The sequence below is a fragment of the Mangrovimicrobium sediminis genome (genome assembly GCF_004745945.1).
In the GTDB taxonomy this organism is placed as follows: domain Bacteria; phylum Pseudomonadota; class Gammaproteobacteria; order Pseudomonadales; family Halieaceae; genus Mangrovimicrobium; species Mangrovimicrobium sediminis.
Genome location: NZ_SRLE01000017.1, coordinates 1 through 57671, shown reverse-complemented (window position 1 = coordinate 57671; position 57671 = coordinate 1). Strand labels below are relative to the sequence as shown.

The 57671-nt window shown below is 65.8% G+C and carries 46 protein-coding genes (1 of these 46 running past the window's edge); 21 read left to right on the top strand and 25 right to left on the bottom strand.

The genetic code is table 11. From position 1 onward, the window contains the following. Window positions 1-1170, top strand: partial view of an Aq_1262 family (lipo)protein gene (locus E4634_RS20245; RefSeq protein WP_206046967.1) — the 3' portion only. The gene continues 516 nt to the left of window position 1, outside the view; the window shows 1170 of its 1686 coding nt (coding positions 517-1686); its start codon lies off the left edge, out of view; its stop codon occupies window positions 1168-1170. A 47-nt stretch (window positions 1171-1217) separates the two neighbouring features. Here the strand turns inward: E4634_RS20245 and acs are convergent, their stop codons facing one another. The 12 genes from acs to dksA form a co-directional block, all read right to left on the bottom strand. After that, a complete protein-coding gene (gene acs, locus E4634_RS20240) occupies window positions 1218-3155 on the bottom strand; it encodes an acetate--CoA ligase (protein ID WP_135446501.1) in 1938 nt (645 codons plus the stop codon). Between the two features lie 142 nt (window positions 3156-3297). Continuing rightward, window positions 3298-5178, bottom strand: a complete 1881-nt coding sequence (locus E4634_RS20235) for a DUF885 domain-containing protein (protein ID WP_135446500.1) — start codon at window positions 5176-5178, stop codon at window positions 3298-3300. Between the two features lie 128 nt (window positions 5179-5306). Then, window positions 5307-6191, bottom strand: a complete 885-nt coding sequence (panC, locus tag E4634_RS20230) for a pantoate--beta-alanine ligase (protein WP_135446499.1) — start codon at window positions 6189-6191, stop codon at window positions 5307-5309. A gap of 288 nt (window positions 6192-6479) precedes the next feature. Then, complete coding sequence (gene panB, locus E4634_RS20225) at window positions 6480-7271, bottom strand: 3-methyl-2-oxobutanoate hydroxymethyltransferase (RefSeq protein ID WP_135446498.1); 792 nt, start codon at window positions 7269-7271, stop codon at window positions 6480-6482. Window positions 7272-7273: 2 nt separating this feature from the next. Then, window positions 7274-7891 carry a deoxynucleoside kinase gene (locus E4634_RS20220; RefSeq protein WP_434783512.1) on the bottom strand — a complete coding sequence of 206 codons (618 nt, stop codon included), beginning with the start codon at window positions 7889-7891 and terminating at the stop codon, window positions 7274-7276. 85 nt (window positions 7892-7976) lie between these two features. Beyond that, window positions 7977-8504, bottom strand: a complete 528-nt coding sequence (folK, locus tag E4634_RS20215; protein ID WP_135446496.1) for a 2-amino-4-hydroxy-6-hydroxymethyldihydropteridine diphosphokinase — start codon at window positions 8502-8504, stop codon at window positions 7977-7979. Then, a complete protein-coding gene (gene pcnB / locus E4634_RS20210; RefSeq protein WP_135446495.1) occupies window positions 8501-9832 on the bottom strand; it encodes a polynucleotide adenylyltransferase PcnB in 1332 nt (443 codons plus the stop codon). The genes folK and pcnB overlap by 4 nt, the downstream gene beginning before the upstream one ends. Window positions 9833-10337: 505 nt before the next feature. Beyond that, the gene (locus E4634_RS20205) at window positions 10338-11777 is read right to left on the bottom strand and encodes a sigma-54-dependent transcriptional regulator (protein WP_135446494.1); all 1440 of its coding nucleotides are present in this window, start codon (window positions 11775-11777) and stop codon (window positions 10338-10340) included. A gap of 93 nt (window positions 11778-11870) precedes the next feature. Then, window positions 11871-14822: an ATP-binding protein gene (locus E4634_RS20200; RefSeq protein ID WP_135446493.1), complete on the bottom strand. Its 2952-nt coding sequence runs from the start codon at window positions 14820-14822 to the stop codon at window positions 11871-11873. Further along, the gene (locus E4634_RS21565) at window positions 14812-14988 is read right to left on the bottom strand and encodes a hypothetical protein (RefSeq protein WP_167855007.1); all 177 of its coding nucleotides are present in this window, start codon (window positions 14986-14988) and stop codon (window positions 14812-14814) included. Before E4634_RS21565 ends, E4634_RS20200 begins: the two co-directional genes overlap by 11 nt. A gap of 32 nt (window positions 14989-15020) precedes the next feature. Continuing rightward, complete coding sequence (gene gluQRS / locus E4634_RS20195) at window positions 15021-15935, bottom strand: tRNA glutamyl-Q(34) synthetase GluQRS (RefSeq protein WP_135446492.1); 915 nt, start codon at window positions 15933-15935, stop codon at window positions 15021-15023. Window positions 15936-15941: 6 nt separating this feature from the next. Continuing rightward, the gene (gene dksA / locus E4634_RS20190; protein ID WP_135446491.1) at window positions 15942-16397 is read right to left on the bottom strand and encodes an RNA polymerase-binding protein DksA; all 456 of its coding nucleotides are present in this window, start codon (window positions 16395-16397) and stop codon (window positions 15942-15944) included. A gap of 225 nt (window positions 16398-16622) precedes the next feature. Between dksA and sfsA the strand changes: the two genes are divergently transcribed. After that, a complete protein-coding gene (gene sfsA / locus E4634_RS20185) occupies window positions 16623-17339 on the top strand; it encodes a DNA/RNA nuclease SfsA (protein ID WP_434783513.1) in 717 nt (238 codons plus the stop codon). A gap of 1 nt (window position 17340) precedes the next feature. After that, window positions 17341-18030 carry a M15 family metallopeptidase gene (locus E4634_RS20180; protein ID WP_240725261.1) on the top strand — a complete coding sequence of 230 codons (690 nt, stop codon included), beginning with the start codon at window positions 17341-17343 and terminating at the stop codon, window positions 18028-18030. Window positions 18031-18081: 51 nt separating this feature from the next. Here E4634_RS20180 and E4634_RS20175 read toward each other — a convergent pair whose 3' ends face one another. Together E4634_RS20175 and E4634_RS20170 are read right to left on the bottom strand one after the other, a co-directional pair. Further along, complete coding sequence (locus E4634_RS20175) at window positions 18082-18723, bottom strand: inorganic pyrophosphatase (protein ID WP_135446488.1); 642 nt, start codon at window positions 18721-18723, stop codon at window positions 18082-18084. A gap of 175 nt (window positions 18724-18898) precedes the next feature. Continuing rightward, on the bottom strand, window positions 18899-20161 hold the full coding sequence (locus E4634_RS20170) for a 6-phosphofructokinase (RefSeq protein WP_135446487.1): 1263 nt from the start codon (window positions 20159-20161) through the stop codon (window positions 18899-18901). Between the two features lie 146 nt (window positions 20162-20307). On the opposite strand from E4634_RS20170, the gene mpl reads away from it, so the two are divergent. From mpl to E4634_RS20145, 5 genes are all read left to right on the top strand, one after another. After that, window positions 20308-21696: a UDP-N-acetylmuramate:L-alanyl-gamma-D-glutamyl-meso-diaminopimelate ligase gene (gene mpl, locus E4634_RS20165; protein ID WP_135446486.1), complete on the top strand. Its 1389-nt coding sequence runs from the start codon at window positions 20308-20310 to the stop codon at window positions 21694-21696. After that, on the top strand, window positions 21693-24290 hold the full coding sequence (locus E4634_RS20160) for an efflux RND transporter permease subunit (protein WP_240725260.1): 2598 nt from the start codon (window positions 21693-21695) through the stop codon (window positions 24288-24290). Before mpl ends, E4634_RS20160 begins: the two co-directional genes overlap by 4 nt. Before the next feature lie 4 nt (window positions 24291-24294). Further along, window positions 24295-24567: a YkgJ family cysteine cluster protein gene (locus E4634_RS20155; protein WP_135446485.1), complete on the top strand. Its 273-nt coding sequence runs from the start codon at window positions 24295-24297 to the stop codon at window positions 24565-24567. Further along, window positions 24564-25160 (top strand): LON peptidase substrate-binding domain-containing protein, encoded by a 597-nt coding sequence (locus E4634_RS20150; protein ID WP_135446484.1) that lies wholly within the window; start codon window positions 24564-24566, stop codon window positions 25158-25160. Before E4634_RS20155 ends, E4634_RS20150 begins: the two co-directional genes overlap by 4 nt. A gap of 169 nt (window positions 25161-25329) precedes the next feature. Continuing rightward, window positions 25330-25776, top strand: coding sequence for a hypothetical protein (locus E4634_RS20145; RefSeq protein WP_135446483.1), 447 nt, complete (start codon window positions 25330-25332; stop codon window positions 25774-25776). On the opposite strand, the gene E4634_RS20140 is transcribed toward E4634_RS20145, so the two are convergent. From E4634_RS20140 to E4634_RS20120, 5 genes are all read right to left on the bottom strand, one after another. Next, complete coding sequence (locus tag E4634_RS20140) at window positions 25773-26216, bottom strand: CheW domain-containing protein (RefSeq protein ID WP_135446482.1); 444 nt, start codon at window positions 26214-26216, stop codon at window positions 25773-25775. The genes E4634_RS20145 and E4634_RS20140 overlap by 4 nt on opposite strands. A gap of 10 nt (window positions 26217-26226) precedes the next feature. Further along, window positions 26227-32175, bottom strand: a complete 5949-nt coding sequence (locus E4634_RS20135; protein WP_135446481.1) for a hybrid sensor histidine kinase/response regulator — start codon at window positions 32173-32175, stop codon at window positions 26227-26229. A gap of 63 nt (window positions 32176-32238) precedes the next feature. Further along, on the bottom strand, window positions 32239-34398 hold the full coding sequence (locus tag E4634_RS20130; RefSeq protein ID WP_135446480.1) for a methyl-accepting chemotaxis protein: 2160 nt from the start codon (window positions 34396-34398) through the stop codon (window positions 32239-32241). A gap of 15 nt (window positions 34399-34413) precedes the next feature. Next, entirely contained in the window at window positions 34414-34953 is a 540-nt protein-coding gene (locus tag E4634_RS20125; RefSeq protein WP_135446479.1) for a chemotaxis protein CheW, read from the bottom strand. Beyond that, on the bottom strand, window positions 34953-35357 hold the full coding sequence (locus E4634_RS20120) for a response regulator (RefSeq protein ID WP_135446478.1): 405 nt from the start codon (window positions 35355-35357) through the stop codon (window positions 34953-34955). The genes E4634_RS20125 and E4634_RS20120 overlap by 1 nt, the downstream gene beginning before the upstream one ends. Before the next feature lie 292 nt (window positions 35358-35649). Between E4634_RS20120 and E4634_RS20115 the strand changes: the two genes are divergently transcribed. Then, window positions 35650-36915 (top strand): TonB family protein, encoded by a 1266-nt coding sequence (locus E4634_RS20115; protein ID WP_135446477.1) that lies wholly within the window; start codon window positions 35650-35652, stop codon window positions 36913-36915. A gap of 162 nt (window positions 36916-37077) precedes the next feature. Here the strand turns inward: E4634_RS20115 and rnt are convergent, their stop codons facing one another. Further along, entirely contained in the window at window positions 37078-37713 is a 636-nt protein-coding gene (gene rnt / locus E4634_RS20110; RefSeq protein WP_135446476.1) for a ribonuclease T, read from the bottom strand. An 8-nt stretch (window positions 37714-37721) separates the two neighbouring features. Beyond that, complete coding sequence (pyrC, locus tag E4634_RS20105; RefSeq protein WP_206046966.1) at window positions 37722-38756, bottom strand: dihydroorotase; 1035 nt, start codon at window positions 38754-38756, stop codon at window positions 37722-37724. A 202-nt stretch (window positions 38757-38958) separates the two neighbouring features. Between pyrC and E4634_RS20100 the strand changes: the two genes are divergently transcribed. From E4634_RS20100 to E4634_RS20060, 9 genes are all read left to right on the top strand, one after another. Next, window positions 38959-40179: an argininosuccinate synthase gene (locus tag E4634_RS20100; protein ID WP_135446474.1), complete on the top strand. Its 1221-nt coding sequence runs from the start codon at window positions 38959-38961 to the stop codon at window positions 40177-40179. 2 nt (window positions 40180-40181) lie between these two features. Continuing rightward, window positions 40182-41108, top strand: coding sequence for a mitochondrial fission ELM1 family protein (locus E4634_RS20095; protein WP_135446473.1), 927 nt, complete (start codon window positions 40182-40184; stop codon window positions 41106-41108). Further along, complete coding sequence (locus E4634_RS20090) at window positions 41101-42240, top strand: glycosyltransferase family 4 protein (protein ID WP_240725258.1); 1140 nt, start codon at window positions 41101-41103, stop codon at window positions 42238-42240. The genes E4634_RS20095 and E4634_RS20090 overlap by 8 nt, the downstream gene beginning before the upstream one ends. 8 nt (window positions 42241-42248) lie before the next feature. Continuing rightward, a complete protein-coding gene (locus tag E4634_RS20085) occupies window positions 42249-43265 on the top strand; it encodes a glycosyltransferase family protein (RefSeq protein ID WP_135446472.1) in 1017 nt (338 codons plus the stop codon). Beyond that, complete coding sequence (locus tag E4634_RS20080; protein WP_240725257.1) at window positions 43258-44316, top strand: glycosyltransferase; 1059 nt, start codon at window positions 43258-43260, stop codon at window positions 44314-44316. Before E4634_RS20085 ends, E4634_RS20080 begins: the two co-directional genes overlap by 8 nt. Before the next feature lie 2 nt (window positions 44317-44318). Continuing rightward, complete coding sequence (locus E4634_RS20075) at window positions 44319-45026, top strand: YrbL family protein (protein WP_167855006.1); 708 nt, start codon at window positions 44319-44321, stop codon at window positions 45024-45026. Window positions 45027-45230: 204 nt separating this feature from the next. Then, complete coding sequence (locus E4634_RS20070) at window positions 45231-46598, top strand: O-antigen ligase family protein (protein WP_135446470.1); 1368 nt, start codon at window positions 45231-45233, stop codon at window positions 46596-46598. Window positions 46599-46607: 9 nt separating this feature from the next. Beyond that, window positions 46608-47504: a glycosyltransferase family 2 protein gene (locus tag E4634_RS20065; RefSeq protein WP_135446469.1), complete on the top strand. Its 897-nt coding sequence runs from the start codon at window positions 46608-46610 to the stop codon at window positions 47502-47504. A gap of 87 nt (window positions 47505-47591) precedes the next feature. Further along, window positions 47592-48563, top strand: a complete 972-nt coding sequence (locus E4634_RS20060) for a CE1 family esterase (protein WP_135446468.1) — start codon at window positions 47592-47594, stop codon at window positions 48561-48563. 8 nt (window positions 48564-48571) lie between these two features. On the opposite strand, the gene E4634_RS20055 is transcribed toward E4634_RS20060, so the two are convergent. Further along, window positions 48572-49288 (bottom strand): helix-turn-helix domain-containing protein, encoded by a 717-nt coding sequence (locus E4634_RS20055; protein ID WP_206046965.1) that lies wholly within the window; start codon window positions 49286-49288, stop codon window positions 48572-48574. Window positions 49289-49427: 139 nt separating this feature from the next. On the opposite strand from E4634_RS20055, the gene E4634_RS20050 reads away from it, so the two are divergent. Further along, a complete protein-coding gene (locus tag E4634_RS20050) occupies window positions 49428-49793 on the top strand; it encodes a VOC family protein (RefSeq protein WP_135446466.1) in 366 nt (121 codons plus the stop codon). Here the strand turns inward: E4634_RS20050 and E4634_RS20045 are convergent. Continuing rightward, the gene (locus E4634_RS20045) at window positions 49751-51247 is read right to left on the bottom strand and encodes a glycosyl hydrolase family 79 N-terminal domain-containing protein (protein ID WP_135446465.1); all 1497 of its coding nucleotides are present in this window, start codon (window positions 51245-51247) and stop codon (window positions 49751-49753) included. The genes E4634_RS20050 and E4634_RS20045 overlap by 43 nt on opposite strands. A 361-nt stretch (window positions 51248-51608) precedes the next feature. Between E4634_RS20045 and trxC the strand changes: the two genes are divergently transcribed. Both trxC and E4634_RS20035 read left to right on the top strand, forming a co-directional pair. After that, window positions 51609-52067 carry a thioredoxin TrxC gene (gene trxC, locus E4634_RS20040; protein ID WP_135446464.1) on the top strand — a complete coding sequence of 153 codons (459 nt, stop codon included), beginning with the start codon at window positions 51609-51611 and terminating at the stop codon, window positions 52065-52067. Then, window positions 52064-52543, top strand: a complete 480-nt coding sequence (locus E4634_RS20035) for a GNAT family N-acetyltransferase (protein WP_135446463.1) — start codon at window positions 52064-52066, stop codon at window positions 52541-52543. Before trxC ends, E4634_RS20035 begins: the two co-directional genes overlap by 4 nt. A gap of 40 nt (window positions 52544-52583) precedes the next feature. Here the strand turns inward: E4634_RS20035 and E4634_RS20030 are convergent, their stop codons facing one another. Both E4634_RS20030 and E4634_RS20025 read right to left on the bottom strand, forming a co-directional pair. Beyond that, a complete protein-coding gene (locus E4634_RS20030) occupies window positions 52584-55676 on the bottom strand; it encodes an error-prone DNA polymerase (RefSeq protein ID WP_135446462.1) in 3093 nt (1030 codons plus the stop codon). A 57-nt stretch (window positions 55677-55733) separates the two neighbouring features. Further along, the gene (locus tag E4634_RS20025; protein ID WP_135446461.1) at window positions 55734-56717 is read right to left on the bottom strand and encodes an integron integrase; all 984 of its coding nucleotides are present in this window, start codon (window positions 56715-56717) and stop codon (window positions 55734-55736) included. Between the last annotated feature and the right edge of the window lie 954 nt (window positions 56718-57671).

Here is a 57671-nt window from a genome sequence, read left to right as displayed (position 1 = left end):
CAGGGCTTCGACCATGACCCGCAGGGGAATGCCACCGGCTGGCGCGCCTTCGCCTACCACCCGGTCCCCGGGGCCTTCTGGCCAGCGAATGGCTCCACCGATGATGTCCTGATCCGCCTGCCGCAGGCGTTTCGCACTGGCCTGGACGGCAAGCCCGACCTCGCCGTGTACCGCACCAACCTCGCCATCGTCGAGGCGCTGGTCACGGAGCGCGATATCCCAATTGAGCCGGTGGATGAGGCCGCCCTCGGCGGCATCGACCTGGACAGGGACGGCCGTATCGGCAGCGCCAGCAAGGTGGTCTACGACTGGGCCCCGCTGGAGCAGCGCCTGATGTCCTATGTCGGCCAGGCCCGCGACGCGCAGCGCGCTGGCGAGGTGCACCTCGCCGCGGGCCTCTACCCCGAGGGCACGGAGTTCCTGCACACGGTGCGCTACGTGGACGTCGACGAGAACGGCGACAACCGCCTGGCGCCGCGCATGAAGGAAGTGCGCTACGCGCTCAAGCGCCTGTGGGTGGACTATTCAAAGCTGGAGGCCAAGGCGGCGGCGGAGTTCAAGGAAAAACGCGACTTCCCCAACCGCCTGAAGACCGTGCGCGGCAACCTCGAGTCCGGTGTCAGCAACGGCCAGGGCTGGGCCTACACCGCGTTCATCGAGGACGCATCAGGTGAGCTGCGCCCACAGACCTACGAGGAACTGGTGTTCTGCGTCGGCTGCCACGGCGGCATCGGCGGCAATCGCGATGGCGTATTCTCCTTCGAGCGCAAGCTGGGTAGCGACGCATTCCAGGCCGGCTGGTACCACTGGAGCCAGAAAGGCCTGCGCGGTACGCCGGAGCGCCGTCTCGCCGATGGCAGTTTTGAATACGCGCACTACCTGGCGAGCAATGGCGCCGGCGACGAGTTCCGCGCCAACCGGGAACTGCGCGATCGCTTCTTCGATGCCCAGGGGAAACTGAAAGAGGCTGAACTGGCGAAGGTTCGTGATGATATCGCGGAGCTGCTGTTCACCTCGCCCGCCCGCGCCATGGCCCTGAACAAGGCCTACCGCGAGGTGGTGCGCGAGCAGAGCTATTACCTGGGCCGCGAGGCGATGCTGGCGCCGCTGATCAATGTGCACGAGGAGATCGAGCCCGGTACCGAGACCGGGGTGCGCGAAATCCAGTAGCGCTTCGGGGAAGTGGCGGGCGCCGGGGCAGGCCCGGCGCCGCGCGATCAGGGCTGGGGCCGGTCGGCGATCAGCTTGTCGACCACGCTGGGGTCGGCCAGGGTGCTGGTATCGCCCAGCGAGCCCAGCTCGTTCTCGGCAATCTTGCGCAGGATGCGGCGCATGATCTTGCCGGAGCGGGTCTTGGGCAGGTCCGGCGCCCACTGGATGATGTCCGGCTTGGCGATCGGGCCGATCTCCTCCACGCACAGGGCGATGAGCTCCTTGCGCAGGTCGTCGCTGGGCGCGTGGCCGTGCATCAGGGTGACATAGGCGTAGATGCCCTGGCCCTTGATGTCGTGGGGGTAGCCGACCACCGCGGCCTCGGCCACGTCCTCGTGCAGCACCAGGGCGCTCTCCACTTCCGCAGTACCCATGCGGTGGCCGGAGACGTTGAGCACGTCGTCGACCCGCCCGGTGATCCAGTAGTAGCCGTCGGCGTCGCGGCTGGCGCCGTCGCCGGTGAAGTAGTAGCCCTTGTAGTTGCTGAAGTAGGTATCGATCATGCGCTGGTGATCGCCGTACACGGTGCGGATCTGCGACGGCCAGGAGGCCTTGACCACCAGGTAGCCGGCGCCGGGGCCCTCGATTTCCTTGCCGGATTCATCCAGTAGCGCGACGTCCACGCCGAACATGGGGAAGCTGGCGGAGCCGGGCTTGAGGTCGGTGGCGCCGGGCAGGGGGGTGATCATGTGCGCGCCGGTCTCGGTCTGCCACCAGGTGTCGACGATCGGGCAGCGCGACTCGCCCACCACCTTGTAATACCACTCCCAGGCTTCCGGGTTGATCGGCTCGCCCACGGTGCCGAGCAGGCGCAGGCTGGCGCGCGAGGTGCTGGTGACCGGCTCGTCGCCCTCGGAGTGCAGGGCGCGGATGGCGGTCGGCGCGGTGTAGAAGATATTCACGCCGTGCTTGTCGACCACGTCCCAGCAGCGGCTGTAGTTCGGGTAGGTGGGCACGCCCTCGAACATCAGCGAGGTGGCGCCACAGGCCAGCGGGCCGTAGACGATGTAGCTGTGGCCGGTGATCCAGCCGACGTCGGCGGTGCACCAGTAGACCTCGCCCTCGCGGTAGTCGAAGGTGTACTTGAAGGTCACCGCGCTCTGCAGCAGGTAGCCGCCGGTGGTGTGCAGCACACCCTTGGGCTTACCGGTGGAACCCGAGGTATAGAGGATGAACAGCGGCGCTTCGGCGTCCATCGACTCCGGCGCGCAGTCGGTGGACTGGCCGCCCACCAGTTCGTCGTACCAGTAGTCGCGCTCGCCGTTCCAGGCCACGTCGGCGCCGGTGCGCCGCACCACCAGGCAGGTGTGTACGTCGGGGCAGGCGTCCAGCGCCTTGTCGGCATTGACCTTCAGCGGTACCTTCTTGCCGCCGCGCACGCCCTCGTCGGCGGTGATCAGCACCTGGCAGTCGGAATCGAGAATGCGGTCTTTCAGGGCTTCCGGCGAGAAGCCGCCGAACACGACGGAGTGCACGGCGCCGATGCGCGCGCAGGCGAGCATGGCGTAGGACGCCTCGGGGATCATCGGCATATAGATGCACACGCGATCGCCGCTTTTCACGCCGCGGGCTTTGAGCGCGTTGGCCAGGCGGCAGACGTGGTCCTTGAGCTCGGCGTAGGTGATATGCATGCTGTCGCCAGGGTCGTCGCCCTCCCAGATCAGCGCGGTCTGGTCGGCGCGCTCGGGCAGGTGGCGGTCGATGCAGTTGTAGCTGACGTTGAGCTTGCCCCCGTCGAACCAGTTGGCCTCGCCTTTGGTGAAGTCGTAGTCGACGACCCGTGTCCAGGGCTGGTCCCAGCTCAGGAATTCGCCGGCCAGTTCCCCCCAGAACCCGTCCGGATCCTCGATGGAGCGCTGGTACATGCTGCGGTACTGCTCGGCATTGATGTGCGCGTCCCGGAAATTGGCCGGCACGGGGTGTACGGGGAACTCGTGGTGCATGACGCGTGCTCCGCTTCTCATTATCGGATAGACGATAATACGGGGAGCGGCGGGTGATTCAAGCCGACCAAGGTCTAAATGTCCCCGGTCGGCGGAAGGTTACCGGCGTACACGGGAATTACCCGCACACACCGGCGTTGCGCTAGTAGGCCGCGGGGGCGTTGCCCAGCATGAACTCGCGGATGGCGAAGAACGGCGGCGAGCCGGCACCCACCAGGCGCTCGTTGAAGTCCTTGTAGCTGAACTTCTCACCCCGCTGGATGCGGTACTCGGCGAGGATCTCCTCGATCGCGGACTGGCCGGCGAAGTAGCTAGCCAGCTGCACTGAGCTCAGCTTGGCGCGCACCAGCTTGCCCTTTGCCTCTGAGGGCTCCTGGAAACCGCGCTCGGTCATCAGTTTCAGGGCGTCTTCCTCGGCGTAGTCGGTGCGCTGCAGGCGCAGGTCGATGATCGCGTTGATGATCGAGCGCAGTACCATCTTGGCGTCGACCATCTTCTGGATATCCTGCCCCCAGGGTTCATCCGGGTATACCGTGTAGCCCTGCGCCACCAGCTGGGTGGTGATGTAGGTCGCCCAGCCCTCGACCATGGCGCCGTTCCAGAACACCTTGGGAATCAGGCGCTCGGCGCGGTTCGAGTACTCGAGCTGGACGAAATGCCCGGGGACGCCCTCGTGGATGTAGACCAGCGCCAGCGAGGCCCGGTTGTACTCCTTGAGGTAGTCCTCGGAACCCGCCAGCAGGTCGAGATCCCAGAACCACACCGACTCCAGGTCCGGCTCGAAGGGCGGGGCGGTGGCGATCATCGCGACCGCCACGCCGGACAGGTGCGGCGGGGTCTGCTCGATGCGCAGCTTGGACGCCGGCGGCAGGTCCATCAGCTGTTTCTTCTCGACGAAGCCGATGATGCTGTCGGCCAGGGCGTAGCTGTCCTCGATCAGGGTGTCGACGCTGGAGCGGTCCTCGGCGAGCTTGGTGAAGATGTCGCGCACCACCTGCTGGTCATCGAGTTGCGCCGCGGGGCTGACCGTGCCCGCCGCCAGCTCTTTGGCCAGGTAGTCGTCGTGAATCCTGCGGCCGATCTCGACCAGCTTGGCGCTTTCGCTCTCCAGCCATTGCTCGGCGCGGGCCAGCAGCGCGTCGGGGCCGACCGGGAAGTCCAGTTGCAGCTCGTACTTGCGATCGTATAGCGCCTTGCCCAGGCGCCATTCGCTGTTCTCGCGCGGCACCACCGTGCTCTCGAACCAGCCGGTGAACGCGTCGATGGCGGCCACCGCCTCGTCGCAACTGGCGCGGATGGCGGCGCGCTGTTTGTCATCCAGGCCGGAGTCGCCGAGCAGCTCGGGCAGGGTCTTGTCGAACAGCGTACCCTCCGCGGTCATGCCCTGCAGGCTGGACAGTGCGATGGCCTTGGCCATTTCCGTGGGCTGCACGTTCGCCGGCGCGAAATCCGCCTGCGCGCCCGCCAGGTAGTCGGGGGTCTGCTCGCAGCGCGCGCCAAAACTCAGCAGGCGCTGGTCCAGGGGTGCGTACTCGCGCAGCACCAGGCCGGAGAATGCGGTACCGAGCTGGTTGGCCAGTGCGACGGGGTCCTCGTGCTGCTTGAGTTCCTCGATGACCATGCGGTCGTAGGCGATGCGCTTTTTCAGGATGTGCAGGTCGATCTGGTCGCTGCGCGACAGCGATTTCACCGGCAGCGCATCCAGCTTTGCCTGCAGTGCCGCACGCTGCGCCGCGAAGCCGGCGCGCGCCTGCGGCGAGAGGGCGGGCAGGTGGTGATCGTAGTAATAGTCGCCATCGCTGCGGCCGTGGATGCCGTAGGTGGCTGCAGTCACCGGATCTTCCTCGAGGCTCAGTTCGAGGTAGAGGCGGCCGAGCTGGTTGATATCGCTCTCGGCCTGCATGCGCTGCGTCCAGCCGTCGGTGCTCGCCTGGGCGGTGGCGTGCAGGCCCAGCGTGGTGACCAGTGCGGCGGCCAGGGACAGTAGAGGACGCGCCGCGGCGCGGTGTGGGGAAGTCAGCATGGGATTACCTGGGTCAGGGTGTGGCGAGACTATACGGGTAAAAGCGGCGGGGAACCAAGTGCGGGTCGCCGGTCAGTCGCAGCGACGCGACGAACGTGCCGGGGTGAGGGCGGACGCGTGGAGCAGGATCAGGCGTCGGCCAGCATGCCCCAGTCGGAGACCGGATTGAGGGCCAGGCGCACGTTGTCGATAAGCCGCGTGTTGCCCAGCCGGGCGGCGGCGAGAATGGCGATTTCCTCGGTGCCGTCGGTGACCGCGCGCAGGGTGCGCGCATCGCGAATGGCGAAGTAGTCCGGCTCGAAGCCCGCCTGCAGCAGTTTCATGCGCGCGTGGGACTCCAGTTGCAGGAAATTGTCGAAACCGCAGGCGATCGCCTCGCGGGTGTTGGCCAGGGTCTCGTGCAGCAGCGGCGCGATGCTGCGCTGGCGCGAGGTGAGGTAGCCGTTGCGCGAACTCTTGGCCAGGCCGTCGTCATCGCGGGCGGTGGCCACGGCGACGATGTCCACCGGCATGCACAGGTCCTTGACCATCTTGCGCACGATGGACAGCTGCTGGAAGTCCTTCTCGCCGAATACGGCGACGTCCGGGCCGACAATGTTCAGCAGCTTGCTGACCACGGTGGTGACGCCGTCGAAGTGCCCGGGCCGGCTGGCGCCGCACAGGGTGTCGCCGAGGTCGGGCACGCTGACCACGGTCTGCGACTGCATACCCTCGGGGTAGATCTCCTCGACGCCCGGCGCGAACAGCAGGTGCACGCCTTCGCTGAACAGCTTTTCCTTGTCCGCGGCGAGGGTGCGTGGGTAGTTGTCGAGGTCTTCGTTGGGACCGAACTGCAGGGGGTTGACGAAAATGGAGACGACCACGATGTCGCACATGGCCTTGGCCCGCCGCACCAGGTTGAGATGACCCTCGTGCAGGTTCCCCATGGTGGGGACAAAGGCGATGCTCAGGTTGTCGGTGCGGTGACGCTGCAGCGCGGCCCTGAGCTGGGCATTGGTCGTACAAGTTCGCATAGCTACCTCTCCCCGCGGGACGGAAATGGCGACGCTAAACCCGTTGTCACGGTATGGCGCATCCCCCGGGCCAAAACGGTGCTGTCGGGGGGAGGGGCAGTATGCACCATGCCCCGGTAACGGGCAATGCCATTTTAGGAAGAATTCACGTTCTGTGTTACCGAAAGAAGCGGCGTCTGTAACAAAAATGGGTTAAAGCGGGCTGGAATAGGGGCTCTCAGGGCACGGGGGTTACGATTGTGCCATTATGGTGCGTTACTTCTGGGGCGCCGCAGGCCCCGGAATGGCTCACTGGTAGCTGTGTTCCGGGCGCGGGTAGTCGCCGGATTTGACCGCCTCGACGAAGGCGCGCACGCCGCCCGCGATCGAGTCCTGGCCGGCCATGAAGTTCTGCACGAAACGCGCGGTGTGCTCGGACAGCCCGAGCAGGTCGTGCAGCACCAGCACCTGGGCATCGGTGCCGGGGCCGGCGCCGATACCGATCACCGGGATATCCAGCTTGGAGCTGATGTCTGCGGCCAGGTCCTGGGGGATGCATTCCAGCACCAGCAGGCTTGCGCCGGCGTCCTGGATCTCCACCGCGTCGGCGAGGATGGACTTGGCGCCCTTGGGGGTGCGGCCCTGCACGCGGTAGCCGCCGAACACGTTCACCGACTGCGGGGTCAGGCCGAGGTGGGCGCACACCGGCACGCCGCGCTCCACCAGCATGCTGATGCTCTCGGACAACCACACGCCGCCTTCCATCTTGACCATCTGCGCCCCGGCCTGCATCAGGCGGGTGGCATTGGCCATGGTCTGCTCGGGGGTGGTGTAGGCCATGAACGGCAGGTCGGCGATGACCAGTGAATCCACCGCCGCGCGGCACACGCAGTCGGTGTGGTAGACCATGTGATCCATGGTCACGGGGATGGTGCTGTCGTGGCCCTGGATCACGTTGCCCAGGGAGTCACCGACCAGGATGACCTCGGCGCCGGCTTCCCCCACGACCCGGGCGAAGGTGGCGTCGTAGGCGGTGATGCAGACGAACTTCTCACCCTCGGCCTTCATCTTTTTAAGGGTGCTGACGGTGACTTTGCCCATGGCTAACCAAAAAAGGTCGGGTTGAAGTAGTGGCGACCGCTGCGGATGTCGAGCAGGTAGTCCACCAAGTGGCTGTAGTCCCTGTCGCCGCTGACCAGGTCGATCTGGCTGGCATTCACGATGAGCAGGGGAGCGCCATCGTAATACAGAAAAAACTCACTGTACACTTCGTTCAGGCGCTCCAGGTAGGCGCGTTCTATCGCCTGTTCGGCGGCGATGCCACGGCTTTCGATGCGCGATAGCAACACATCGGTGGAGGCCTGCAGGTAGATGACGAGGTCCGGGCGGGGCGCGTCGATGGTCAGTTGCCGGTACACCTTCTCGTACAGCTGGTACTCCTCGCGGTCGAGGTTGATGCGCGCGAACAGCGGGTCTTTCTCGATCAGGAAATCCGCCACGCGCACCGGTTCGAAGATGTCCGCCTGGCGCAGGTCCTGGATTTTCTGCGCGCGCTGGAACAGGAAGAACAGCTGGGTGGCCAGCGCCGCCTGCTCGCGATTGCGGTAGAAGCGTTCGAGGAAGGGGTTCTGCTCCGCCTCCTCCAGCAGGGTCTCGTAGTTGAAGGTCGCCGCCAGGCGCTTGGTGAGGGTGGTCTTGCCCACCCCGATGGGCCCTTCCACGGCGATATACGCTGGGGGAGTGCGCCCCTTGAGATCGATATTAATGGCCTTGACCTCCGGCTTCCGGGCCTGTGTTTGGCGCTTGTTACCCGCCGGTGCCGGACGTGTCGCGCGGCGTCTCGAGCAGCGACAGGTCGGTGGCGGCGAGGTCGCCCCGCGGGCAGGCTGCTAGTAATTTACCAAGTTCCTCGCCGCCCGGCAGCAGTAGATTGGCCGGCGCGACGTCACCCAGCGGGTACAGCACGAAAGCGCGCTCGCTCAGGCGCGGGTGCGGAACCTGCAGGCGCGGGTGGTCTATGGCCTGCTCGCCGTACAGCAGGAGGTCCAGGTCCAGGGTCCTGGCGCCCCAGCGCACCTCGCGCACACGGCCGCGGGCGGCCTCGATGGCCTGCAGCGCGTCGAGCAGGGCCAGGGCGGGCAGGTCGGTGCGCAGCTGCGCCACCGCGTTCAGGTAATCGGGTTGCTCGCCGGGGCCGACGGCGGCGCTGCGGTAGGCTGAGGAGCAGGCCAGCAGTTCGCTGTGCGGCAGCGCCGCGAGCGCTGCGACAGCGGCCCGCAACTGGAGCAGGGGCTGAGCCAGGTTGCTGCCCAGGGCGATGTAGGCGTCGATCATGCGCCGCTGTTGTTGCCGCTGCTGTTGCCGCTGCTCCCGCCATTGCCGCGGCGTTTGCGCGGCCGGCGCCGGCGACCGCTGCGGCGCGGTTCTTCGGGCGCCTGTTCCACGCGCTCGACCGGGGACAGTTCCTGGTATTCGGTCCACCAGGCGCCGACGCCGCCGGTCTCCTCGCCGGCCTCCTCGCGCAGCAGCAGGAAGTCGTAGGCGGCGCGGAAGCGGCGGTGGCTGACCAGCTCCGCGGCTTTCTTGCCGGGGCGTTTTTCCAGGCGCTGCTGGAATTCCCAGATCTCGCGCATCGGCTGGCTGAAGCGCCGCGGGATGGCCACGTGCTGGACCGCCTCGCCGATGACCTGCTGCGCCGCGCTGTGCAGGGCGGGCACGGGCGGCTCGCCGCGATGCTCGAGCTGGCGTGCCTGGCGCACGACCACCGGCCAGAGCAGGGCGGCGAGGATGAACGCCGGCGTGACCGGCTTGTCCTCGGCGATGCGCTGGTCGGTATTGCGCATGGCGGCGCGCGACAGGGCCAGGGCGTGCTCGTCGCGGTGCAGCAGCACGTCGGTTTCCGGGAACAGGTACTGCAGCAGGTCGTGGCGCATCAGCTGTTCCAGGCTGGCGGCGGCGTAGCCGCTGAGGAACAGCTTGAGGAACTCGTCGAACAGGCGCGCTGCGGGAATCTCGCGCAGCAGCGCGGCGCAGCCGGGAATGGCGTTGGCCGTGGATTTCTCGATAGCGAAGTCCAGCTTGCCGGCGAAGCGCAGCACGCGCAGCATGCGCACCGGGTCCTCGCGGAAGCGCTGCGCCGGATCGCCGATCACCCGGATCAGGCGCTGCTGGAGGTCGTGCAGGCCATCGACGTGATCCATCACCTCGAAACTGCCGGCGTCGTAATATAGCGCGTTGACCGTGAGGTCTCGGCGCACCGCGTCCTCTTCCAGGGTGCCGTAGACGTTGTCGCGCAGCAGCAGGCCCTTGTCCGATTGCCGCGAGTGGTTGCCGCCGGTCTCCTGGCTGTTCTCGTCGCCGCTGTCGTGGTGGCCGCGGAAGGTGGTCACTTCGATGATCTCGCGGCCGAAGCGCACGTGCACGATGCGAAAGCGCCGGCCGATGATGCGCGAGTTGCGGAACAGCCCGTGCACCGCCTCCGGCGTGGCGTCGGTGGCGATGTCGAAGTCTTTGGGGTGGCCGCCGAGCAGCAGGTCGCGCACCGCGCCGCCGACCAGGTAGGCCTGGTGGCCCTGGCTGCGCAGGCGCGACATGACCTTCAACGCGCCATCGCTGATATTCTTGCGCGAGATGCAGTGCTGGTCCCGGGGGATGACTTTCAAGAGCGGGTGCGCCTGGTCCTGAGGGGTGGAATCGGGCGAGTCTATCACAGCTGTGGAGCTTGCGTTTGGGCTCCCCAAATGAACGAAGGGGAAGACAAAGTCTTCCCCATCCAGGTCTCACGTCGAGTTTTATTGTTATTTCTAGGGTGCTGTTATTTTTAGTGCACTAGCAACTGTCGATGTGAAGGTCGATAGTTGTTCAAACTTATTCTTTCCGACGACATCGGGCGGACAATATATCTGCCAAGATGGTATGGCCGTTTGAAATTGAGGGGAAGTTACCTTCCCCATCCAGGTCCATAGTGATGACTGTTATTGTTATTGCCGTGCCTGTTATTGTTATTGGTGACACTGCTCTAAAGATTGCATCCTGTGTGCCAAAAAGCGATTTATTTATAAAAAACAAAGAGATACAAATATTTCACTTTTGTGAACTGGTGCTAATTTTCGGAATTTGTTACCTAATTACCCTGCTTTTTGTAACTCTACTGGTCCCAGGTAACGTCTATTGACCCCGTGATCCGCCGCGTCTGCGGCGTGCGGAGGCCGGACTTTTGCTGCGCGGAATGTCAAAACGCTGGCGTCTTTCCCACAGGCATTTGCGGCTGATGCCGAGTTTCTGCGCCAGTTCGGTCTCGCTCATCGAGTCCTGGTGTTCCAGCACGAAGCGCTGGAAGTAATCCTCCAGCGAGAGGTCCTCCTGCGGTTCATTGGCCGGCGGGGGGCGGCGCTCCATGGGCTTGCTGCTGGGCGCGGTCTCGCCGCGGATACGGTTGACGTTGACCAGTTCCAGGTCGATGCCGAGGTTCTCGTATTCGATTTCCTCGCCGTCCGAGAGCACCACGGCGCGCTCGATGGCGTGTTCCAGTTCGCGCACGTTGCCCGGCCACTGGTAGGTGGTGATGGCCTGGATGGCGCGCGGCGAGAGGTGCATGGCCGGCTTGCCCAGGCGCGTGGCCTGCACCTGCAGCATGCTCTCGGCCAGTTGCAGGATGTCCTTGCCGCGCTCGCGCAGGGGCGGCAGCGACAGTCGCAGCACGTTGATGCGGTAGTACAGGTCCTGGCGGAACTGGCCGTTGGCGGCCAGTTGCGGCAGGTTGCGGTGGGTGGCGCAGATCAGGCGCACGTCGACCTTGCGCGAGTGCACCGAGCCGATGCGGCGGATCTCGCCCTCCTGGATGAAGCGCAGCAGGCGCGCCTGGGCCTCCATCGGCAGCTCGCCGATCTCGTCGAGGAACAGGGTGCCGCCGTCCGCCGCCTCGATCAGGCCCATGCGGCTGGCGTTGGCGCCGGTGAACGCGCCCTTCTCGTAGCCGAACAGTTCCGATTCGATCAGGGTCTCGGGAATGGCCGCGCAGTTCACTGAAATCAGGGTCTTGTCGGCACGGCGGCTGTGGCGGTGGATGTTGCGCGCCACCAGCTCTTTACCGGTACCGGTCTCGCCCAGTACCAGCACGGTGGATTCGGTGGGCGCCATGCGCTGCAGGTTGTCGAACATCACCTGCATGGCGTGGCAGTTGCCGATGAGGCCGGTGGCCTCGGCCTCGCCGGGGCTGCGGGTGCGGGCGGCTTTCTCCTGCTGTGCGCGGGGCGTCGGGTGGTCGGCGATGATGCGCTGTACGGCGTTGACCATGTCGCCGTGGTCGAAGGGCTTGGCGATGTAGTCCACCGCGCCCATGCGCATGGAGTCCACCGCGGAGCGCAGGCTGGCGTAGCTGGTCATGATCAGTACCGGCACCTCACCGGCTTTCTTGATCAGGTCCGTACCGGGGGCGCCGGGCAGGCGCAGGTCGGAGATGATCAGGTCGAAGTCTTCCAGGTTGAACTCCGCCTCCGCCTGTTGCACGGAGCCCGCCTCGCTGACCTGGTAGCCGTTGCGTTCGAGCAGGCGGTGCAGGGCAGTGCGGATGACCGATTCATCCTCGACGACGAGAATTTGCTGCATGTTGGGATACCTGGGGACCAAAGACGACCGAACGTACCTCTAGTGGGAAGAATACACCACTTTGCATCGCCATGTGTGGCGGCAGGTGACAGGTTACAACTCGAAATCGTCGCCGTAGCTGGCGCTCGCCAGGTCCAGGCTGAAGCGCGTGCCGGGGTTGGGCGCCGCCTGCAGCGGGCTGCTCAGCTGCACCGCGCCGCCCAGGTCGTCCATGATGCTGTACACCAGGGCCAGCCCCAGGCCGGTGCCGCTGCCCGGGTCCTTGGTGGTGAAGAAGGGCTCGAACACCTGGCTGTGCAGGTGCGGCGGGATACCGTGGCCGTTGTCCTCGACATCCACCAGTACCCGGTTGTCGCGGGGGTAGGCGCGGGCGGTGATGTGGCCGTCGTCGCCGCAGGCGTCGCGCGCATTGCCCAGCAGGTTGACGAACACCTGCAGCAGGCGCTGGCTGTCGGCGAGCACCAGCATCTCGCGGTCGCACAGGTTCTCGAAGCGCACCTGGCGCGCCTCGCGGTCCAGACACAGCAGGTGGATGGCCTCGTCCACGCAGTCGGCGAGGTTGCAGGGCTTGAGTTCCAGCGACTCCGCCTGTGAGCCGGCGTGGGAGAAATTGACCAGGGACTCGACGATGCGCGTCACGCGCTCGGTCTGGCGCAGGATGTCCTCGGCGGTGGCGCTCACCTCGGCGGGGTCCTCGGCGTACTCGAGGTTCTGCGCCAGGCAGGCGATTGCGGTCACCGGGTTGCCGATCTCGTGGGCGACGCCGGCAGCGAGGCGGCCGATGGAGGCGAGGCGCTCGCTGTGCAGCAGCTCTTCCTCCATGCGCTCGAAGTCGGTGATGTCCTCGACCAGGATCATGGTGTCGCCCTCGGCGGTGGTCGAGCGGTGCAGGCTGATCCAGCACTGGCCCTGGGGGGAGGCGACCTCCTCGCGCAGCAGGGTGTCGCTGTCGCCGGCGCTGAACTGTGCCATCAGCGCGCCCCAGGGGGCGGGCAGGGTGGTGACCAGCGAACCCAGCACCTCGCCGGCGCGGATGCCGGTCATGGTCTGCATGGCGCGGTTCCACATCAGCATCTCGCCGTCGGCGCCCATCGAGCAGATGCCCACGGGCAGGGTATCCAGGGTCTCGCGGTAGCGGCGGCGCAGGGCGTCGAGGTCGGCGGCAAGGCCGGTGAACTGGGTCTGCGAGGCGTCGAGGAAGCGCTCGATCAGGTTGATGTCCTCGTTGCCGCCGGCCTGGATGGGAATGCAGCGCTCGATGATGTTGTGCGCCACCGCCGGCCCAAGCAGGCCCGAGAGGTTGGCCTCGATACGCCGCAGCAGGCGGCGCAGGGCGTAGGGCCGGCTCTCCTGGGGCGTGAACTGCAGTTCCTCCAGTGCCCGTTCGACCTCCGCGCGCGCTGTGCGCTCGCCCAGCGCGGGGCTCAGGAGTTCGGTGAACTCACCGGCGTTGGCCAGCGACAGCAGCTGCCGCACCGGGCGCGAGAGGTCGTCCATGGAGCACACTTCCGCCGCCACGCGCTCTTCCTCGGTGGTGGGGGAGAGCAGCGATACCACCACGAAAAGGGCGACGTTGATGGCCAGCGCCAGCATGGTGGCGATGCTCCACAGGTCGTCGGAGTTGAACACTTCCGGCAGCCACAGCTGGGCGAATTCCGGCATATAGCCGCGGGTGACCGGCAGCATCACCGCCAGCACCCAGAAACCCAGCCCGCCGCACAGCCCGGCCAGCAGGCCGCGACGATTGGCGTTGGGCCAGTACGGAGTAGCGACCACCCCGGGCAGGAACTGCAGGGTGCCGGAAAATGCTACCCAGGCCAGCTCCACCAGGCTCTGGCGGTTTTCCAGCGACACGTAGAACAGGTAGCCGGCGAGAATCAGCACGGTGATCAGCCCGCGCCGCAGCCAGCGCAGGTGGCGGTAGATGTCGCTGTCCTGGCTGAGACGGAACACGCCCAGCGGCAGGATCAGGTGGTTCAGGCACATGTTGGCCAGCGCCAGGGTGGCGACCACGATGGTGGCGCTGGCCGCCGACAGCGTCGCCAGCAGAGCGGCGGCGCTCACCATCGGCGCATCGAGGTAGCGGCCGATGGCGATGCCGGCGTATTCCATGGGAATCGGCGAGCCCAGCTGCATACCCGCCCAGGCCACCGGCAGCACCGGCAGGCTGAGCAGCATCAGGTACATCGGCAGTCCCCAGGTCGCCACGCGTAGGTCGCGGCTCTCCATGTTCTCCGCGAACAGCATGTGGAAGGCGTGCGGCATGCACACACCGCCAGCGAAGAACACCAGGATCAGCGCATGGGTGTTCTCGATCGGCATGCGGTGCAGCAGCTGGGCCTGGGCCAGGGGCGAGTCGTGCAGCCACTGCTGCATCTCGCCGTAGCCGCCGAAGACACCGAAGATGGCGACCGCCATCAGCGCCAGCATGGCCACCAGCTTGACCAGCGACTGGAAGGCCACCGCGACCACCAGGCCCTCGTTGCGCGCCTGCGAGGACAGGTTGCGGGCGCCGAACAGCATGGCGAATACCAGGATCACCAGGCAGGTGAGCGCTGCCACCGAGCGGTGGTGCACCCCGCCCTGGGCGGGCATGCCGGTATTGCCGGTGATCAGGTGAATGCTGTCGCCCACCGCCTGGATCTGCAGGGCGAGCAGCGGCAGCAGGGCGATGCACATGGCCAGGGTCACCGCCGCGCCCACCCGGTTGTCGCGGAAGCGGAAGCTCAGCATGTCGGCCAGGGAGGTCAGCTGGTAGACCCGCGACAGACGCAGCAGCGGAATCAGCAGCAGCGTCGAGAAGACGAATAACACCACCACCCCGAGGTAATAAATGATGAAGTTGTAGCCGTAGCGGTGGGCGACCTCGACCACGCCGTTGGTCGCCATCGCGCCGGCGAACACGCCGAGGGAGAGCACGTAGGTCGCCGGGTGATGGGTGATGCGCCGCGGGATGATGCCGCGATCGGCGAGGTGGGCGACGGCGAACAGCAGGGCCAGGTAAATCGCGACGAACAGCAGGACCTGCGCGAGGCTAAAGCTCATCCGGGTGCCTCGACCGGTTGCCCCACCAGCTGAACAGGATGACCAGCAACCACACCACGTAGTAGCGCTCCCAGGCTGTATAGTCGCGCGCCAGCCAGTCCGTGAACATGGGGAAGGAGACCAGCGCCAGCGTCATGCCCAGCACCAGCATGCGGTTGATGTACATAGTCGGGGTCCGTGGGGATATCCCCAAGGATACTACGCAAGCCCCCCGGGCCGGTAAAGCGCGGGCAGCGCGTCGGCGGGCAGGGCCATACCCCGCGGCAATCGCTGCACGGACCAGTGGGCGACGGCGTGCTCGAGGATCTCAGTAATCGTGCCCGCCGGCGCTGGCACCTGGCCGAGAAAGGCGAGTGCCGCGCGCAGGTTGTCGGCGGCGTGCCCGGCGTCCAGCGCGGGGGCGTGGTTCTGCTTGCTGAACTTCTGCCCCGCGCTGTTGGTGATGACCGGTAGGTGCAGGTAGTCGGCGCGCGGCACGCCGAGACACTGTTGCAGGTAGATCTGGCGCGCGGTGGAGTCGAGCAGGTCGGAGCCGCGCACTACCTGGTTGACGCCCTGGAAGGCATCGTCAACCACCACCGCGAGCTGGTAGGCGTAGAGTCCGTCCTTGCGGCGCAGCACGAAATCCGGGAGTGTCGCGTGCAGGTCCTCGCGTTGTTCGCCCTGCAGGCGGTCGCTGAAGCTGATTTCGGTGCGGGGCTCGACGCGCAGGCGCAGCGCGTGTTCACCGGTAATTTCTGCCTGGCGATTGGCACAGCGGCCGGCACAGGCGCCGCCAGGTCCGAGCATGGCGCGGGTGCAGTCGCAGCGAAACAGCGCGCCGGAGGCATTCAGCTGATCCAGGGCGGCGGCGTAGGCGTCGTGGCGCCGGCTCTGCCAGAGCACGTCGCCGTCCCAGTGCAGGCCGTGGTCCCGCAGGCTGGCGAGGATACTCTCGGCGGCGCCGGGTTCCTCCCGCGGCGGGTCCAGGTCTTCCATGCGCAGCAGCCACTGGCCACCCGCGCTGCGTGCGTCGAGGTAGCTGGCCAGTGCGGCGATCAGTGAGCCCAGGTGCAGCGGGCCGGTGGGGGAGGGGGCGAAACGCCCCCGGTATTGCGGGTTCGGGGCGGTCAAGAGACCTCAGCCGAGCTCCTGCTTCTCCTTGATCTCGTCCAGGGTCTTGCAGTCGATACACAGGTTGGCGGTGGGGCGAGCCTCCAGCCGCTTGATGCCGATTTCCACGCCGCAGGCGTCGCAGAAACCGTAGTCGTCCTGGTCGATGCGCTCCATGGTCGAGTCGATCTTCTTGATCAGCTTGCGCTCGCGGTCGCGGGTGCGCAGTTCCAGGCTGAACTCTTCTTCCTGGGTGGCGCGGTCGGCCGGGTCGGGGAAGTTGGCCGCCTCGTCCTTCATGTGGGTCACGGTGCGATCCACTTCCTGCATCAGCTCGGATTTCCATCTCAGCAGGATGGCCCGGAAGTGCTCCTGCTGCTTCTCATTCATGTATTCCTCGCCCCGCTTCGGCTTGTAGGGCGTGAAATTCTTGAATTCAGAGGCAGAGGCCTTCTGGGCGGGTTTCTTGGCTGCTTTCGGCATGGTTTTGTCCCATACGGTAAAACAAACGAATCTGGGGTCGGTTTTGGTCCACTCCCGGACTATTCCGGCCCCTCGGTCAAGGGCGGAGAAACTACCAGAAAGGTTTCGGGGATGCCACTGTTTTTGCGCCTTCTGCGCGCTCCCTTTTGGACCGTGCCGGCGGCTTGCTAGAATGCCCGGTCATGCGACTCGATGCCCACCCCATGCCCCAGCGAAGCGAAGTGAATACTGACCGTGGATGACCTGGTAAGCGGCCGGCTGCTGCGCCGGTACAAGCGCTTCCTCGCCGACATCGAACTCGATGGCGGCGAGCAGATCACCGCCCACTGCCCGAATACCGGCGCCATGACCGGCTGTGCCGAGCCGGGCAGCCGGGTGTGGCTGTCGCGCTCCGACTCGCCCAAGCGCAAGTACCCCTACACCTGGGAGTTGGTGCAGACCGCCCGGGGCATGGCCTGTATCCACTCGGCGCGCGCCAACAAGGTGGTGCGCGCCGCCTTCGAGGCCGGGCTCGTGCCCGGCTTCGAGGGCTACCCGCAGCTGCGCGCCGAGGTGAAGTACGGTGAGGGCAGTCGCGCCGACCTGCTGCTGGAAGGCGCGGGCGTACGGGTGTTTGTCGAGGTCAAGTGCGTCACCCTGTGCACCGGCGCTGGCCAGGGCCTATTCCCCGACGCGGTCAGCGAGCGCGGCCGCAAGCACCTGCGCGAACTGGCTGCAGTGCGCGATGCCAGCACCCGCGCACTGATGTTCTACTGCGTTTTCCACGAGGGCGTGCACCGGGTGAGCGCCGCGGGCGAGATCGACCCCGCCTACCGCGAAGCGCTCGCCGCGGCCATGGCGCAGGGGGTGGAAGTGCTGGCCTGGGGTGCAGTGGTGTCACCGCGCGAGCTGCGCCTGGATCATCCCCTGCCGTTTACCCTGGATCCCCCGGATGCGGGCTGACGTGCCGACCGCGGCCCAGTTGACCGGGCGCGACGACACCCACGTCATCCCGGTGGGCGGCGGGCATCGCCTGTGCCCGCCGGTGGCGGAAGCATTCCGTGCGCTACAGGCCGACGCCCGCGCCGCGGGTTTCGAGCTCGCCATCGCCAGCAGCTTCCGCGACTTCGACCGGCAACTGGCCATCTTCAACGGCAAGGCGCGCGGTGAGCGGCCGGTGCACGATGATCGCGGCGCGGCGGTGGATATTACGGGCCTGACCCCGGAGCAGGGTCTGGCCGCCATCCTGCGCTTTTCAGCGTTGCCCGGCACCTCCCGCCACCACTGGGGCACCGACCTGGATGTCTACGACGTCGCCGCGGTGCCCGCGGACTACCGGGTGCAGCTGACGCCGGAGGAAGTCTATCCGCCGGGCCCGTTCGCTGCGCTGCACGAGTGGCTGGACGCGCGCATGGCGGCGGGCGAATCCCACGGCTTCTACCGGCCCTACGCCGGCGACCGCGGCGGTGTGGCCCCGGAGCGCTGGCACCTGAGTTACGCGCCGCTGGCGCGTGCCTGCGAGGGTCGCGTCGGCGTTCGCGAATTGCGTGAATGCTGGGGTGACGGGCTGGTGTGGCGGGATCTGGTGGAGAGTGAGCTGGACGCGCTGCTGGCCAGGTATGTCGCCGTGCCGCCGGACTGGTGTCCGGCCTGAGCAGTGGCGTGAAACGAGCCGGCCGGGCGGCCGGCTCGCGTCGGGGAGAGCTTACTGCTGTTTGGCCGCCTCGTGCAGGTGACCGTAGTGGTTCCAGTAGTCCTTCTCGGCAGCGGCGATAACCTTGAGTGCCTCTTCGCGGCCGTAGACGAAGTCGACCTTGATGTCGATTTCCTTGCCCGGAATCATCTTGTAGGTGGAGAAGTAATGCTGCAGGCGCTCCGCCTTGATGCTCGGCAGGTCGGTGATGTCCTGCACGTCGCCCCAGATGTTGTCGCCTTCCAGCACAGCGACGATCTTGTCGTCGGCCTCGCCGCCGTCGATCATCTGGATGCCGCCAACCACGCGTGCCTTGAGGATGATGTCGGCGCGGGTGATGTGGCGCTCGGAGAACACGCAGATATCCAGCGGGTCACCGTCGGCCTCGTCGGCGTCGGGGCAGCGCTTGGCCACTTCCTCGGCGCAGAAGGTGCGTGGGATGAAGCCGTACAGTGCCGGCGGGCTGGAGGTGGTGCGCTGGGGGCGGTCGACCATGAGGAAGCCGGAGGCCTTGTCCAGTTCGTACTTCACCACGTCGTCGGGAGTCATCTCGATGTAGACGTTGACAATGTCTTCGGCGGCGTCATCGGCCCGGGCGTGCAGGCCGTGCCAGGGGTGGCGGCGCCAGCGGTTGAAGTCGCGATTGCTGTACATGCGGTTTCCTCGGTTGGTAACGGGGCGTCCGTCCGCAGTGCGGGCGGTGTCTCGGAGGCCGAATTGTACCGCCTCCGGCGGCCAAAATCCCGCCGCGGCGGGGGATTTTCACGTCCGGCGCAGCAGGAATTTCCGTGTTGAAGCTCAGGTATTTCCGATACTGGCGCGGCCCGGCTCAGACCTTGAAGCGGCGCTTGAGGCGTTTCGGCACCAGGGTGTTTTTCAGCTCCACGTACTGCGGCATGCCATGCCGGTAGGCGGGGTAGGCCTCGCCCTGGATCAGCGGTTCGAGGTAGGTGCGAGCGGCATCGGTGATGTTGAAGCCATCGCGGCTGATGAAATTGCGCGGCATCATTTTCTCGACGTTGGCGACCTTGTCCAGCGGCGCCTCGCCGATGCTCCAGTTATAGCGCTTGCCCGCGCTGCGCACGATACAGGGCATCACCGCGTTCTTGCCGGCCACCGCCATTTCGACCGCCGCCTTGCCCACCGCATAGGCCTGGTCGACGTCGGTCTGCGAGGCGATGTGGCGCGCCGCGCGCTGCAGGTAGTCGGCCACCGCCCAGTGGTACTTGTAGCCGAACTCGTCCTTCACCATCTGCGCCAGGTTGGGGGCCAGCCCGCCGAGCTGGGCGTGGCCGAAGGCGTCGCGCAGGCCGGACTCGGAGAGGAAGGTGCCGTCCTTGTACTGGGCGCCCTCGGAGGCGACCACCACGCAGTAGCCGTACTTCTTCACCGTGCGCTTGACCTTGGCCAGGAACTTCTCGCGATTGAAGGCGATCTCCGGGAACAGGATGATGTGCGGCGCGTCGCCTTCCTTTTGCGCGGCGAGACCCGCGGCGGCGGCGATCCAGCCGGCGTGGCGGCCCATCACTTCGAGGATGAATACCTTGGTCGAGGTCTCGCACATGGAGGCCACGTCCAGCGCCGCCTCGCGGGTGGACACGGCCACGTACTTGGCCACCGAGCCGAAGCCCGGGCAGTTGTCGGTCAGCGGCAGGTCGTTGTCGATGGTCTTGGGGACGTGGATGGCCTGGATTGGGTAGCCCATAGACTCCGACAGCTGCGATACCTTGAGGCAGGTGTCGGCGGAGTCGCCGCCGCCGTTGTAGAAGAAGTAGCCGATGTCGTGGGCCTCGAACACCTCGATCAGGCGCTCGTACTCGGCGCGGTTCTCCTCCAGGGATTTCATCTTGTGGCGACAGGAGCCGAAGGCGCCCGAGGGTGTGCTGAGCAGACCGTGGATCGCCTTCCTGCTCTCCTTGCTGGTGTCGATCAGTTCCTCGCGCAGTGCGCCGATGATCCCGTTGCGCCCCGCGTAGACCTTGCCGATGTGCGCGCGATGCTCGCGTGCGGTCTCAATGACGCCGCAGGCAGAGGCGTTGATGACAGCGGTGACGCCGCCGGACTGGGCGTAAAAGGCGTTTTTTTTCGGCATTGGGTTTCCCGGTGGGTAGTGCTTGAGGACGGGCATTCATGATACGGGAAACCCCCCGGGGATAAAATCATCTTGGCCCAGGCGGGTGTAGGTGGCCGCCGTTGGGGCGCGTGATACCATGGGCCGCCATCGCGAGGAGACAGTGCTTGAAAGGCCATATTCACATCCTGGGAATCTGCGGTACCTTCATGGGCGGTATCGCCCTGCTGGCCCGGGAACTGGGCTACCGGGTCACCGGATCCGACGCCAATGTCTACCCGCCGATGAGTACCCAACTGGAGGCCGCCGGCATCGAGTTGCGCGAGGGCTACGCGCCCGAACACCTGCAGCCGGCACCGGATTGCGTGGTGGTGGGCAACGCACTGTCGCGCGGCAATCCCGCGGTGGAACACCTGCTCGACGCCGGTCTGCCCTATACCTCTGGCCCGCAGTGGCTGGCGGAGCACGTGCTCGCGGGCAAATGGGTGCTGGCGGTGTCCGGCACCCACGGCAAGACCACCACCAGCAGCCTGCTGGCCTGGATTCTCGAGTACGCCGGAATGGCCCCGGGCTTCCTGATCGGTGGCGTGCCGGCGGACTTCGGCCTCTCGGCGCGCGCCGGCAGCACCGATTTTTTCGTCGTCGAGGCGGACGAGTACGACACCGCGTTCTTCGACAAGCGCTCCAAGTTTGTCCACTACCGGCCGCGCACCCTGGTGATCAACAACCTCGAGTACGACCACGCGGATATCTTCCCCGACCTCGCCGCCATCCAGCGCCAGTTCCACCACCTGGTGCGCACCGTGCCGGGCAGCGGCCTGGTGGTGCATCCGGCGGCGGTCGCCGCGGTGGACGAGACCCTGGCCATGGGTTGCTGGACACCCTGCGAAACCATCGCCCTGCAGGATGGGACGGAGCGTGATAGCGATGCTGGCTGGCGCGCGCAACTGGTCGCTCCCGACGGCAGTGAATTCGATGTGCGCGACCCGGCGGGCGACACACAGCGCGTAAGCTGGTCACACTGCGGCGCGCACAACGTGGCCAATGCCCTGGCGGCGATGGCCGCCGCGCGCCATGTCGGGGTGCCGGTAGCGGTGGCCGCCGCGGCACTGGAACGCTTTCGCGGCGTCAAGCGCCGCCTGGAATTACTCGGCACTGTCTCCGGCGTTGCCGTCTATGACGATTTTGCCCACCACCCCACGGCCATCGCCACCACCCTGGAAGGTTTGCGCGCGCGCGGAGCGAACGGCCGCCTGATCGCCCTGATCGAGCCGCGTTCCAACACCATGCGCATGGGCGAGCACCGCGCACGGCTGGCGGATGCCACCGCCGCGGCGGATGGCGTCTACTGGTACCAGCCGCGCGGCCTGGACTGGTCGCTGGCGGACGTGGTGGCGCAGAGCCCGGTGCCCGCGCAACTCGGCGACAGTATCGACGGCCTGGTTGAGATGGTCGCGGCGCAGGCGCGCGAGGGTGACCAGGTGGTAATCATGAGCAACGGTGGCTTTGGCGGTATTCACGGCAAGCTGCTCACTGCGTTGGAGGGCCGCGCGTGAGCGGTCGGCTGTTTGTCCTTTACCAGCGCGCGGTACTGTCCCACCCGCGCAGCGTGTTGTTCCTGGTCCTGCTGCTGGTGTTGGGATTCGCCAGCCAGATCCCGAAAATCCGCATCGATGCCTCGGCGGACTCGCTGATGTTGCAGGGCGACCCGGCGCTCACCCTGTTCCGCGAAACCGGCGCCCGCTACGCCACCGAGGATTTCCTGCTCACCACCTGGCAGCCGCCGGGCCCGCTGCTGGACGACGCCTCGCTGCAACCACTCAAGGCCATGGCCGACGAACTGCGCCAGCTGCCCGGGGTGTCCTCGGTGGTCACCGTGCTCGACGTACCGTTGCTGGAGAGTCCGCCGGTCAGCTTGAGCGATATCACCTCCGGCGACCCGCTGCCGCAACTGGGCCAGCCGGACATCGATCGCGAGCTGGCGCTGAAGGAGTTTACCACCAGCCCGATTTACGCCGATTTGCTGGTCAGCCGCGATGGCAAGGTCAGCGCGGTGCAGATCAACCTGGTACGCGACCAGCATTATTTCGACCTGCTCAACGAGCGCACCGCGCTGCGCAGCAAGCGCGATGCCGGGGAGATCACCGCGGCCGAGCGCGAGCAACTGCACCGGGTGGAAACCGACTACAAGAAGTACTCCGGGCAGGTGCTGGCCGCCCAGAGTGAACTGGTGGCAAAGGTGCGCGCCATCGCCGACAGCTACCGCGACAGCGCGAAGATCTTCGTCGGCGGTGTACCGATGATCGCCGCCGACATGGTCAGTTTCGTGCGCAGCGACCTGGTGACTTTCGGCAGCGCCATCCTCGCCATCATGCTGGTGGTGCTGGCGATCATCTTCCGTCGCGTGCGCTGGGTAGTGATCCCGCTGGTGACCTGTAGCGCGACGGTGGTGGTCATGCTCGGCCTGCTCGGCCTGCTCGACTGGCGCATGACGGTGATCTCCTCCAACTTCGTCGCCGTGCTGCTGATCATTACCTTGTCCGTGTGCATCCACCTGATCGTGCGCTACCGCGAGTTGCACGCGGCGGACCCGGACGGCGAGCGACTGCCGCGGGTCGCCGAGGCCATGCGCCTGATGGCCGAACCCTGCCTGTACACCGGCATGACCACCATCGTCGCCTTCGTTTCGCTGGTGGTCTCGGCCCTGCAACCGGTGATCGACTTCGGCTGGATGATGACCGTGAGCGTGGCGCTGGGCCTGCTGCTGTCGTTCCTGATCGTGCCCTGCATGATCCTGGTTTGGCCGGACCGGCGCCCGCACCATCACGCCGGCGCCGACCCCACCCTCACCACCGCCTTTGCCCGCATTACCGAGCGGCGCGGCGGCCTGATCCTCGGCGTGTGCGGCCTGCTGGTGGCGCTGGTGGTATTCGGTATCAGCCGGCTGCAGGTGGAAAACCGTTTTATCGACTATTTCCACAAGTCCACCGAGATCTATCAGGGCATGGAACTGCTCGACTCGGAACTGGGCGGCACCATTCCGCTGGATATCCTGCTTACCGCGCCGGTGGAGGACGCGCCCCTGCCCGGCCTGGAAGCGGCATCCGGCGAGGCGGCACCGGTCGCCGCCGACGATCCCTTCGCCAGCGACGCCCACGATTTCGGCGATGACGCGTTCGCTGATCCCTTCGCCGCCAGTGGTGATGAATTCAGCGACGATGTGGACGAATTCGCCGCCCCCGCGCGCGAGAACTTCCAGCCCAGCTACTGGTTCAGCCTGCAGGGGATGCGCGAGATCGATGCCATCCACGACTATGTGGATTCCCTGCCCGAGACCGGCAAGGTGTTGTCGCTGTCCACTACCTTTGCCGTGGTCAAGGACCTGCTGGGCGAGGATATCGGCAGTGTCGAACTGGCCATCGTGCAGAAGAGCCTGCCGCCGGAGATACGCGACATGATGGTGGCGCCCTATTTCTCGGCGGACATCGAACAGGCGCGGCTCAATGTGCGGGTCAAGGAAACCAGCCGCTCGCTGCGCCGCGACGAGTTCCTGCGCGAGGTGCACGCGCATTTGGTCGATGAAATGCAGATTGCGCCGGAACGCCTGCAGCTGACCGGTATGCTGGTGCTCTACAACGACGTGTTGCAGAGCCTGTTCCGCTCGCAGATTCTCACCCTGGGGGCGGTGTTCCTCGCCATCCTGGCCATGTTCCTGGTGCTGTTCCGCTCCTTCTCGCTGGCCATGATCGCCCTGGCGCCGAACCTGTTGGCGGCGGGCCTGGTGCTCGGGGTGATGGGCCTGGTCGGCATCCCGCTGGACATCATGACCATTACCATCGCTGCGATCGTGGTGGGCATCGGCGTGGATGACTGCATCCACTACGTGCACCGTTTCCAGCGCGAATTCCCCCGCGATCGCAACTACCTGGCCGCCATGTATCGCTGCCATGGCAGTATCGGCCGGGCCATGTACTACACCACGCTCACCGTGGTCATCGGTTTCACCACCCTGACCCTGTCCAACTTCACCCCGAGCATCTACTTCGGCCTGCTCACCGTGCTGGCCATGGTCGCCGCGGTGCTCGGCGCGCTGCTCCTGCTACCCAGGCTGATTCTCGTGCTGCGCCCGCTGGGCCCCGGGGAGGGCTAGCGCAGTGCAGTGTCGCAGCGGTTGTGGCGCCTGTTGCGTGGCGCCCTCGATCCGGCAGCCCTATTTCGGCATGCCCGGGGGCAAGCCCGCGGGGGTGCGCTGCGTGCACCTCGACGAACACCTGCGCTGCGCGCTGTTCGGCGACCCGCGCCGTCCCGCCGCCTGTTCCGCGTTCCAGGCCGAGCCGGAATTTTGCGGGGCCGACCGCGTGCAGGCGCTGCATATCCTGGAGACCCTGGAGCGCGATAGCCTGCCGTTTAACGGAGGTATAGCGTGAACGGCGTGCCGTTATTTCCCCTCGGTGCGGTATTGTTCCCGGGTGGGCGCCTGCCCCTGCGCATTTTCGAGCAGCGCTACCTGAACCTGGTGCGCGAGAGTATGCGCAGTGGCGAGCCCTTCGGCGTGGTGTGGATTCGCCGCGGCTCGGAGGTGGTGGAGCGCGGGCGCGCGGCACCGGAACTCGGCAATTGGGGCACCCTGGCGCACATTGTCGACTGGGACCAGCTGCCGGACGGACTGCTCGGCATCACCATTCGCGGCGGCCAGCGCTTCGACCTGCGCCAGACCCAGGTGCAGGCCGATGGCCTGGTGACCGGCGAACTCGACCTGCGACCGGCGCCGCCGCCCGCTGCCGCCGGCGAGGAGTGGCAGACCATGGTCGACCTGCTGCGCGGCCTGCAGTCGCATCCGCATGTCGAGCGCATGCAACTGGAGGTGGACTACAGCGATGCCTGGCAGGTCGGCTGGACCCTCGCCCAGCTGCTGCCCCTGCCCGAGCACCTGAAGTACGAGCTGCTCGGAATGGACAGCGAGGACATGTTACTGCGTGACCTGCATATGGTGCTCAATCAGCTCAGCGGCGAGGACTGAGCACTGTCAACTTGCCAAAATTGGCGTTTTATCGATCAAAAGTGCAAAAAACTAGCGTTCAGGGCTTGACGGAGCGCGCCCTGTCGGTGATTTTTGGTTAATACGGACAACCCATGCTCATAACAAAAGGGTGAGACCCAGGTTTCTGAACACCCGAGAGAGACGCGTGATGGAAGAAAGCAAGGAGAGAACCGGTCACGGTAAAGGGGGGGCACTTACCTACCGCGACCTGGACAAGGCTCCACTGGAGCCGGTGCCACCGAAGAGCCCGTACCGGAAATACCTGGTGCTGGTGGCACTGCACATGGCCAATTCCGACGACCCCGATATCCTGTGCGAGGCGGCGGATTGCAGCGAGCGTACTCTTCACTACGTGAAAAACCGTCTGCGTGATCACGATGGCGTGGTGTTCAACCACGACCGTGGCGCCAAGCGCTACTTCGTGATGGAGACCGGCGTTCTCGACCTGCCCAAGGTGGTGGAGTGGGTGCGCAAGCTCTACCCCAACCGGTTTGCCTACATCAAGCAACTTGGCGAACAGGGTATCCCCGGCGAAGAGGAGTTGCGGGCGCTGGAAGAAGCCAGCGACACCGTGCCCCCCATCGCACTCGGCTAGACCGCCGCAGCCTGCTCCCCGTACAACAGTGCGGGGAGGTCCGGCACCAGGTAGGTCTGTCCCCCGACTTCGGCGGCCGCGGCAAAGCGGCCCTCCGCCGGTGTTTCCATGTTGTTGAAATCCGCTGCGCTCACCATGCGGTGTTCCGCCAGGCCGCAGAAGGCCAGGGCGCGGAACTTGTCGCTGGCGGTGTCGCTGCCGCGGAAGATGCCGATGGTCACGTGGCGCTCACGGCCCGGTGCCGGCAGGCCGCAGAACTCGTCCAGCGAACCCACCGGGAGTTCGTGGCCGCGCCAGTACAGGCTGCCCAGCCCCTCGCCCTCGTCGTTGGCGGCGAACTGCTGCACTTCGGCCAGCGCCAGCAGCGGGACGGCGATGAAGCGGCCGTCCGCCAGTGGCAGGGCGGCGATTTCCAGGGTCGCGTTGTCGTTGCTACTCATGTCCTAATCCTCAGCTCACCAGTGCCTTGGGCGAGGTGCCCAGGTAACGATCGATCATGGCCTGCATGCCCTCGGCGCTGTTGGAGCCCTTGGCCATGAAGGCGGTGGCACCCACGCGTTGCGCTTCCGAGCGGTGCTTGTCGGCGTCGCGGGAAGAGACCACCACGCAGGGGATCTCGGCGAACTCCGGCACGCGGCGCAGGTTGGCGATGAAGTCGAAGCCGTTCATCTTCGGCATTTCCAGGTCGGAGAAGACGAAGTCCGGGGCGCGCGGCGCCTGCGACAGATAGTCCAGCGCGTCCTCGCCATCGACCGCGGTGACCACGGTGTGGCCCAGGCTGCCGAGGCGCTTCTCGTAAGTGCGGCGCATCATCACCGAGTCGTCGACACACAGGATCAGCAGGCCTTCGTCTTTCTCTGCTACTTCATCGTCGGCATGCTTGTCCGCGTAGTCGACCTGTGCGATGAACTCGTTCAGGTCCAGTGCGAGAACCGGGCGGCCGTCGGACTTCACCGCGCCGCCGGCGATGCCGGGCACGCCGGTGAACTGTGCACCGAGGCTGCGGATCACCAGGTCTTCCGCGGTGTCCAGGCCGTCGGCGATGAACGCTACACGGCGACGGTCGAGCTGGGCGAACAGCAGCGGCACGAAGTCCGGCATGGTCTCCAGCGCCGGGTTGGGTGCCGTGCCGCGCACCGCACCCAGGTAGCGAACCTCGTACTCCTGGTCGCGGAAGGTGACGCGCGCTTCCGGCGAGTTCATGGCCTCGAAGGCCTTGTCGCGACGGTGGTACTCGGAACCGCGCAGCGAGGTCAGCGGAATCGCGATCTGTTCCTCGCCGACGGTAGCCAGCAGCGCTTCGTTCACCATGATGGCTGCCGGGACGCGAATCTCGAACTGGGTGAAGAAGCCGACCTTGGACTGGATGTCCACGGTACCGCCGGACTGGGTGATGGACTGGAATACCACGTCCATACCCACGCCGCGGCCAGACACGTCGGTCACCTCGTCCGCGGTGGAGAAGCCGGACTTGAAGATCAGCTGCAGCGCTTCGGCGTCGGAGATTTCCTCGTTCGGCTTCAGCAGGCCGATCTCGCGCGCCTTGTTGCGCAGCACGTCGGGATCGATACCGTTGCCGTCGTCGACCAGGCGGATGACGAATTCCGAACCGCGGCGGTTAACCGTGAGCTGTACGCGGCCGGTCTCGGCCTTGCCCTGGGCGGCGCGCTTCTCGGGGGTGCCGATGCCGTGGTCGATAGAGTTGCGCAGCATGTGTTCCAGCGCGGTGCGGATCTGCTCGAACACGGTGACGTCGAGGCCACCGTCGCCGCAGTTGAAGTCGAACTCCACCTGCTTGCCCAGCGTGCGGCTGGTCTGGTAGGCGAGGCGACGCAGGCCCGGGCCCAGCTTGGAGAACGCCACCAGGCGCATCTGCCGCAGGTCGCTCTGGCTGGATTGCAGCAGGCGGCTGGAGCTTTGTACTTCGCGGACCGCGGTATCGATGTGGATACCCATCTCGCGGGATTCTTCCTGGAGGTCGAATGCCGCCTCGCGCAGGATCGCCGCCATGGCCTGTTTCTCGGTGATGCGGTCCATTTCCAGCGGGTCGAATTGCTGGTCGTCGGACATGATCTCCGTCTTGGCCTGAATCTCGGTGTCCAGCTGCAGTGAGAGCTGATCCACCAGGGTCTGGATGCGGCGGGCCAGGGAGTAGATCTCGGTGCGGTCCTGCGCGGCGCGGTCCAGCGCCTGCCGGCTCCGCACGTTGCTCATGCTGATTTCCAGGCCCATGTCGAGCAGGTGGTCGACCTTGTGCGTTTCCACGCGCAGGGTGGTGAGGCGCTCGACCACGTCGTCCAGGTTGGTCTGGACCGGCATCGGTACGCCTTCCTCGTCGAACACGTCTTCGACCGGCTGGGCCTTATCCTCGCGCATCGCCACTTCGTCGTAGTCCGCGCGGTTGCGGCGCACGAAGGTGGCGGCCTCGTTGAACTCGGCGACCAGGGTGTCGATTTCCTGCTGCAGCGCCTTCTCGTCCTTGTTCTCCTCAAACTCGAGGTCGGCGATGCGGCTCTCGAAGTCGTGGACCAGGGCGCCGAAGCGGCGCAGGCCGATGGAGTTGGCCGCGCCCTTGACCGTGTGCAGGGTGTTCTTGAGGTCGCGCAGGGCGTCCTCGTCACCGGCCGCCAGCGCCGCGGTGGCGGCATCGGTGGCTTCGGTGTACTCGTCCATGGTCTCGATGAACAGGTCGAGCAGTTCCTCGTCGATATCCTCGACCTGGAAGTCGTCGGCGTTGTTGTCGAGGAAGTCGTCGGCATTGTCGCCGCTGAAGGCGAGCACGTTGTCGCCGGCCTGGGCGACATCTGCCGAAGTCTCCGGCAGCTCTACCACCGGCAGCTCGAGCGCGGAGTGCAGCAGCTGCACCGCACAGTTGTGCAGGTGGTCCATGGCCAGGTTGTCGCGCATCTCGCCGAGGTAGGCTTCCAGGGCGCCAAATGCGGACTCGGACAGGCTGACGCGGCTGTGGGCGCCGTCGCTATCCTGCTGCAGGCCATAGATCGCGCCGCTGGCCAGGTGCTCCATGCCGGCGAGGACGAAGAAGTAGCCGATATTGTCGACGCTCAGGTCGATCAGCGAGGCGTCGCGCAGTTCCAGCATGCCCGGGACCACCGCGGCGACCAGCTGGCTGGCCTGCTCGCGTTCGTCGCGCGAGGGCGCGGGTTCCAGCGCATCCAGTTGTGCGTTGATCGCAGCGACCAGGACTTCGCTGTTGGCGCTCTGCCACAGGTCGGCGCTGTAGGGAATCTGCTCCACCACCGGCTCGATGGCGGCGGCCACTTCCTCGATGGCGGGTTCCAGCGCGGCCGGTTCCACCGCGGCCGGTTCCATCGTGGTGTCCGCAGCGTTGTCGGCGCTGGCTTCCTCGGAGAAGTCGAGCATCTGCTCGCTGGCGGGTGCCTCCCAGCCGGAGACCTGGAAGGTTGCGTCGAAGCTCTCCTCGAAGACCGGCGGCTCCTCGATGAACTCGATCTCGTCGAGACCGGATTCCATGGGCTGCTCGACGAATTCCGCTGCTTCGCTAGTGGCCTCGGGAACCTCTTCGACAAACTCGACAACCTGCTCGGCGGTATCCAGCACGGCGGCGGGCGCCTCGATGAGCGGCTCCTGGAACACCTGCTCTTCGAGCACCGGCTCGCTGGTTTCGGCAACCTCGGCGGGCGCCTCGGCGACGGGTTCCAGCATCGGGATCTGCGCTTCCACCGTCATGTCGTCGTTGAAGCGCTTCTCCTCGAAGGCTGCGGCGACGGCGTGGGGAACGCTGAAGTCCTCGGTCTGCAGCGGAATGCGCTGGCCGATCAACTGGGCGATGTAGGGCAGGCGGGCGGCAACCGCGGTCACGAACTCGGCGATTTGCACGCTGCCCTGGATGTAGTTGTCACGCAGGGCGTTGAACACGCGCTCCATGTCGTACATGAACTCGCCGAAGGCGGCCAGGTCGATGGTGCGTGCGCTGCCCTTCAGGGTGTGGAAAACGACGCGGATCGCCTTGATGTGATCGGCGTCCTGCGGCGCGGCCTGCAGTTGTTCACAGGCGGCGTTCAGGTTGACGATGTACTCGTCGAATTCCTCGACGAAGCACTCCAGCAATTCGCGGTCGATCTCGCTGTCCGGGCCCTCCGGCAGCGGTTCCGCCGGGCGGTCGATGTCCATCTTGTTCCAGGCGGCGAGCGCGTCGCGCCAGGGCAGGGTGCCAGCCTCGAGGGTGGCGGCCGGCGCGCTGGCAACTTCCGCGGGCTGTTCTACCGGGGCGGGTGCTTCGGCCTCGGGCTCGACAGGCTGTTCGGCAACCGTATCGATGACTGTTTCTTCGGGTGTCTCTTCGACTGTCTTTTCGGCCGTCTCTTCGATAAGGACAGACTCCACGTCCTGTTCGGAAACGAATTCGACGCTCTCTTCGCTGAAGCTTTCGGCGCTTTCCTCGGTGAAGGTGTAGACCTCCGCTTCGGGGCTGGCCTGGTTGTCCCACGACTCGACGGACTCGACCGGCGGGCGCTTCTCCGCGGGCTTCTCGCCGAACTCGACCACGTTGCCGTCGGGGCGGCTGCGGTTGATGCGCTGCGAGAGGTGCGAAGACAGGCGCGAGGCGCGCTGTTCGGCGCGCTGCAGGTGTTTCTCCGGCTTGCTCCACGGGTCTGCGCTGCGGCACTCGAGGTACTGCTCGAGGGCGGCGATCACTTCGGTGAAGCACTGGATGGACTCGTCGCGCGGGATGCCGCCCAGCGCCATCGAGCCGTTGATGAAGCCGGAACACTTGCGCAGCACATCGCGCTCGCGCTCCTTGTTTTCCATCATGCCCAGCACCGCGATCACCTGTTCCAGGTGTGACGCGGCGGCGGCGACGTAGTTGCCATCGCTGAGCTTGCCGAGCAGGCCCTGGGCGATCGCCATGACCGTCTCCGCGTCCGGGTAGCCGGTTTCTTCCCACTCGTACATCGCTTCGAGCAGTTCGGGTTCGGCGATCAGGCGTGCCGCGCGGTAGACCGGGCGCAGGCCAGCGACGCCGGGCTGCAGGTTGGCCGCGCCGGCGGCCATCATCTCTTCCAGGCCCTGGCGCGCGAACTCGCGGTTGATGCCCGCTTTCATTTCATGCAGGCAGTGGGTGATCTGGTCGTTGACGGCGCCATCGAGGTCCAGGGTGGCAGCGTTGCCGACGGCGGCCAGGCCGTGCTTGAGCTTGAATTCGATTTCGTCGCGGATCGAGCTCAGCGCGCCGCCGAAGTCCACCAGCTCGGCGGGCGGCGTGGGCCGCTCACGCTGGGCGAAGTGCGACAGGGTCTTGTATTGCAGGTTGACGTTGGAGGCCAGTTCGCTCAGGCCGATAACGTGCAGCTGCATGCCCACCTGGAGCAGGCTGGGTACGATTTTTTCTACCAGCTTGGTGTTCTCGGCGCAGATCGCTTCCTGCGGCGAGGACAGGAAAACCATGATTTCCCGGAGCTGGTCGAGGGTCTGGCGCAGCGCATCGAGGAGGTCGTCCTCCTGGATCATGCGCTGTTCGCTGACCTGGATGTAATTGTTGACGTCGTCGATGCCAAAGCTGTCGAGGAACGCCTGTTCCGCCTCGCTCCACTGCGGCTGCTTGCCGATGTGGTAGAGGGTGTATTTGACCTGTTGTTGCGGCTCTACGCTGTCCAGGGCGAGTGCGCCCTTTTCCTGCAGTTGGCTGAACAGGTAGCCGAAGTAGCCGACCAGGTTGTCAAAGTTTTCGTCGACACTGATGTTGCGCTCCAGCATGGCGCCGAGCAGCAGGTCGAGGCCGCGCAGGGCGGGCTCGAGGCGCGTGCCGGCGAGCAGCTGCAGCCCGCGGCCGGCGATCCAGCGCAGCTGCGCCAGGTCGTCGTGGTTGCCGTCGATGGCGCCGGCGGCATGTGCCCGCCAGCAGGCGCTGGCGTCAGCAGCCAGGGCGCGCACCGCGTTGTCCTCGGGTGCGGCCAGGCCTTCGGTGATGCCCATCCCCTCGGCGAGGGGCGGGTCGAAAAACATGGCGTCGGGAAGTGCGGGGCGTCCGCTGGCCAGGCGCAGGTCGTTGACTACCTTGGCGATGCTGGCAGGCGTCACTTCGCGCTTGGAGCGCACGGTGGCCAGGTAAGCCGGCAGCGCCTCGATGGCGGCGACCAGCTCGGTCATGGCGGTTTTGCGCGCGTCACCGGCAATGCTGCCCTCGTGCAGCATGTGCAGCACCGTCTCCACCTCTTCGGAGAGCATGGCGGCGGGCTCCAGGGTACACAGGCGCAGCGCGCCGGTGGCACAGTGGATGTAGCGTTCCGCATCCTGCAGGTGACGGGGTTCGGAAGTCTCCCGCTGGTAGTGGTGGAGGCTGCGGCGTGCCGCCTCCACCTCTCCGCGCAGGTTCTTTTCCACCCACCCCAGGGCGACAAAGTCAACGAATTGTGTCATGGCTGTTATCCAGTAGCGTTGTTCTGACAGCGATTGCCCTTACTTCCCCCCGTCGGGCGAGCCTTAGCTCGCCTTCTGGGTGAGATCCCCGGTGTAACCGGCAGGGGCGGATTCCTCATCGTCGGTATCTTCAGAAGCACCGGCGACGGCGACCTGTACCGGCGCAACCCGAGAGGTGCGCGGCGCGGCCCGCAGGTCGGTGGCTTCATCCGACAGCTTGAAACGCTGGGTATCCTCGCGCAGGCGGTCGAACAGGCTACGCAGGTCGTTGGTGGCAGACTCCATCCGGTCCGCAGCGCGCTGGGTTTGCAGCGTTTTGCTCAGGATGTCGCTTACCGATTCGGTTACGTGCGAGGACGAGGCGCTGGACTGGTTGATCTGCTCGCGCATGTCAGCCATGTAGTTCCGCGCGTTCTCCGACAGGGACAGAATGTGACCGAAACGCTCACGTACGTCGGAGGCGATGCTGGACAGTTTGACCAGGGACTGCGTGGCACCTTCCATGTTGCGGTTAGATTCCGCCATACGGTTGGATACCGAGCGAATCGCGCGGTCCGCTTCCTGTACAATTTCGTTGGTCTGGTTGGCCAGTTTACCGGTTTCGTCCGCAATACCCGCGAATCGCTGGCCGCCTTCACCGGAGTGGGACGCCGCCTCAATACGGGTGTTCATCGCGAGGGTTGAAATCGCGTTCGCAACCTCGCGGATACGGAACAGCAGGTCGGCAACGATTTCGATATCGTCACCCAGGCGCTTACTGGTTTTTGCTACCGTCTGCTGAGATTCGCGAATCTCTTCAACCGACACCATCAGGGTTTCAATACCCACGTCACCCTCGCGGGCCGCAGATACCGCCTGGTCAGATGCCTGCTGGGTGGTTTCCGCGAGCTCGGACATGTTGCTGTTGATTTCACGCAGTTCGACTGAAGTCGATGCGGTGTCGGCCACGATGCTACCCACTTCCTCCAGCGAGCCCTTTACCTCGGTCGCCGCGTTGGAGGATTCGTCTACCGCCGCGCGAACCTGTTCAGATGAACTGTTCACGGAACGTACCACCGAGCGCATCCAGTCGAGCAACTGGTTGACAGCGATGGCAATCGGCGCGGTGATACCAGTGGTTGCGGTCAGGTCGCGGGAGAGGTTGCCCTCGGCCAGCGGCTGGATCTCGCGTACCTTCTGCTGTACCTCAGATTCCATGGCCAGTGCCTGCTCCTGGGCCTGGCGCTCCTGGGCGCGCGAGCCGTTGAAGCGAACCCCGATGGTGCCGAGGAAGACCATGGCCAGCAGGCCCAACAGGCTGGCGGTGAGCGGCGAGAAGGTGCGCTCGTCAGCCAGTTTGTCGACCTGCACCATGGCGTTACCGGTGGCAACCGCCAGGGTCGGAGCCGCGTCGGCGATGGCGTTGGCCGCCTGGGCCGCACGGATAATCTCCTGGTGCGCGTCGTAAATGTCGTTTACAGAACCGCTGACCTGGGCGTACAGGCCTTCGGCCAGGTCCAGGGTCTCCAGCGCGGCGGCGCTGCGCAGCTGGTCGATGCCGCGGGCGCGGTCGCCGTTGCGCATACCTTCCATGTTACGTTGGAAGAGCAGGGCGTCCTGCTTGAATTCCTCGGCCGCCGCGGTCGCATCCTTGCCGCCGGCAAGGATCCGGTCGATGTTGCGGCCGATCCGCTCAATCAGCCACAACTGTTGCTGTGCCGCGAGCAGGGTTTCGCTGGAAACGTTGGCGCCGCCAAGGATGTCCACCATGTCGGCAAAGTACGCCTGAATGGTTTTAATGTTGGCGTTCAGGTTCTGGCTGACGCCCCGTACGAACAGGATGCGCTGCTTGGCCTTGAGGATCGCGTCGACGTCCGCCGCCACGCTGCCCCACTGCTTCTCGATGGTGTTGACGTAGGGTGCCATGGACTCGCCGGGTGCCGGTACGTCTTCGTTACCGTCGCGCAGTACCAGCATTTCCGCGGGGAAAGCCCGGCGTGACTTGGCCAGTTCACTGAAGGCGGCTTCGCTGCCGGAGAACGCCTCGCGGGATTCCAGGTTGATGTCCTGGGAGATGACGCGCATGTCAGACGCGGTGCTGCGATATTCTTCGTCGTAGCTGGAACTCACTGACATCTGCCACATGTTGACGCCCAGTGCTGCCACGGCCGCTACCAGGCCGACTGCCGACAGCGTCAGTACAGAATCGACGCGTCCCCGCTGTTTCTTTATCATGGATCTCATGGTCTTACTCCTGCCCTAGCTAGTTGTGATGACGCCGGCCTGCGTAAAGTTGGCGTCTGTTAAGAGTCGGTTGGTGTCGAACAGGGCGTACTCCCCGTCCTCGGTGGAGAAGACGCCGCGCACGAATGCCTGCAGTTCCTTCGCCACCTTTTTATTGGTGCGCAGTTCCTCGGTGGAGAGGCGCACACCGCCAAAACATTCGTCGATCAGCAGCCCGGTATGGATACCGCGACCGTTGATAATCAGCGCCTGGCGCCCGTTGGACGTCCTGCTGCCGCCGGAGAGGAAGGCGGACAGGTCGGAAATCGAAACGACGCGGCCGCCGATGTTGGCAATGCCCCGTACCCAGGGCTTGACGCCGGGGAGGGGGATGGTTTCGGGCACGTCGACGATCTTGCGCGTTTCGTCCGCGCTGATCACACAACGTACGCCGAGGATGCTGACGGCAGCGCCGTGCCAGTCCTGGATCTTCTGCTGCATGGCCGGCGCCGGCGCGGCCTTGGCCCGCACCAGTTGCGCCATGCCCTGCAGGCATTCGAAGGCGTTCGGGTTCATTACACGGCCACCTTGATGGACAGGAATTCCTGCAGCACCTGCTTCAGCGCGTTCATGTCCAGGGGCTTTTCCAGGTAGGCGGAGCAACCGCGATCCTTGGACTTGCCCATGGTGAAGACGTCGTCGTGGGAACTGAGCATGACCACCGGGACGTCGGCGTACTCGCCGCGGCTGGCGCGAATCAGCGTCAGGGTCTTGAACCCGTCCAGGGGCTCCATGGTGATGTCCAGCAGGATCAGGTCGGGCTTCACGTCATCCAGCTTGGTGACGGCGTCCCAACCGTTTTCCGCGGTGGCGACTTCGCAGCCGCACTGCTCGAGCATCTTGGAGGCCTTAAGACGGATGATCTTGTCGTCATCGACGAGCAGCACCCTGCGCTTAGAGCTGTTTTGATCTTGAGGCATAGCTGTTATCTCTCCTGTTTCACCGCGTCGTTCCCGGGGGATCGGGCGGTAATAACGCGTTATCACGTGGACAGAGTATTAGCAGGGCTTTAGGACTTGGGAACTCAATTTTGCTGTTTTTGTGACCGAGTTCCGCACTTTGCAACACATTTGCAGCGCACTGCAAATTACTTGCGTGGTAGTGAAAAAACGCGAATTGTTTGGCATTTCAGGACAATTTAGCTTGAGGCTGGACACGCCCTAATGCACCTTTATATGCGACAACAAATAACCAAAACTAACGGGGAAATCCATGTTGTTGCATAAGAAAAACGTGGCCCGCGCGGCGGCTGTCATGCTGCTGCTGGCATGCGGCGCGGCGATCACGGCGGAGAAATTGCAGGTTGCAGGGCTTGCGGTTTATACGGATACAGGGCGCGACATCTATGTCGCCGGCCTGCTCACCAGCGACGGCCAATTGCCGGTCGATGCCCAGCGGGTAGCCCCGCCGGCGGCGATGCAGTACCGCATCGCAACCCGCCGCATCAGCGACCGCGGCCTGTCGGGTACCATCCTGTTGCAGGCGGAGGTCGGCGCCGGGCAGCGCGCCAACGACCAGGTGATCGACGGCCTGGAGCAGTTGAAGTCCAGGATGAAAGGCGCGCTGCGCTCCGGCGACCAGTTCGAGATTCGCCTGACCGCCGCCGAGAATACGGTATTCAGCCTCAACGGCACCGAATTGCTCAGCATCTCCGGTCCCGACGTCTTTTATTACCTGCTGCAGGGCTGGGTGGGCGACTCCGCCTCCGCCCTGATGCGCGACCGGCTGCTGGCCGGCGACCTGGACCAGGATGTACTAGTCCGCTACGAGTCACTGATTCCGCTGCAGGATCGTGTCGATGCGATCGCGGCCTGGGGCAGCGCCCCGGCGGCCGTCGCGGCCGCTCCCGCGCCGGCACCCGCACCGGCACCCGCACCGGCCCCGCAGGCCGTCGCGGTGGCGCCGCCCTCGGAACAGACGGTCACCGCGCGTGCGCCTGCTCCGCAACCTGAGCCCGAACCCGAGGTGGTTGCGGTGGAAGACACTCCGGTTGAGGTAGAGGCACCGGTGGAGACCACCGTCGCCGCCCCTGCACCGGAACCCGAGCCCGAACCCCTGCAGGTGGCAGTGGCGGAGCCCGCGCCCGAGCCGGAACCGGAGCCCGTGGTACAGGTGGATCCGGAGGCCGCATGGGTCGATACCCTGGATGACCGGGAGTATCAGCGCCTGCTGAACGAGTACATCGCAAGCGTGATGATCCGCGTCTTCAAGTCGGTCAAGTACCCCAAGCGGGCGATCAAGAAGGACATCGAGGGCCAGGTCGAGCTGCTCGCCGAGATCGACTCCTCCGGCACGCTGCTCAACGTCAACCTGGAGGGCCCCTCGGGGCATTCGATCCTGGATGACGCCGCGCTCGACGCCATCAAGCGCGCCGCGCCCTTCCCGGCACTGACCCCGGTGGCCAAGGCCGAATTCCTCGCCGACGAAGGCGGCAGCACCTACTACATGCTGGTGCCGGTGAAGTTCCAGCTCAACTAAGCCAGCCGGCTAGAAAGTGGGGTCAGATACGCCTTTAAATGATGTGAGTTCCGTCAGCCGACAGCTTTACATCATTTAAAGGCGTATCTGACCCCACTTTTTGGTTCCGTCAGGCGACAGCCTCACATCATTTAAAGGCGTATCTGACCCCAGTTTCGGGGGTCAGGCCAGCTCGGGCATCCAGCCGCCGCATTCGCGCCAGCGGTTGACGATATCGCAGAACAGTTCAGCCGTGCGCGCGGCGTCGTAGGCGGCGGTGTGCGCTTCGCTGTTGTCGAAGTCGATCCCGGCCTCGGCGCAGGCGCGGGCGAGGACGGTCTGGCCGAAGGCCAGGCCGGCGAGCGTGGCGGTGTCGAAGAAGGTGAACGGGTGGAAGGGGTTGCGCTTGATCTGGCAGCGCTCCACCGCGGCGTTGATGAAGCCCGCGTCGAAGTGGGCGTTGTGCGCCACCAGGATGGCGCGGGTGCACTCCTGCTCGCGGATCTCCTTGCGTATGGCGCGAAACAGCTCGGTCAGGGCCTGGCTTTCATCCACCGCCTCGCGGAACGGGTGCCAGGGATCGATACCGGTGAACTCCAGGGCGGACTTCTCGATATTGGCGCCCTCGAAGGGCTTGATGTGGAAGTCCAGGGTGCGATCGGCGCGCAGCTCGCCGTTGTCCTCCATGCGCACCAGGGTCGCGGCGATCTCCAGCACGGCGTCGGTGCGCGCGTTGAAACCGCCGGTTTCCAGGTCGATGACCACTGGCAGGAAACCGCGGAAGCGGTCGCGCATCAGTTGCCGCTCTTCGCCACCCATGGGCGCGGTCAGGCGACCTGCCAGTCTACGGATTCCCCGGCCGCCAGCGGCGTGAGGGAGTCCGTTCCCAGAGGCATCTGCGCGGGCACTTCCCAGGCGCAACGCTGCAAGGTAATGGTGTCGCTGTTGCGCGGCAGGCGGTAGAAGTCCGCGCCGTAGTGCGCGGCAAAGCCCTCGAGCTTGTCCAGTGCGCCCAGGGCGTCGAATACACGCGCGTAAAATTCCAGCGCGGCGTGGGCGCTGTACACCCCGGCGCAGCCGCAGTCGCTCTCCTTGCGCTGGCGGGCATGGGGCGCGGAATCCGTGCCGAGGAAGAACTTGGGGTTGCCCGAGGTGGCGGCTTCCATCAATTCGTTCTGGTGCACGTTGCGCTTGAGAATGGGCAGGCAGTAGTAGTGCGGGCGGATGCCGCCCACCAGCATGTCGTTGCGGTTGAACATCAGGTGGTGGGGGGTGATGGTCGCCGCCACCTGCGCGCCGGCCTCGTGTACGAACTGCACCGCGTCGCGGGTGGTGATGTGCTCCAGCACCACGCGCAGGCCGGGAAAACGCTGCACGATGGGCGCAAGGTGGCGCTCGATGAACACTTTCTCGCGATCAAAGATGTCGATATCCGCGTCGGTGACCTCGCCGTGCACCAGCAGCGGCAGGTCCGCGGCTTCCATCGCCGCGAGCACCGGGAACAGGGCGTCGAGCTGGGCCACGCCGGCGTCGGAGTTGGTAGTGGCGCCGGCCGGGTAGAGCTTGACCGCGTGGACGAAGTCCGAGGCCGCGGCGAGTTCGATCTCCGCGGCGTCGGTCTGGTCGGTGAGGTACAGGGTCATCAGCGGTTCGAACTGGCGCGGCAGGCCCTGCATCGCGGCCAGGATACGCTCGCGGTAGGCGGCCGCCGCGGCGACGCTGGTCACCGGCGGTGTCAGGTTGGGCATGACGATCACCCGGCCGAAATAGCGCGCCATGTCGGCACAGGTGTGCTGTAGCGCGGCGCCGTCGCGCAGGTGACAGTGCCAGTCGTCGGGGCGGGTGAGGGTCAGTGTATCCACGAAATAGTGTCCAGCGGGAATCTGACGCATGCTACAGCAAATCCACCGCCCGGTCAGTCCCGGGCGCTGTCCCGGTGTGAAAATCCCCCGGCGGGCGCCCTCGCCCGGCCGTGAATTCCGCCCGCCGCTACAGTAGAATGGGCGCCCGTTTTACCCGCCGCCGCGGCACGGTCGGCGGCTTCAGTATCCGATGGAGCGAAACATGTCAGACGTGAACAAGGTCGTACTCGCCTACTCCGGTGGCCTCGATACCTCGGTGATCGTGCGCTGGTTGCAGGACACCTACGGCTGCGAGGTGGTCACTTTCACCGCCGATATCGGCCAGGGCGAGGAGGTCGAGCCGGCCCGCGCCAAGGCCGAGGCCATGGGCGTGAAGGAGATTTACATCGACGACCTGCGCGAGGAATTCGTGCGCGACTTCGTGTTCCCCATGTTCCGCGCCAATACCGTCTACGAGGGCGAGTACCTGCTGGGCACCTCCATCGCCCGCCCGCTGATTGCCAAGCGTTTGATCGAGATCGCCAACGAGACCGGCGCCGACGCCATCTCCCACGGCGCCACCGGCAAGGGCAACGACCAGGTGCGCTTTGAACTGGGCGCCTACGCGCTCAAGCCCGGCATCCGCGTGATCGCCCCCTGGCGCGAGTGGGACCTGACCTCCCGCGAGACGCTGATGAACTACTGCCGCGAGCGCGACATCCCGGTGGACTTCGCCAGCGCACAGAAAAAATCGCCCTACTCGATGGACGCCAACCTGCTGCACATCTCCTACGAGGGCGACCTGCTGGAGGACCCCTGGGCCGAGCCGGAAGAGGACATGTGGCGCTGGAGCGTGAGCCCGGAAGCCGCGCCGGATACCCCCACTTATATCGAGCTGACCTTCGAGGCCGGCGACGTGGTGGCCATCGACGGCGAGCGCATGAGCCCCGCTACGGTGCTGGAGACCCTGAACAAGGTGGCCGGCGCCAATGGCATCGGCCGCCTCGACCTGGTGGAGAACCGCTATGTGGGCATGAAGTCCCGCGGCTGCTACGAGACTCCTGGCGGCACCATCCTGCTCAAGGCGCACCGCGCCATCGAGTCAGTGACCCTGGACCGCGAGGTCGCCCATCTCAAGGATGAACTCATGCCGCGCTACGCCAGCCTGGTCTACAACGGCTACTGGTGGAGCCCGGAGCGCAAGATGCTGCAGGTGGCCATCGACGATTCGCAGAAGGTGGTCAACGGCGTGGTGCGCCTCAAGCTGTATAAAGGCAACGTGATCCTCGCCGGGCGCAAGTCCGACGACAGCCTGTTCGACGCCAGCATCGCCACCTTCGAGGACGACGCCGGCGCCTACGACCAGAAGGACGCCGCGGGCTTCATCAAGCTCAACGCCCTGCGCATGCGCATCGCCGCCGGCAAGGGCCGCTCGCCGCTGTAGCCATGGCCGCCGGGCCCGCCGCCGGACATCGCGACGTGGAGGTCAACGCCCTTCACGTGTGCTGCGTGACCGACGGCAAGCCCGGCCACCGCAGCCAGTTGCAGGGCCTGGTGCAGGCCCTGTCGGCCCGCATACCCACGCAGGTGGAGTGGCTGGAGCGGGACACCCCGGCACGAACCCCCACTCCCCCCGATCTGATCCTGGCCGCCGGCCACCGCACCCACTGGCGCGCCCTGCGCCTGAAGTGGAAGTACCGTGCCCCGCTGGTGGTGCTGATGAAACCCAGTCTGCCGCGCTGGCTGTTCGACCTCTGCGTGATTCCCGAGCACGACGGCGTGCCGCCCTCGGCGAAGGTACTGGTCACCCGCGGCATGCTCAACGACATGCAGCCGGCGCCCGCCGCCGACCCCCGGCACGGCCTGGTGCTGCTCGGCGGCCCTTCCGCCCACTACGACTGGGACGATGCGCAGATCCTCGAACAACTCAAGCGCTTGAGCACCCTGCTGCCGGCGGTGCGCTGGCAGGTGACTACCTCGCGGCGCACGCCCTTGGCGCTGACAGAGAAGCTGGCGGCGCTCGATATACCGGACATCGCCTTCACTGCCTTCGCCGACACCCAGCCCGGCTGGGTGCGCGAACAGCTGCAGCGCTGCGGCGTGGCCTGGGTCAGCGAGGACAGCGCTTCCATGGTCTACGAGGCACTCACCGCCGGCGCCCGCGTCGGCGTGCTGGACGTGCCGCGGCGCGGCGAGTCGAGGGTCAGCCGCGGCCTGGACGCCCTGCGCTGGGCGGGCCTGGTCTGCGACCTGCACACCCTGGCCGCGCGCGGCGCCATGCCGGCGCCGGCACAGCCCCTGGACGAGACCGGGCGCGTGGCGCGCTACCTGGTGCGCTGGTTGCGTCCGGCCCTCGAGGCCCTCGATGACTGATCCCATGACAGTGCTGCAGGTATTGCCCGGCCTCGACAGCGGCGGCGTCGAGCGCGGCACCGTTGACCTGGCGCGGGAACTGGTGCGCCGCGGCCACCGCTCGCTGGTGATGTCCAGCGGCGGCCGCCTGCAGGCGCAGCTGGAAGCCGAGGGCAGTACGCACATCACCTACCCCGTGCACCGCAAGTCGCTGGCGTCCCTGTGGCGGGTGCCCGGATTGCGCCGCGAACTCGACGAACTGGCACCGGATGTGATCCACGTGCGCTCGCGCATTCCCGCGTGGATGGTCTGGCTGGCTGTGGGCAAGCGCCCGCCGGGGCAGCGCCCGGCGCTGGTCTCGACCTTCCACGGCCTGTACTCGGTGAGCCGCTACAGCGCCATCATGGGCTGCGGCGATCGCGTGATCGCCATTTCCGACTGTGTGCGCGACTATATCACCGGCAACTACCCACAGGTGGACCCCGCGCGCATCACGCGCATCCACCGCGGTGTGGATACTGCGCAGTTTCCCGCGGGATTCACGCCGTCGCCGGAGTGGCGCGACACGTTCTTCGCCGACTATCCGGCAGCGCGGGACAAACCGTTGCTGCTGATGCCCGGGCGGCTCAGCCGCTGGAAAGGCCAGCTGGAATTCATTGAACTGCTGGCGCGGCTGCGCGGCGCGAACATCGCCTGCCACGGCCTGGTGGCGGGGGAGGGCGACCCGGGCAAGGAGGCCTATCGGGAAGAACTGGTGGCGCGCGCCGCCGAGCTGGGCATCGCCGGCGACCTGAGTTTCCTCGGCCACCGCAGCGACATGGCCGAGCTGTACGCCGTCGCCAGCGTGGTCTGCAACCTGTCGCAGCACGCCGAGCCTTTCGGCCGCACGGTGATCGAGGCGCTGGCGGTGGGTACCCCGGTGGTCGCCTGGAACGAGGGCGGTCCGGCGGAGTCCCTGCGCGAGAGCCTGCCCGCGGGACTGGTGACCAAGGGCGACATGGATGCGCTAGCCGCAGCGGTCAGCGGTTTCCTCGCCGCGCCGCCGGCGGTAAGCTTGCCGGCGAGCTTCACCCTGCAGGCGCAGGTGGAAGCGACTCTCGCCGTGTATCGCGAGGCCATCGCCGCGGGCGCCGCGGCGCAGTCAGGGAACTGAACACCAGCATGCGAATCCTGCACGTCGCCCACCAGCAATTGCGCAAGTACGGCCAGACCCGGGTGAGCTGGGCGCAGAAGCTGTACTTCGGTCTGGTCAAGAACGACTACCTGGTGCGCGGCTTTTCCGACCGCGACGTCGCCGCCTTCGAGGCGCCGCTGGGCATCCGCGAACTCGGCGCCCGCGCCGCCAACCGCAGACTGCTGGAGACCGCCGAGGCCTTCGCCCCGGAGCTGGTGATCGTCGGCCACTGCGACATCATCCGCAACGAGACGCTGGAACAACTGCGCGCGCTGCTGCCCGGGGTGGTCATCGCCGGCGCCAACAACGATCCGCTGTTCGTGCCGGAAAATGCGGCCAAGATCGAACACCGCTGCGCGGTAGTGGACGCCATGTTCGTATCCACCGGCGAGCGCGAGCTGGCGCAGTTCACGGGACAGCGCGCGCGACTGCTGCACATGCCCAATCCTGTCGATGCCGCTATTGAAAGTGCCGACTGCTCGCAGCGCTCGGACCAGCGCCACGACCTGATCTTCTGCAGCAAGTCAGAGGAGTACACCGAACGCGGCGTCACCGTGCGCTACCTGCGCGACAACCTCGAGGACACCATCGACTTTTATACCCCGGGCAGCTTCGGCACGCCTGGCGTGTGGGGTCGCGATTACGACGAGGCGCTGGCCGACAGCCGAATGGGCCTCAACCTCAACCGCCAGGAGGGCCTGCACTGGTACTCCTCGGCGCGCATGGCGCAGATGGGCGGCAACGGCCTGCTGGTGTTCACTCACGCGGATGCCGGCTTCGACGAGATGTTCCCGCCGGAGACCCTCGCCTATTTTTCCTCCCCCGAGCAGTTGCTGGAGCAGGTGCGGTGCTTCGCCGCCGACGACCCGTTGCGCCGCCACTGGGCTGCGCGCACCCGGCGCTTCTTCCACGACCAGGTGAACAGCCGTTTGTACGCACGCTATATCGTCGAGGCCAGCCTGCAGCGGCCCTACAGCCACGGCTACGTGTGGTGCCGTGGCTGAGCAGGGTACACAGCCGGTCGCCCTGGCCCAGGTAATGGCCGGCGCCGAGCACGGCGGCGCCGAGAGCTTCTATACCCGCCTGGTGGCGGGACTCGCCGGCGTGCCGGGCCTGCGCCAGCACGCGTTTACTCGCAACTACCCGGCGCGGGTGCAGGCGTTGCAACAGGCCGGCGTGGAGGTCAGCACCCTGCGTTTCGGCGGGCGCCTGGACCTGCCGGACCACTGGCAATACCGGCAAGCCCTGCGCGCCATGTCCCCCGATGTGGTGCTGACGTGGATGAACCGTGCCTCGATTCTCACCCCGCGTGGCCCCTGGACCCTGGCCTGCCGCCTCGGCCACTACTACGACCTCAAGTACTACCGCCACGCGGATTTCTGGATTGGCAATACGCACGGCATCTGCGACCACCTGGTGCGCGGCGGCATGCCCGCGGCGCAGGTGGAGTGCATCCCCAATTTCGTCGACGAGCGCGAGCAGGCCGCAGTGCCGCGCGCGCAGCTGGATGTGCCGGACTCGGTGCCGTTGCTGCTCGGCGCCGGGCGCCTGCACACCAACAAGGCGTTCGATGTGTTGCTCGACGCACTCGTGCAGGTGCCGGATGCGGTGCTCTGCCTGGCCGGCACCGGCCCCGAGGAGCACGCGTTGCGCGAGCAATGCAGCGCGCTGGGCCTGGAGGCGCGGGTGCGCTTCCTCGGCTGGCGCGATGACGTCGGCGCACTGATGCACAGCGCCGACCTGTTCGTCTGCCCCTCGCGCCACGAGGGCCTGGGCAATATTGTGCTGGAGGCCTGGTTTCGCGGCTGCCCGGTGGTGGCGACCCGCTCCCAGGGACCGGCGGAACTTATCGAGGACGGCATCAGCGGCCTGCTCACGCCGATCGACGACGCCCCGGCGCTGGCCGCGGCAATCCGCGCCGCGCTGCTGGATGTGGACGCGCGCAACAGCATGGCCGCCGCCGGCCTGCAGTGTTATCGCGAACACTACGCCAGCGAGGTGATCCTCGGTCGTTACGCTGAACTCTGCCAGCGCTTGGCTGCGAGACGGAGCTGAGGGTGAGCGAACCGGACGCTGCGACGCTGGTGCTGGGCGACGAGGACGCCGCCTTCAGTCGCGGCGGCAACCGCCTGTGTTTTGTCGACCCGCGCGATGCGAACCGCTGCATCAAGGTCGCGCGTCCGGATCGTTCGCCGGCGATCAAGCGCAGCGAGGCCGGCTTCCCGAAGAACCTCAAGCCGCTGTCGAGCTTCGATGACAACTGCGAAGAGGCGCGGGTCTACGCGCGCATCGACCGCAGCATCGGCCCGGCGGCCTTCGAACTGGTACCGCGGCTGCACGGTACAGTAGCGACGCAGTACGGCCCCGGCCTGTGTTTCGACCTGCTGCGCGACGACGACGGGCGTATCGCCGTCACCCTCAAACAATACCTCTGGCAGCGCGGGCTCGATGCCGCTTTGTCCGCGCCGCTGGCGGAGTTCGGCGCACGCTGGCAGGCGCTGGGCATGCCCTCGCGTCGGCTGCTGACCCACAATATCCTGGTTCAGTGTGCCGGTGGCGAGCCGCGGCGACTGTGGGTGATCGACGGCCTGGGCTGGCCGGACCTGCTGCCCCTGGCCTACGCCAGCCGCGCGCTGGCACGGCGCAAGGCCGCGCGACGGGTGGCGGACCTGGACTCGGCGATTGCCGAACAACTGGCGAAGCGCGGCGACCGCGCGCAGTTCGGTTACCACGGCTGGCTGGACGAGGCACAACGCCAGCGCTGACTGACTGAGCCTGGCGATGGCGTGGCCCGCGTCCAGAGATAACCGTGACCGAGGCTCGGCTGGATTGTTGAGGTCCGCCCGGTGGCGGCATTGATCGAGTCCAGCTCCAGTACTGATCCGAACAGCAAGACAACGGTATTGTCAGCGGCGGCGATCCTTCCCGGCCCTCGGTTATACTGGGCGCTGTATCCAGGCAGGTCTCATGTGAACGGACACCCAGCGACAGGTGAGGACGGCGCAGCGCCGCACGAGCCCCGCGGCGATTCGCCAGCGGTGGGTGCGCTGCCCACTGCGTTCGCGCTGCTCGGCTTCGGCCTGCTGCTGCTGTGGTCCTGCACCCGGATGTACACCGACAAGCCCGCCGACTACGCCGGGCAGGTGCTGATCCTGCTCACCGCCATCGCCCTGTTTTTCCTGCAGCATCCACTGCGGCGCTCCTTCGTCTTCGCACTGTTCTGGCTGGCGCTGGCCACGCAACTGGCGAGCTGGGGGCTGGCCCACTGGCTGGCGCCGGAGATCGCCGAGCGCTCGCCGAAGGTTGAACGGCTCGCCGCGTGGTTTTTCATGATCCCGGTGGCGGTTTTCATTCGGTCCGACCTGCGTCGGGTGTTCGCCTTGTGGTCCCTGGCGCTGGTCGCGCTGATGCTGGCGCCGTGGATCAGCGGCGGTGGCTGGGGCGAGATAGCCGCGGGCCTCGGTGGCGAGCGTGTCGGCTTCGGTATTATCAACCAGCAGCACACCAGCCTGTTGTTCGGGCTGGCGCTGCTCGGCTTGCTCGCCTTCGCGCCGCGTGCGGCGCATGCGGCGCGCGTCGTTGGCAGGCCCTGGCTGACAGCGGTCTACGCGGCCCTGGTGCTGGCCGCGCTGGTCGCGGTGGTCATCTCCCAGACCCGCGCCATCTGGCTGGCGCTGCTGGTCACGTTGTTCGCCTGGCTGTGCCGCGCGCTGTTCCTTTGGCGGCGTCGGGGCGATGTGGCGCGCGCTTCGCAGCCGCCGCGTTCGCGCGCCGTCCCCGTTCTGGCGGCGCTGGTGGTACTGGTGCCGGTATTGCTCGGCGGCGTGATCGTCGAGCGGGTGAGCAGCGAAGGCCCCCTTGCCGGCGCCGGTGGGGACAGCCCCATGGTGCTCAACGAGAACATCCGCGTGCGCCTGGCCACCTGGGGTGAGGCGCTGCACTGGATAGCCAAGCGGCCGCTGTTCGGCTGGGGCGGCGGCGGTCGCAGCGAAGTGGTGCAGGCAACCGACGGCCTGAGCCGGGGCGAGAAAAAACGCTTTCGCCACCTGCACAGCAGCTACCTGGATACCCTGGTGAACTTCGGTCTCGCCGGGCTGATGGTGGGCGGCGCGTTGCTGTGGTGGCTGAACCGGGCGATCATGCAAGCTGGCAAGGCGGGCCGGCTCGATGCAGACCTGCGCGGCTTCTGGTACCTGTTCGTGAGCTACTGGCTGGTGGTCAACCTGTTCGAGTCCTACATGTTCTACGAAAGCGGACTGTACAGCTTCGCGCTGGTGGCAGGCGGCTATCTCGCACTGGTCGGAGCACCGGGCGCAGTGCACAGCAAGGAGGAATGAGGCGAGTCGATGTTCAGTTACTTCAGCAAGCGGCGCTTGAAAAAACACGACCTGAACAACAATCGCAAACTGCGCGCCGCGCTGCACGCCGCGCTGTTACAGCAACATGCACTGGCCGCGGACGGGCCGGCTGTGGGCAATGAACTCGAACACGAGATCGTGGTGACGCTCACCTCCTATGGCCAGCGTATCCACGACCTCTACCTGTGCATCGAGAGCCTGCTGCGCCAGAGCCTGCCTCCGGACCGCATCGTGCTGTGGCTGGCGCGCAGCGACTTTCCCCGCGGCCGCCTGCCCGAGCTGCTGCGCCGGCAGGAGCGGCGCGGCCTGGAAATCCATTTCGTGGATGAAGACCTGGGGCCGTATAAGAAGATCGTCTATGCGCTGGAGCGCTTCCCCGACAGCCTGTTGCTGACCGTGGACGACGACATGCTCTACCCGCCGGATACGGTGGAACAGCTCTACTATGCCTGGTGCGACGCGCCCACGGTGATTCACTGCCAGCGTGCCCACCGGATCGCGCTGGATTCAGGCGGCGGGTTGCAGCCCTACGCGAAGTGGTCCGCCGCGCCCGCCGGCTGTGCGCCGTCGCCGCTGGTATTCCCCACCGGCGTCTGCGGTGTGCTGTATTTTCCCGGCGCCCTTGACGCGCAGGTGCTCGAGCGCGAGCAGTTCATGCGCCTGTGCCCGCGCTCGGACGACGTATGGCTGAAGGCGATGAGCCTGAAGAATGGTATGGCCTGTGCGACGGTGGACGACCCGCGCTACTGGAAAGACCGCTTCCTTACCATTGAAGGGAGCCAGTCGCAGTCGCTCAAGCGCCAGAACTGGCAGGCCAGCGGCGGCAACGATGAGGCGCTGCGTGCGGTGTTCGATACCTTTGGCCTGCTGGACCGGCTGCGCTGAGCGTCGCCCTGAGTGCGAGCAACTGGTCCGCGTCCGCCGTGATCGGTTAGACTTGGCCGCTTTTGCGCGGGCCGGAGAACAACAACCATGAGCCGAATCCTGAAAATCGTCCTGCTGCTGGTGGCGCTGACCCTGGTCACGCTGTCCATGAGCGGCTGGTGGCTGCTGCGTTTCGACCAGATCGAGGAGCCGCAGCTGCCCGGCACCCTGGAGCGCGGTGTCATCGAGCACGATGGCCTGCAGCGCAGCTGGACCGCCTACGTGCCAAAGTCCGTTGGCAAGCGCCCACCGCTGCTGCTGGTGCTGCACGGGTCCATGGGGCGCGGTGAGGACATGCGCATCATGAGCTTCTACGGTTTCGATGCGCAGGCCGAGCGCGGCGGCTATATCGCCGTTTACCCGGACGGCTACGAGCGCCACTGGAACGATTGCCGCGCCAGCGCCAGCTACGCCGCGAACACCCAGAATATCGACGATGTGGGCTTCCTCCGAGCGCTGGTCGGCGAGATGGAGCGGCGTTACGGCGTGAACTCGCGCCAGATCTACGCCGCGGGCTTTTCCAACGGCGGCCAGATGGCCTTCCGCCTCGCCCTGGAGGCGCCGGACCTGGTGCGCGGCATCGCCGCCATTTCAGCGAGCCTGCCGGCGCAGGAGAACCTCGGCTGCCAGGCCGGCGGCGGGCGCGTTGCCGCGCTGGTGATCAACGGCACCGAGGACCCGGTCAACCCCTACGAGGGCGGCATGGTCAAGATTCTCTGGGACGACAGCCGCGGCCCGGTGATCTCCTCCGTGGCGACAGCGGAATACTTTGCCGGACTCGCCGGTTACGGCGGTTCCTACCTCGCCAGCAACTGGCCGGACAAGGCACCCGACGACGGCACCTCGGTGAGCAGCATGCGCTGGTCACTGCCCGGCCGGCCGCCGGTGGAACTGCTGACCGTGAAGGGCGGCGGCCACACCATCCCCAACCCGACCTTCAATCTGCCGCGGCTGACCGGTACCACCAGCCACGAGTTCGACGCGCCGCAGGTGATCTGGGACTTCTTCGAGCAGCGCTGAGGCGCGCCTCAGCCAGTGGGGTAGGGCAGTGGCAGCACGATGCTGAGCGCCGTGGCTGGGGTTCGTCCGGCGTTGCGGTAGCCGTGCTTCTGGTCGCCGGGAAAGGCCAGCACGTCGCCTTCCTCCACCGTCCAGGTGGCGCCGTCCACCGCGACCGCGATACTGCCCGCCAGCGCTACCAGGTACTCCTTGGTCCCCGGCAGGTGCGGCTTGCCCGCCATCGACGCGCCGGCGGCGAATTCCATGCGATCGATCTCGATACCGCGCACGCGGTCCGGCATGAGCTTGTGGATGCGCAGCTTGCCGGCGCTGCGCTGCTGCTGCGGCACGTCGTCGCGCTTGAGCAAACTGCAGGCGCGGCGCGGCCGGGACAGCAGCGTCTCTATGCTCACCCCAAGCGCCGCGGCCAGCTTGCACAGGTTGGTCAGCGACGGGTTGCCGCCGCCGGACTCCATGTGGGTGATGGTGGAGCGCGGGATCTGCGCCAGCTCCGCCAGCTTCTCCTGGCTCAGGTTGCGGCGCCGGCGCAGGGTGCCGATGTTTTCCGCGAGGTAGGAGGAGATGTGCTGTAGTTCTGGTGTTAGTTCTGGTGTTAGTTCTGGTGTTGCCTCTGGTGTTCGCTCCGACGCAGGTCTCGGCTCGGCTTTCGACCCGGCTTTCGACTTGGCTTTCGAACTGGGATTCGATTTGGGTTTCTTCCTGATTTTCGACTTTGCTTCCGACAAGGGCTGCTCCCTGGCGCCGCGACCGGCGCATTGGCGTTCCGCCAACATGTTAGCAGAAGGGGCGATATATTGAAGGCCGGGTCCTATCCTGTGACTGTACACGGAACAAGCCGTGGCGCAGATAAGAGGAGGAAACACCATGCGCATCGAACACGCCAATATCACCGTTAACAACCTGGATACCAGTATCGCGTTCTACCTGCGCCTGATGGGCGGCAGGGTGCGCTGGGAAGGGCGTACCGCCGCCGGCCAGCGCGCCGCTCACCTGGGTGACGACCGCAGTTATCTCTCCCTGTTCGAGGCTACCCAGGGCGGGCACGCGTCTCAGGACTACAGCGCGGTGGGCTTTAACCACCTCGGCTTTGAGGTGGATGACCTGGACGCGTACCGGGCGACCCTGGGTGAGATGAACGTGGAGATCAAGGGCGAGGAGAACTACGATCCGGGCCGCAGGCTGTACTTCTACGATCCGGACGGTATCGAGATCGAACTCGTGCAGTACTGATCCGCGGCGGCGGGCAGGATCTCCCAGAAGCTGATGCTGTGGGGCGGTAGCACGGCCAGGCCGGTTTGCACCGGAAAGCGGTCCAGTGCGATACGCCCCTTCTTCAGCTTGGGTTTGACGCCATTGATGCGCAGCTTGCGGCTGGTCAGCTGCTTGGCGGTGACCGTGTAGCGCCGGCCTACGGCGCCGAGGCCCTCGAGTTGTACCGGCGCAGGCTGCTCGTCGAGGTTGATGAGCAGCAGGCAGCGGCCCGCGCCGAGGGCGCTGTCGTGCAGGTAGGCGCGCACCTGGGGGCGCGAGCTTGCCACCGCGTATACGCCGGTGCCCATGAGCTGGCGCCACAGCCAGCTGACCCAGTAGTCCGGCCGCGGCTTCAGGGTCAGGCGGTCGATCAGGCCGTAGTCGCCGCCGACCAGGGCCTGGCGCACCATGACCTTCTGGCCGAGGCGCGCGCCGAGGCCGAGCTGGTCCGCCCACCAGAAGCCGGAAACCCAGCGGTCCGAGCGAAACGGCTGCCCGCCGCACTGGGCCGAGCCGGTCTCGCCCGTCCACAGTTCCGCCTGCGGCTGCAGGCGGTCGCGCAGGTCCATCAGGTGCTGGCTGTAGCGTTCGAAGTAGGTGAAGGAGGCCGGGTCGGTCATGTGCTTGCGCCGCGCGGCGCGGGTACGCACCGGGCTGCGCTCGCTCTGGAACGGGTAGTAGTGCCAGTCGACGATATCCAGTTCGCCGGCCAGTTCGCGCAGGAACTTCGGCGTGATGTTGCTGATCGGCCGGATCGTCTCGCCCAGGCGCGGCCAGAACGCGCTGCCCGGGCCGCAGATGCGCGCCTCGGGGTAGTGGCGTCGGACCAGTGCCTTGAAGGTGCGATAGTCCTGGGCCAGGTTCTTGGCCCGCGGCTGCGAGAGCAGGCCGTGGAAGGCCCAGTAGGCGTTGAGCTCGTTGCCCAACTCGAACACGTCGATGGCGTAGTCGCGTTCGCGGGAATAGGCCAGCAGGTGCTCCAGGGCGCTGCCGTCCCAGCGGCCGTGCTCGTTGCGTCGGAACAGGCCGTACTTGCAGGTGAAGAACAGCTTGAGGTCGTGGCGGCGCAGGAACTCGTGCAGGTCGTCCCACTGCTCGCGGCTGAGCACCAGGGCGTTGCTCTCCCCCGGCGGCGCCTCGAAGTAGTGGATCTTGTCCGCCTCACTGCCGCCGATACGCAGGTAGGCCGGGCCCAGCGCGCGCACCAGGCGATTGAGCTCGCGGGCGTCCAGCGCCAGCGGGCTGAGGCGGCTGGTGCCGATGCCGCGGCGCGACTTGTTGGAACCCTCCCACCACAGGCCCCCGGCAAACACCGAGACGTCGATGGACCAGGACAGGTAGCGCGCGTCCACGTGGTGTAGCGGCGCGTCGCCAGAGGCGGTGATCCGCGTCAACTCGGTGCCGGTGACCGGCGCGCGGCGCGGTGCAAGCATGTTCCTGTGACGCTCCTGGCGTTCGTGGTTGGTTGTCCCCGCGCACATACTGCAATGAAATTGTTACAAATTGGTCATATCGCCGTGGGCGTGTGCATGTGATCCGGCGCGCTGTGCCCTGGTGTCGTAGTGCTGGCGCGGTTGTGGTGCCGGTGTCCTCGTCCTCGATGGCTGCGCGTGGCGTGCTGCGCAGGGTAGGCGTTGTGGTACCGCTGGCGAATCCCCGAATGCGGGACTTCTCCGGGCAGCGGGCACGGGCCGGGAGGCGAGGTGCGGCTATCGGCCGCGTGTTGCGTGGAAACTTGATTTTCGAGCCGCCAGGCCCCATACAGGGGTGTACGTTTATTTCCCGGATACCCCCATGACCACCGCGCCCAAGTTGCAGATGGTTTGCCCGCAGTGCCAGGCCATCAACCGTGTTCCCGTCGCCAGGCTCGGCGATCGTCCCGCCTGCGGCAAGTGCCATCACGCGCTCGCCGCTGGCGAACCGGTCGCAGTCGATGACCAGGGCTTCCAGCGCTTCGTAGCCAACAGCGACCTGCCGGTTGTGGTCGATTTCTGGGCGCCCTGGTGCGGCCCCTGCCGCCAGTTCGCGCCGGTGTTCAGCCAGGCGGCGGCGCAAGCGGCGACCCGAGCCGTGTTCATCAAGCTCGATACCGAAGCCTGCCCGACCACCGCGGCGCAGTTCCAGATTCGCTCCATTCCTACGCTGATGGTGATGCAGCGCGGCCGCGAACTCGCGCGGCTGTCCGGCGCCCTGCCGCCCGCGCAATTCCAGCAGTGGCTGGAGCAGAACCTGCCCGGCCCCGAGGGCGCATGAGCGTCGTCAACTACAGCCACGGTCACCGCGCCGCGGTGGTGGACATGATGGCGCGCCTGCAGGATCACGAGGGCGCGCTGCACAACTCCCGCACGCCCGGCCGGCAGATGGCCGGCGACCACTTCGACTACCTGCTGGCCTGCTGCAACGCCCAGGGCGGCTGCGTGTTTGTCGCCCAGCACGGCGGTGAGGCGGTGGGCTTTGTCGTCGCCATGCTGGAGGCGGAGGACGATGCCGACCGCCACCTGTTCGAACCCTTCAAGCGCTACGGTGTGATCACCGATTTGTACGTGGACCCCGAGGCCCGCGGGCACGGCGTGGCCACCTCGCTGGTGGCGCGGGTCGAGGGTTTCCTGCGCCAGCAGGAGGTGGCCACCGTGCGCGTCTCCGCACTGGCCGCCAACCAGGCGGCCGGCGATTTCTACCACGACTGCGGATACAGCCCCTACGAGATTACCTACATCAAGGAGTTGTAACTGCGGACGTTGACACCTGGCTCCGACCGCTGCCGGGGATTCAGTGGAAGTCCCGCGACTTCAGTCGCAACTGGTCCAGTTCATGGGTGTGGTCCTCCAGGCTACCGGCGATGATGTGAATCACGCCGTCCTTGCATTCCAGCGTGCCTGTCACCAGTAGCAGTTGCCCGGCCAGCAGCTGCTGGCGGAAGGCCTCCTGGGTGCGCTTCCATACCACCACGTTGCTGTTGCCGGTCTCGTCCTCCAGGGTGAGGAACACCACCCCCGAGGCGCTGCCCGGCCGCTGCCGGCAGGTGACCAGGCCGGCGATGCGCACGAAGCGGTGGTTGCCGATACCGGCGAGATCGATCTGTCGCTTGCAGCGGTTGAAGGGTGGTTTGTCGCGCAGCAGGGCCAGCGGGTGGGCGCGCAGGGTGAGACCGGTGGCGCGGTAGTCCGAGAGCACCTCCTCGGCCACCGCCGGGGCCGGTAACTGCACGTCGTCGTCAAAGTAGCGCGCGCCCTGGTACTGCTCGTCCGCCAGCAGCGGGCGCACATCTTCCAGCGCCATGATCTGCCACTGGGCCTGGTGGCGGTGGCCGGTGAGGGAGGCCAGCGCATCGGCATCCGCCAGCGCTTCCATGTCGCGCTTGTCCAGTGCGGCGCGGCGGCGCAGGTCGCTGACCTGGTGGAAGGGCGCCTGGCGGCGCGCCTCGACCAGCCGTTGCGCCCCCTCCCGGCTCAGGCCCTTGACCAGGCGCAGGCCGAGGCGGATGGGGCGGGCGTTTTCCAGTAGCTGGTGATCCCACTCGCTGTGGTTGACGTCCACCGGCAGCACCACCACCCCGTGGCGGCGGGCGTCCTGCACCAACTGCGACGGCGTGTAGAACCCCATCGGCTGGCTGTTCAGCAGGCCGACGTAAAACGCCGCCGGGTGATGCTGCTTGAGCCAGGCGGAGACATAGGCGAGCAGGGCGAAGCTGGCGGAGTGCGACTCCGGAAAACCGTAACCGGCAAAGCCCTTGATCTGGTCGAACAGGCGGCGGGCGAAGTCCGCGTCGTAGCCGCGCTCGATCATGCCGCGGGTGAGCTTCTGCTCGAATTCGAGCAAGCGGCTGTTCCGCCCCCAGTTGGCGATGGCGCGGCGCAACTGGTCCGCCTCACCGCCGGAGAAACCGGCGGCGACCATGGCCAGCTTGATCACCTGTTCCTGGAAGATGGGCACGCCGAGTGTACTTTCCAGCACGCTGCGAATCGCCTCGGAGGGGTAGGTGACCGGCTCCAGCCCCTGTTTGCGGCGCAGGTAGGGGTGCACCATGTCGCCCTGGATAGGCCCCGGGCGGACGATGGCGATCTCGATGACCAGGTCGTAGAAGCACTGCGGCTTGAGCCGCGGCAGCATCGACATCTGCGCGCGGGACTCGATCTGGAAGATGCCGATGGTGTCCGCCGCCTGCATCAGGCGGTAGGTGGCAGGGTCTTCCTTCGGCACGTCGGCGATGCTCGCGATATGCGGGCAGTAGCGGTGCACCAGCTGCAGGCTCTTGCGGATGGCGGAGAGCATACCCAGGGCGAGGATGTCCACCTTGAGCAGGCCCAGTGACTCGATGTCTTCTTTATCCCACTGGATGACAGTGCGCTCGTCCATGCTCGCGTTCTCCACCGGCACCAGGGTGGAGATGGGGCTGCGGGTGATGACGAAGCCGCCGACATGCTGGGACAGGTGGCGCGGAAAGCCGAGGATCTGCTGCACCAGTGAGTAGAACTGCTCCGCCACCTTGCCGTGGTGCGCGACACCCTGTTCTTCGAAGCGTTTGGCGAGGTCCGCCGTGCGGTCCCACCAGGCCATTGATTTGGCGAGGTCGTCGACGAAGACCGGGTCCAGACCCAGCGCCTTGCCCACGTCGCGCACCGCGCTGCGCGAGCGATAGGTGATGAGCGTTGCCGCCAGCGCCGCGCGACGCCGCGAGTACTTGCGGTAGATGTACTGGATGACCTCCTCGCGGCGTTCGTGCTCGAAGTCCACGTCGATGTCCGGCGGCTCGTCGCGCTCCTTCGAGATGAAGCGCTCGAACAGCAGGGAGATCTGCTGCGGTGATACCTCGGTAATGCCCAGGCAGTAGCAGACCACCGAATTGGCCGCCGAGCCGCGCCCCTGGCAGAGAATGTCGCGGCTGCGGGCGAAGTGCACGATGTCGTAGACGGTGAGGAAGTAGTACTCGTAGTGCAGCTCGCTGATCAGCTCCAGCTCTTTGTCGATACGCGCCTGGATTGCCGCTGGCACGCCGCCCGGCCAGCGCCGCGCGCTGCCTTCGGCAACCAGCTGGCGCAGGTAGCTGTTGGCGTCGTGGCCATTGGGGACGACTTCCTCAGGGTATTCGTAGCGCAACTCGTCCAGGCTGAAGTCGCACAGGTTGGCGATGCGCAGGGTTTGCGCCAGTAACTGTGGCGGGTAGAGCGCCTCGAGCACATGCACCGGTCGCAGGTGCCGCTGGCTGTTGCCCAGGCGGCGCCGGCCGAGTTCGCCGATACTCGTGTTGTGGTACAGGGCGGTGAACACGTCGTGCAGGGGCTTGCGTGTGGGCAGGTGCATGCGCACATCGCCACAGGCAGCGACCGGTACGCCGAGCTCGTCGCCCAGTGCCTGCACATGCTGCAGACGCCGCGCTTCATCGTTGCCCAGCAGTTGCGTGAACCCGAGCCAGAAGCGGCCGCGGCACAGGCGCGCCAGCTGGCGACCGTAGGGGAGATCTTGCTCGCTGCGCTCGCCGGAGCAGTCCGGCAGCCAGAGCAGCAGGCAGCGCTTGAGGTGGAAGATGATATCGCGCAGCGCCACGCGGTACTCGCCCTTGGGGCTGCGCCGACGGGCCAGGCTGATCAGCCCGGACAGCTCAGAGTAGGCGGCGCGGGAGGGGACCAGGGCCACCAGACGCAGGCCCTCCTCCAGGACGAACTCGCTGCCGATGATCAGGTGGAAGCCGGCCTCCTTCGCCGCAACGTGCGCCTTGACCACGCCGGCGAGGGAGCATTCGTCGGTGACCGCCAGCGCGGCATAGCCGAGCGCCGCCGCCTGCTCCACCAACTCGTGGGGGTGCGAGGCGGCGCGCAGGAAGCTGTAGCAGCTGAGGGCGTGGACTTCGGCATAAGTTGACATGGGCTGTATATTTGTACAGTATTTGAGTCTGGTCAACGATCATTAGCGATCAGCGCATCAGTCATCTACCGGGCTGATGACTCCCATCGCTCCCCGGCCGAGCACGTGGGTGTAGATTTCTGTCGTTCTTATATCGCTATGCCCAAGCAGTTTCTGGATAGTGCGCAGGTCGTAGCCTTTTTGCAGCAGGCGAGTGGCGAAGCTGTGCCGGAAAGTATGGCTCGTTACGTGTTTGATGATGCCTGCCTCGATACGCGCTCGGGTGACATGTTTGCGCAGCGACGTGTGGTGGAGGTGATGGCGACGAAGCACACCTGAACGAGGGCAGGCTCCGATTGACCTGGAAGGGAAGAGGAACTGCCAACCGGTTTCCCGCGCCGCACTGGGATATTTGCGCGCCAGCGCATTTGGAAGGTAAACCTCGCCAAAACCGTCTTCGATATCGCGTTGGTGTAGTCTGGCAACTTTCGCGATTTGCTCGTGCAGTGACTCATGCAGGCTCAAAGGTAGTAGGGTCGTACGATCCTTATCTCCTTTTCCTGAGCGTACAGTCAGTGTATTGAGTTCGAAATCCAGGTCTTTGATACGAAGGTTGAGGAGCTCGTTCTGGCGCAGCCCCGAACCGTACAGAATAGAGACCATAAGGAAGTATTCTGCCGACAAGCCGCCGAGCACACGCTGGACTTCTTCGTGGCTGAGCACAACAGGCAGGCGGCGCTTGTTCTTCGCCATTTCAAAATCCAGCTTCTCCAATTCTACGCCGAGGAATTTCCGATACAGGTAAACCAGCGAATTGAGGGCGATACGCTGCGTTCCAGGCGAGCAGTCCCTCTGGCTACCGAGGTAGCTGAGGAATTCGTTGATATGGGTAATGCCCATGCTCTGGGGGTGCTGCATTTTATGGAAATGAATAAAACGCTTGATCCAGTGCAGGTAGGTTTTCTCAGTCTGGTAGGAATAGCCTTTGTCACGTAGGTCCTGTCGGACCTGGTGAGTGAACTTAGAGGAGTTGCGCGGGATTGTGGGGCGGATATCATCCATTTGCAGTCTCCACAAAACTGTATATAAGTACAGTATATGAAAAAGCCGCGGGTGCAAGTGTGTTTTTCAGGAGAGCGACGGTTGGTTCGGATGGGTGGGGAGAATGCAATCGTTTGGAAATCAGTGAATTGCGGGTGGTTCTGTGTTGGGTTGATTGAGCGGATTTGATGGAATTTGGTGGGTCGAGTTTCTATTGTTTTGCGGAATTGAAAACATGGGGTAGCCTAACCGACTGATCATGTGGTGTTTTTTGGAAGGGGGAAATGGTGGAATCGGGAATACAGGGACGTAGAAATTTTAGACTGGTCTATGTACTTAACTGTTACATGGCTAGGCGGCTAAAATGCTCCGGTGTTACTCAAGGTATCTACTGAGTCCTATGAAGGGGTTGAGTATGTCAAAAATCATCGACTCACTGGCCCACATTGGATACGCAAAGTTCGGCAGTTCTTTCGCTTTCCCCGGTTCTCATTTCCAACTACAGGAACAAGGGGCTTCAAACGCCAGTCCGCGCCATGTAACAAGTGCGGGCAGTTCGCTCCCTTCGGTCGCCGGACGCGCGTACCGCGCGCCCGCTGCCGCTCAGCGTTATGTGGTAGTTACAAGTGGGGATTAACTAAATGCATTCGTTGGTTACCCAGGCATTCTTTATCTCTTGGCTGCCAGCGTCATCTTCCGGTGGAATGGCTCAGCCCTTCGCTACTCCCCGGTGATTCAAAGTTGGGTTCGAACATGCAACATCTGGGTTGGGCAAAGTCCGCAACCAAAATGTCAGTTGCCAAGGAGGTTCTGCATGAGGGCTAATATGCAGGTTTTCCAATCAGGCATCCGTCGTGCCACATAACAAGTCAAGTCAGCAAGGGCGCTTCGCGCCGGGACCCGCTAACGCGGGCCCCTGCTTGAAGCGTTATGTGTTACTCGCAAATGCCGGGCGAACTTCCGATTGATTTCTTC

Coding starts and splice junctions, on each gene's coding strand:
- acs (WP_135446501.1), bottom strand. CDS start 3,155: ATGCACCACGAGTTCCCCGTACACCCCGTGCCGGCCAATTTCCGGGAC.
- E4634_RS20235 (WP_135446500.1), bottom strand. CDS start 5,178: ATGCTGACTTCCCCACACCGCGCCGCGGCGCGTCCTCTACTGTCCCTG.
- panC (WP_135446499.1), bottom strand. CDS start 6,191: ATGCGAACTTGTACGACCAATGCCCAGCTCAGGGCCGCGCTGCAGCGT.
- panB (WP_135446498.1), bottom strand. CDS start 7,271: ATGGGCAAAGTCACCGTCAGCACCCTTAAAAAGATGAAGGCCGAGGGT.
- folK (WP_135446496.1), bottom strand. CDS start 8,504: ATGATCGACGCCTACATCGCCCTGGGCAGCAACCTGGCTCAGCCCCTG.
- E4634_RS20205 (WP_135446494.1), bottom strand. CDS start 11,777: ATGCAGCAAATTCTCGTCGTCGAGGATGAATCGGTCATCCGCACTGCC.
- E4634_RS20200 (WP_135446493.1), bottom strand. CDS start 14,822: ATGAGCTTTAGCCTCGCGCAGGTCCTGCTGTTCGTCGCGATTTACCTG.
- E4634_RS21565 (WP_167855007.1), bottom strand. CDS start 14,988: ATGTACATCAACCGCATGCTGGTGCTGGGCATGACGCTGGCGCTGGTC.
- dksA (WP_135446491.1), bottom strand. CDS start 16,397: ATGCCGAAAGCAGCCAAGAAACCCGCCCAGAAGGCCTCTGCCTCTGAA.
- E4634_RS20175 (WP_135446488.1), bottom strand. CDS start 18,723: ATGTACAGCAATCGCGACTTCAACCGCTGGCGCCGCCACCCCTGGCAC.
- E4634_RS20170 (WP_135446487.1), bottom strand. CDS start 20,161: ATGCCGAAAAAAAACGCCTTTTACGCCCAGTCCGGCGGCGTCACCGCT.
- E4634_RS20145 (WP_135446483.1), top strand. CDS start 25,330: ATGGAAGAAAGCAAGGAGAGAACCGGTCACGGTAAAGGGGGGGCACTT.
- E4634_RS20140 (WP_135446482.1), bottom strand. CDS start 26,216: ATGAGTAGCAACGACAACGCGACCCTGGAAATCGCCGCCCTGCCACTG.
- E4634_RS20135 (WP_135446481.1), bottom strand. CDS start 32,175: ATGACACAATTCGTTGACTTTGTCGCCCTGGGGTGGGTGGAAAAGAAC.
- E4634_RS20130 (WP_135446480.1), bottom strand. CDS start 34,398: ATGAGATCCATGATAAAGAAACAGCGGGGACGCGTCGATTCTGTACTG.
- E4634_RS20125 (WP_135446479.1), bottom strand. CDS start 34,953: ATGAACCCGAACGCCTTCGAATGCCTGCAGGGCATGGCGCAACTGGTG.
- E4634_RS20120 (WP_135446478.1), bottom strand. CDS start 35,357: ATGCCTCAAGATCAAAACAGCTCTAAGCGCAGGGTGCTGCTCGTCGAT.
- E4634_RS20115 (WP_135446477.1), top strand. CDS start 35,650: ATGTTGTTGCATAAGAAAAACGTGGCCCGCGCGGCGGCTGTCATGCTG.
- rnt (WP_135446476.1), bottom strand. CDS start 37,713: ATGGGTGGCGAAGAGCGGCAACTGATGCGCGACCGCTTCCGCGGTTTC.
- E4634_RS20100 (WP_135446474.1), top strand. CDS start 38,959: ATGTCAGACGTGAACAAGGTCGTACTCGCCTACTCCGGTGGCCTCGAT.
- E4634_RS20095 (WP_135446473.1), top strand. CDS start 40,182: ATGGCCGCCGGGCCCGCCGCCGGACATCGCGACGTGGAGGTCAACGCC.
- E4634_RS20090 (WP_240725258.1), top strand. CDS start 41,101: ATGACTGATCCCATGACAGTGCTGCAGGTATTGCCCGGCCTCGACAGC.
- E4634_RS20085 (WP_135446472.1), top strand. CDS start 42,249: ATGCGAATCCTGCACGTCGCCCACCAGCAATTGCGCAAGTACGGCCAG.
- E4634_RS20065 (WP_135446469.1), top strand. CDS start 46,608: ATGTTCAGTTACTTCAGCAAGCGGCGCTTGAAAAAACACGACCTGAAC.
- E4634_RS20060 (WP_135446468.1), top strand. CDS start 47,592: ATGAGCCGAATCCTGAAAATCGTCCTGCTGCTGGTGGCGCTGACCCTG.
- E4634_RS20050 (WP_135446466.1), top strand. CDS start 49,428: ATGCGCATCGAACACGCCAATATCACCGTTAACAACCTGGATACCAGT.
- E4634_RS20045 (WP_135446465.1), bottom strand. CDS start 51,247: ATGCTTGCACCGCGCCGCGCGCCGGTCACCGGCACCGAGTTGACGCGG.
- trxC (WP_135446464.1), top strand. CDS start 51,609: ATGACCACCGCGCCCAAGTTGCAGATGGTTTGCCCGCAGTGCCAGGCC.
- E4634_RS20035 (WP_135446463.1), top strand. CDS start 52,064: ATGAGCGTCGTCAACTACAGCCACGGTCACCGCGCCGCGGTGGTGGAC.
- E4634_RS20030 (WP_135446462.1), bottom strand. CDS start 55,676: ATGTCAACTTATGCCGAAGTCCACGCCCTCAGCTGCTACAGCTTCCTG.
- E4634_RS20025 (WP_135446461.1), bottom strand. CDS start 56,717: ATGGATGATATCCGCCCCACAATCCCGCGCAACTCCTCTAAGTTCACT.